The sequence below is a fragment of the Pseudomonas sp. RL_5y_Pfl2_69 genome (assembly GCF_963970465.1).
In the GTDB taxonomy this organism is placed as follows: Bacteria; Pseudomonadota; Gammaproteobacteria; order Pseudomonadales; family Pseudomonadaceae; genus Aquipseudomonas.
Genome location: NZ_CAXAOU010000016.1, coordinates 1 through 57671, shown reverse-complemented (window position 1 = coordinate 57671; position 57671 = coordinate 1). Strand labels below are relative to the sequence as shown.

The following is a 57671-nucleotide window of genomic DNA, read 5'->3' as shown; positions in this document are numbered from 1 at the left end:
GGCGCCGGAGTACACCGGATACGACTTGAACCAGTCCACTGGAATGGCCAGGTGGTTGACCACATGGAGCATGGCAATCACCAGAATGAAGGCGCCGAAAAACCAGTTGCCGACGTAAATATGTTTGGTTTTTCGTTGTACCACTGTGGTGAAGAAGACGATGGCGTAGGCCACCCAGACCACGGTCATCCAGACGGCGCCGGTGAACTCGATTTCGGCGTATTCCTTGGTCGTGGTGTAGCCCAGGGGCAGTGTGATCAGCATGATCACGATCACTGACTGCCAGCCCCAGAAAGTGAAGGCAGCGAGCTTGTCAGAGAACAGCCGCACGTTGCAGGTGCGCTGCACGGCGTAATAGCTGGCGGCAAATTGCGCGCTGCCGGCAAAGCCGAAAATCACCAGGCTGGTGTGCAGCGGCCGCAGTCGCCCGAAGGTGGTCCAGGGCAGGTCCAGGTTCATTTGCGGCCAGGCCAGTTGCGAGGCGATCCACACGCCCATGGCCATGCCGATAACACCCCACACCACGGTCATGATGGCGAATTGGCGGACGACCTTATAGTTATAGGCCTGCCCGTTCAGTGCTGTGCTCATGCTCAAGTCTTCCACGGTTCAAAGTCCTGCCAGGCCTCGTGGTCTGGCGCAGGTTGAACTTTAGGAAGCTTGAGTTAAACAAGACAGATTCAGAAAATAAGAATTTATGCGGATCAGATTTTATCGGGTGTTTAGGCCGATTTTATCTAATCTGATCTGGTTTTTAAGATATTCACGAAATTTAAATCCAACTGAGCTGTAAGGCCAGGCCCCATGTGTAGTGCGCGCTCGATCACATTCATCGTGGGATAGAACAGGCTTGTGCGGTGATTCTCCAAGGCTTGGCTATACCTATATGGGCGCGTTCCTACGGTTGCCCCCCCTACAGGAGTTACAGAATGAAGCTTGGTTTAATGATCGGTACGTTGTGCATCGCCTCAATCGGGATGGTCGGTTGTGCGAGCAAGGTCCAGCAGCCGGATGAATACTCTGGTTTCCTGAAGGATTACAGCCGCCTTAAAGAGGCCAAGTCGCCCTCTGGTGCAGAGGTGATGCGTTGGGTTGACCCAAAACTGAAGGTGAATAAATACACCAGTGTGTATATCGAGCCGACTCAGCTGTACCCGGCACCCAAACCGACAGAGAAGATTCCACAAAGTACGTTGAACGGAATCACCAACTACTACGATCAGGCCCTTAAGCGTGAATTGAGCAAATCCTTGCCGTTGGCCAGTGCCCCTGGACCGGGTGTGATTGTAGTGCGGGCAGCCATCACCGCAGTCAGCAGCGAGACCGAGAGCCTGGCACCCTATGAGTACATTCCGGTAGCCCTGGTGGCTGCGGCGGTGAGCACGGCCTCGGGCATCCGGGATCAGGAAACCCAGCTGGCCACCGAAGCCGTCTTTATCGACGGGCAAAGCCAGGATGTTGTGGCCCAGGTCGTGCGCAAAGGCACCGGCAAGCCACTGGCGAACAGCAGCCAGGCAATGAAGGCCGATGACGTGAAAAACGTGATTGATACCTGGGCTTCGGACTTGCATCAGTCGTACTTGAAGCTCAAGAAATAAGCTTAACGCGCGAATGCATGCGTAAATTGTAGTCGCTGCCGCAGGCTGCGAAGGGTTGCGAAGCAACCCGTTTCCCCGAAGCCTGCGCGATCCCGATCCCGATCCCGATCCCGATCGCAGCCTTCGGCAGCGACTACTGCATCTTCTCCCTACTTGCCGAAAGTGACGTTGATCCCGGCAAACAGGGTGAACTGAGGCAGGTTGTCCCCCTTGCGCTCCACGGTCCATTGCGGCTCAACGAAGGCGTTCAAAATATTGCTTCCGGCTTTCCAGGCCTTACCTGCACCCAGCCCGATGGGGATGTAGTGGGTGTTGTTTTTCAGGTCGTAGGTCCAGGTGCCCGTGGAGCGCAGATACCAGCCCTTGGGCAGGTTGTGGATGATGAACGGTTGAAAGGTCGCGCTCTCCACATGCTGGCGGTCGCTGTCACCGGCGAACGAGCTTTGATACTGCACCAGCGCGCCCAGCAGGCCCCGGGGGGATGCGTCGATGGCGACAGCGGCGAAGCCTGCCTGCCATTTGCCGGTACCCAGTTCGTCATGCTCGGCAGTCGGAGCGGTGATCTGCGGGCCGATGCCCAACTGCACACCCTCGGTTTTAAGCAGGAAAATATCAAACAGGTTGAGGTCGCCAATCCCCGTGCTGTAGCCAGTGTGCGGGTCAGGGCGGGTGCTGATCGGCAGCGTGGCGCGCAGCAGTTGCGGTACGCCAATGAAATCGTTCGGCGCCACGGGCAGGGTGCCGCGCAGCAGGGCGTCGTTGGTGTGGATATTGCTGTCGTACACCTGTGGCGTGTAGTAGTCCTGAAGGTTGGCTCCCGGGGCCAGGTTCAACGGGTTGTTGCTCTTGTTGGCGGTCTCGGCGTTATCCGCCAGCGCATCCGTGACCGGGTAAAGGGCGAGGGTAAGCAAGAAACCTGAGGCAAGGCGGGTGATTGGCATGGCGATCCTGATCCTTGGGCGCAAGCTGTATACGCTAGCAGTCGGTCGAGAATTGGCCCGTTTGCCGGCGCATCTTTTAGCGGTTCTGCGCTCCAGCACACAGAAACAGGTCATGCCTGCCGGGTATGAAGGGCTGTGGGAATAGTCTTTTTGTAGCGAGAGTCGTGAGATTTTACGATCAGGTCATAGGTCGTCCACCTGATTCATGTTTAACTTCGGCCTCTTCAAAAACTGTTAAGAAGGACATCGTTCATGGCTCAAGTGACGCTTAAAGGCAACCCTGTTCAAGTCAACGGCGAACTGCCTGCAGTAGGTTCCAAGGCGCCAGCGTTTTCGCTGGTTGCAGGTAATTTGTCCGACGCAACACTGGCGAGCTTTGCTGGTAAGCGTAAAGTGCTGAACATCTTCCCGAGCGTAGATACCCCGACTTGCGCCACTTCGGTGCGCAAGTTCAACGCAGAAGCCAATGCTCTGCCGAACACCGTTGTATTGAACATTTCGGCTGACCTGCCATTCGCGCAAGCCCGTTTCTGCGGCGCCGAAGGTCTGGAAAACGTGCAAAACCTGTCGACCCTGCGCGGCCGCGAGTTCATCGAGAACTACGGCGTAGCCATTGCTGACGGCCCGTTGGCTGGCCTGACTGCGCGTGCGGTCGTGGTTCTGGATGAAAACGACAACGTGCTGCACAGCGAGCTGGTCAAAGAAATCGCTGAAGAGCCGAACTACGAAGCAGCCCTGGCTGTTTTGAAGTAAGTCGTACTGCAAGACTCAAAGCGGCCTGGCACCGAGAGGTGCCAGGCCGTTTTTTTTTGCGTTCCAATCTGTCATCCGCCAACCCTTGTGGGAGCGGGCTTGCTCGCGATTGGGGCGCTGCGGTGCATCGGTACAGCTGCGGTGATGCCATCGCAGGCAAGCCAGCTCCCACAGGTAGTGTGGCGCCCTGCAGATCTGAATCCTGGCAAGCCAGCCTCTACAATGGCTGTCATCTTTTGCTCATGAACCCTCTATAACGTAAATAGCCGGTAAAGAGCCTTTTCATAACGCCCCGCACTGCTTATCGTTCGTCCTCCTGTAAATTATCGCTCGCGCTAATGGTTGATCACTCCATGCAATCCTCTGTTTCCCACAAATCCCGTTTCTGGCTGTTTGGCCTGCTGGTCTTGCTGATAGTCCTTGGCCTGTGCTGGTGGCTTTGGCCATCTGCCTCGAAAAAGGCCGCGACCGATCAGCCCGCCGGGCACACCAGCCGCTCGGGGATGATGCGTCCCGGATTTGGCGGGTCTACTCAGCCCGTTCCGGTGCGGGTGTCGGAAGTAGTACAGGGCAATTTCCCGGTGTACTTCAAGGCCCTGGGTACTGTGACGGCACTCAACACGATCAACGTGCGCAGCCGGGTGGCAGGGGAGCTGGTCAAGATCTATTTCAAGGAAGGGCAGATGGTCAAGGCGGGTGAGCTGCTGGCCGAAATCGACCCGCGCAGCTATCAGAATGCCCTGCTGCAAGCCGAAGGCACGCTGCTGCAGAACCAGGCCCAACTGAAAAACGCCCAGGTTGATGTGCAGCGCTATCGCGGCCTGTATGCCGAAGACAGCATCGCCAAGCAGACCCTGGATACAGCCGAAGCACTGGTCAGCCAATATCAGGGCACGGTCAAGACCAATCAGGCAGCCGTCAATGATGCCAAGCTGAACCTGGACTTCACCAAGATCCGTGCACCGATCAGTGGCCGTGTGGGCTTGCGTCAACTGGATGTCGGCAATCTGGTCGCAGCCAACGACACCACGGCCCTGGTCGTGATCACCCAGACCGAGCCGATCGTGGTCGCCTTCACCTTGCCCGAGACCAATCTGGCGCTGGTGCTTGAGCGATATCGCAGCGGCGCAAAAATGCCAGTGCAGGCCTGGAACCGGGGTGACACCAAAGAGCTGGCAGTGGGTGTGTTGAGCAGCATCGACAACCAGATTGATATCACCACCGGTACCCTGAAGTTCAAGGCGCTGTTCGAGAACCGCGATCAGGTGCTGTTCCCCAACCAGTTCGTCAATGTCCGCCTGCTGGCCGACACCCTTCAAAACGTGGTGCTGGCGCCGACAGCGGCCATTCAGTTCGGCACCAACGGCTCGTTCGTGTATGCAATGGACGGCGACAACAAGGTCAAGATCCGCACCATTAAAGTGGGTGCCACCGACGGCGACGTGACGGTGATCGAAGACGGCCTGGCCCCAGGCGATCGTGTGGTGCTCGAAGGCACCGACCGTCTGCGCGACGGTGGTGCAGTCGAAGTGGTCAATGACAATGTTGAAGTGCCAACAACGGCCGCAGGGCAGCTGCTGGACGGCGGCCCTGACACCGATACAGCTCCGGCCCCGGCCCCTGACAAAGCCAAGACCAAGGCCCGCGAATGAATCTGTCGCGACTGTTTATCCTGCGCCCGGTCGCAACCACGCTGTGCATGTTGGCCATCGTGTTGTCCGGGATCATCGCCTATCGCTTGTTGCCGGTGTCGGCCTTGCCTCAGGTCGACTACCCGACTATCCGCGTGATGACGCTGTATCCCGGGGCCAGTCCGGATGTCATGACCAGTGCCGTGACGGCGCCGCTTGAGCGTCAGTTCGGGCAAATGCCGGGCCTGACGCAAATGGCCTCCACCAGTTCCGGTGGCGCATCGGTGCTGACGTTGCGCTTTAACCTCGACATCAATATGGATGTCGCCGAGCAACAGGTGCAGGCCGCGATCAACGCCGCCAGCAACCTGCTGCCCAAGGATTTGCCGGCACCGCCGGTGTACAACAAGGTCAACCCTGCGGATACCCCGGTGCTGACCCTGGCGATCAGTTCCAAAACCATGCCGCTGCCCAAGCTCAATGACCTGGTCGATACGCGCATGGCGCAAAAAATTGCCCAGATCAGCGGCGTGGGCATGGTCAGCATTGCCGGCGGTCAACGCCAGGCCGTGCGGATCAAGGTCAACCCCGAAGCGCTGGCTGCCAATGGCCTGAACCTGTCGGATGTGCGCACCCTGATCGGGGCGTCCAACGTCAACCAGCCCAAGGGTAACTTTGACGGCCCGACCCGGGTATCGATGCTGGACGCCAATGACCAGTTGAAAACCCCTGAGGAATACGCCGAGCTGATCCTGGCGTACAACAACGGCGCGCCACTGCGACTCAAGGACGTGGCTGAAATTGTCGATGGCGCCGAAAACGAGCGTCTTGCCGCCTGGGCCAACGAAAACCAGGCTGTGCTGCTGAACATCCAGCGCCAGCCCGGTGCCAACGTGATTGAGGTGGTCGACCGGATCAAGGCGCTGCTGCCGAGCATCACCGACAACCTGCCGGCCGGTATCGACGTCACGGTGCTGACCGACCGCACCCAAACCATCCGCGCCTCGGTGCGCGATGTGCAATACGAATTGCTGATCGCCATCGCGCTGGTGGTGATGGTGACATTCCTGTTTCTGCGTCGCGCCAGCGCCACCCTCATTCCATCGATTGCCGTACCGCTCTCGCTGGTCGGCACTTTTGGCGTGATGTACCTGGCGGGGTTCTCGATCAACAACCTGACGCTGATGGCCCTGACCATCGCCACCGGCTTTGTGGTGGATGACGCCATCGTCATGCTCGAAAACATTTCGCGCTATATCGAAGAAGGCGACAGCCCGATGCAGGCCTCGCTCAAGGGCGCCAAGCAAATCGGCTTTACCCTGATCTCGCTGACCCTGTCGCTGATTGCGGTACTGATTCCGCTGCTGTTCATGGCCGACGTGGTGGGGCGTTTGTTCCGCGAGTTTGCGATCACCCTGGCGGTGGCGATCCTGATCTCGCTGGTGGTCTCGCTGACCCTGACGCCCATGATGTGCGCGCGCTTGCTCAAGGCAGAACCCAAGCCGCAAGAGCAGGGGCGCTTCTACCGTGCCAGCGGCGCGGTGATTGACTGGATGATTGCCGAATACGGGCGCATGTTGCAGTGGGTGCTCAAGCACCAGCCGCTGACCCTGCTGGTGGCTATCGGCACCCTGGCGTTGACCGTGTTCTTGTACATGGTGGTGCCCAAGGGCTTCTTCCCGGTGCAGGACACCGGGGTGATCCAGGGCATTTCAGAGGCGCCGCAGTCGATATCGTTCAGCGCCATGAGCCAGCGTCAGCAGGAACTGGGCCAGATCATTCTGCAAGATCCGGATGTTGAAAGCCTGTCGTCGTATATCGGGGTGGACGGGGATAACCCGACGCTCAACAGCGGGCGCATGCTGATCAACCTCAAGCCACACAGCGAGCGTAGCGACAGTGCTTCCCAGGTGATCGCGCGCCTGCAACCGCAACTCGACAAGCTGGCGGGCATTCGCCTGTTTATGCAGCCGGTGCAGGACTTGACCATCGAGGACCGTGTGAGCCGCACCCAGTACCAGTTCAGCCTGTCTTCACCGGATGCCGAGTTGCTCAGCACCTGGAGCCAGAAGCTGGTCACGGCGCTGTCCAATCAACCCGAGTTGGCCGATGTGGCCAGCGATCTGCAGGACAAGGGCTTGCAGGTGTATCTGGTGATTGACCGCGATGCGGCCTCGCGCCTTGGGGTGTCGGTAGCCAATATCACGGACGCGCTGTACGACGCCTTTGGCCAGCGCCAGATCTCCACCATCTACACCCAGGCCAGCCAGTACCGCGTGGTGCTGCAGGCCAAGGATGGCGAGAAAATAGGCCCGCAAGCACTGGACCAGATTCATGTCAAAACCACCGACGGCGGCCAGGTACGGCTGTCGAGCCTGGCCAGGGTCGAAGAGCGTCAGGCGCAACTGGCGATCTCCCATATCGGCCAGTTCCCTTCGGTCATGGTCTCTTTCAACCTGGCCCCCGGGGTTGCTCTGGGCCAGGCCGTCGAGCTGATCGATCAAGTGCAAAAAGACATCGGCATGCCGTTGGGGGTCAAGACCGAATTCCAGGGCGCTGCACAGGCGTTCCAGGCGTCGCTGTCGAGCACCTTGCTGCTGATTCTGGCGGCGGTGGTCACCATGTACATTGTGCTGGGCGTGCTCTACGAGAGCTACATCCACCCGATCACCATCCTGTCGACCCTGCCTTCGGCGGCGGTGGGTGCCTTGCTGGCGCTGATTCTCAGCGGCAATGACCTGGGGATGATTGCGATTATCGGCATCATCCTGCTGATCGGTATCGTGAAGAAGAACGCGATCATGATGATCGACTTCGCCCTCGATGCCGAACGTAACCAGGGCATGGCCCCCGAGCAGGCGATCTATCAAGCCGCGTTGTTGCGTTTCCGGCCGATTTTGATGACCACCCTGGCGGCCTTGTTTGGTGCCATACCGCTGATGCTGGCCACCGGTTCCGGGGCGGAATTGCGCCAGCCCCTGGGCCTGGTGATGGTCGGCGGTTTGCTGGTGAGCCAGGTGCTGACCCTGTTCACCACCCCCGTGATCTACCTGTACTTCGATCGACTGGGTCGTCGCTGGCGCGGTGATGCTGTCCAGACCGGGCAGGCGTCGGTATGAACCTGTCCGGTCCGTTCATCAAGCGCCCGGTAGCCACCATGCTCCTGAGCCTGGCAATCATGTTGCTGGGCGGCGTGAGTTTTGGTTTGTTGCCGGTGTCGCCGCTGCCCCAAATGGACTTCCCGGTCATTGTGGTCTCGGCCAACTTGCCGGGGGCCAGCCCCGAGGTCATGGCGTCTACCGTGGCCACGCCGCTGGAGCGATCTTTCGGCGCGATCGCCGGGATCAACACCATGAGCAGCAATTCCAGCCAGGGCTCGACCCGGGTGATTTTGCAGTTCGATCAGGACCGCGACATCAACGGTGCAGCACGGGAAGTGCAAGCGGCAATCAACGCTTCGCGCAACCTGCTGCCCAGTGGCATGAAAAGCATGCCGACCTACAAAAAGATCAACCCGTCACAAGCGCCGATCATGGTGTTGTCGCTGACTTCCGAGGTGCTCTCCAAGGGCCAGCTGTACGACCTGGCCTCCACCATCCTCTCCCAAAGCCTGTCCCAGGTGCCGGGTGTGGGCGAAGTGCAGATTGGCGGCAGTTCGTTGCCCGCGGTGCGTATCGAGCTGGAGCCGCAACTGCTCAATCAGTACGGTGTTTCCCTGGATGACGTGCGCAGCACCATTGCCAATGCCAACGTGCGTCGCCCCAAGGGCGCGGTGTCCGACGGTGATCGTAACTGGCAGATCCAGGCCAACGACCAGCTGGAAAAAGCCAAGGACTACGAGCCGCTGATCATCCGTTACCAGGATGGCGCAGCCCTGCGCCTGAGCCACGTGGCCAAGGTCAAGGACAGTGTCGAAGACCGCTACAACAGTGGTTTTTTCAATAACGATGCGGCGGTGCTGCTGGTGGTCAACCGCCAGGCCGGGGCCAACATCATCGAGACCGTGAACGCGATCAAGGCCCAGTTGCCGGCCCTGCAGGCGGTGCTGCCGGCCAGTGTCCAGCTGAACCTGGCGATGGACCGTTCGCCCGTGATCAAGGCCACCTTGCATGAAGCCGAAATGACCCTGCTGATTGCCGTGGCGCTGGTGATTCTGGTGGTGTTCCTGTTCCTCGGCAATTTCCGTGCGTCGCTGATTCCGACGCTGGCGGTACCGGTTTCATTGGTGGGCACCTTCGCGATCATGTACCTGTACGGGTTCTCGCTGAACAACCTGTCGCTGATGGCCCTGATTCTGGCCACCGGGCTGGTGGTGGATGACGCCATCGTGGTGCTGGAGAACATCTCGCGCCACATCGATGCCGGTATTGCTCCCATGAAAGCCGCGTACCTGGGGGCCAAGGAAGTCGGATTCACCTTGCTCTCGATGAACGTGTCGCTGGTAGCGGTGTTCCTGTCGATCTTGTTCATGGGCGGGATTGTCGAAAGCCTGTTTCGCGAGTTTTCCATCACCCTGGCGGCGTCCATAGTGGTGTCGCTGGTGGTGTCGTTGACCCTGACGCCGATGCTGTGTGCTCGTTGGCTCAAACCCCATGTGCCGGGCACTGAAAACGCCATGCAGCGCTGGAGCATCCGCCTCAACGAGCGCATGGTCAGTGGCTATGCCCGCAGCCTGGACTGGGTGTTGCGCCACAAGCGCCTGACGCTGTTCAGCCTGCTGGTGACCATTGGCGTCAACGTTGCGCTGTATGTGGTGGTGCCGAAAACCTTCATGCCGCAACAGGACACCGGGCAACTGATCGGTTTTGTTCGCGGTGACGACGGCCTGTCGTTCAGCGTGATGCAGCCGAAGATGGAAATCTTCCGCAAGGCGGTGCTGGCCGACCCTGCGGTCGAGAGCGTCGCAGGTTTTATTGGCGGCAACGGCGGTACCAACAATGCGTTCATGATCGTGCGCCTCAAGCCGATTTCAGAGCGCAAGGTGTCCGCACAAAAGGTCATCGAGCGCTTGCGCGAAAACATGCCCAAAGTCCCCGGTGGCCGCCTGATGCTGATGGCCGACCAGGACCTGCAGTTTGGCGGCGGGCGTGATCAGACCAGCTCGCAATACTCGTACATCCTGCAAAGTGGCGACCTCGGCCAATTGCGCACCTGGTATCCGAAAGTGGTGGCCGCGCTCAAGGCGCTGCCGGAACTGACGGCCATCGATGCCCGCGAAGGTCGCGGCGCGCAACAGGTGACGCTGGTGGTTGACCGCGACCAGGCCAAGCGCCTGGGGGTGGACATGGACATGGTCACGGCCGTGCTCAACAACGCCTACAGCCAGCGGCAGATTTCCACCATTTACGACAGCCTGAACCAGTATCAGGTGGTGATGGAGGTCAATCCCAAATACGCCCAGGACCCTGAAACCCTGAATCAAGTGCAGGTGATTACCGCCGAGGGTCAGCGCATCCCGCTGTCGGCCATTGCCCATTACGAGAACAGCCTGCAGAACGACCGGGTCTCCCACGAAGGCCAGTTCGCCTCGGAGACCATTGCGTTTGACATGGCACCCGGGGTCTCGCTGGAGCAGGGCACTGCGGCCATTGAACGGGCAATCGCAAAACTCGGTTTGCCTGAAGAAGTGATCGTGAAAATGGCCGGTACGGGAGATGCCTTTGCCGCCACACAAAAAAGCCAGCCGTTCATGATTCTGGGTGCGTTGGTGGCGGTGTATCTGGTGTTGGGGATTCTCTATGAGAGTTACATCCACCCGCTGACCATTCTGTCGACCTTGCCGTCGGCCGGTGTCGGCGCGCTGCTGAGTATCTACCTCACGGGCGGCGAGTTCAGCCTGATCTCGCTGCTCGGTTTGTTCTTGCTGATCGGTGTGGTGAAGAAAAACGCGATCTTGATGATCGATCTTGCGCTGCAACTGGAACGGCACTCGGGCCTTGCGCCGCAAGAGTCGATCCGCAGTGCGTGCCTGCAACGTTTAAGGCCGATTTTGATGACCACCCTGGCGGCCATTCTCGGCGCCTTGCCGTTGATGCTGAGCACCGCTGAAGGTGCAGAAATGCGCCAGCCTCTGGGCCTGACCATTATCGGCGGGCTGATTTTCAGCCAGATCCTGACCCTTTACACCACCCCGGTGGTTTACCTCTATCTCGACCGTCTGCGCCATCGTTTCAACAAGTGGCGTGGCGTGCGCACTGATGCTGCTCTGGAAACTCCGCTATGACCTCTCGTTTGTTTCTCCTTGCCCCGGCATTGTCCGTTGCGCTGCTCAGTGCCTGTGCAATCGGCCCGGACTACCAGCGCCCGCAAACCTCAGCGCCCCTTGAGTACAAAGAGGCCGCCGGCTGGACTCAGGCCAACCCGAGCGATTCATTGGCCCGCGGTGCCTGGTGGGAGTTGTACGGTGATCAGCAACTCAACGGGCTGGTTGAAAAACTCAACAGTTCCAACCAGACCATTGCGCAGTCCGAAGCCCAGTTCCGTCAGGCCCAGGCATTGGTGCGCAGCGCGCGCGGGGCCTTTTTGCCCAGCGCCGACTTGAGCGTGGGCAAAACCCGCTCCAGCCAGGGCACCGGTAGCTCCAACTCAAGCCTGACCAGTTCCAGCAGCGGTATTCGTGACACCTTGAATGCCCAGGTCGGGGTGAGCTGGGAGGCTGATGTGTGGGGCAAACTGCGTCGCGGCCTGGAAGCCAACGAGGCCAGTGCCGAAGCCAGCCTGGCCGATCTGGCCGCCATGCGCCTGAGCCAGCAATCGGAACTGGTGCAGAACTACCTGCAGCTACGGGTTATCGATGAGCAAAAGCGCTTGCTGGAAGCCACGGTCGAGGCGTATCAGCGTTCGCTGAAAATGAGCGAAAACCAGTACCGTGCGGGGATTTCCGGCAAGGATGCGGTGGCTCAGGCGCAAACCCAGTTGCGCAATACACAGGCCAGTCTGATCGACTTGATCTGGCAGCGCGCACAGTTTGAAAACGCGATCGCGGTACTCACCGGGCAAGCGCCAGCGGGCTTCAACCTGGCTGAAATGACAGATGTGCCCAAGCTGCCGCAGATCCCGCTCAGCCTGCCTTCACAACTGCTGGAAAGACGTCCTGATATCGCCTCGGCGGAGCGTTCGGTTATCGCTGCCAATGCCAATATCGGCGTCGCCAAAGCGGCTTACTACCCGGACTTCAGCCTGAGCCTGTCGGGCGGTTACAGCAGCAGCCAATATCAGGACTGGATCAGCGTGCCGAACCGTTTCTGGTCGGTGGGGCCGAAAATTTCCCTGCCGCTGTTTGATGGCGGCCAGCGATCGGCAGAAGTGGACCGTAACGAAGCCGTCTACGACCAGACCGTGGCCAAGTACCGCCAGACCGTGCTCGACGGTTTACGGGAAGTGGAAAACTACATGGTGCAGTTGAAGGTGCTGGGGGATGAGTCTGTGGTGCAGGAACAGGCACTGGAATCGGCCCGCGAATCGCTGCGCTTGACCAACAACCAGTACAAGGCGGGCCTGATCGCTTATCTGGACGTGGTCTCGGTACAAACCACTGCCCTGAGCACCGAGCGTAGCGTGCTCAACCTGCTGCAAAGCCGCCTGATAGCCAGCGTGCAGTTGATCGCGGCGTTGGGTGGCGGTTGGGATGGAAGCACTGACCTGAGTGCTCAGGAACAATAAAATCTGCCTCGATGGCGCTCACCAAACCTGATGGTTGCAGCGCCTTTGTGGGAGCGGGTTTGCTCGCGATGGAAGCACCGCGGTCGTTCGAATACACCTCGGCACCTGTATCGCGGGTCGGTCTCTACTGATAAACACTGAACCGGTCCTTGCCGCTGTGCTTGGATGCGTACAACGCCTTGTCGGCATTGGCCAGGGCCTGGTTCAGGGTGTCGTCATCTCCCACCCGGGCCAGGCCGATGCTGACAGTCACCGGGTGCGAATGGGGGGCTTCACGCACCTGTCGGCACAACGTATCCATCAGCGTCTCGGCGTCGCTGCGACGTACGCCGGCCAGGTACACGGCAAACTCTTCTCCCCCCAGTCGCGCGTATTCATGGTCGGCCATCACTCCCTTGATGATGTCGGCAGTACGCTTGAGCACTTCATCGCCAATATCATGGCCAAACTGGTCGTTGACCTTCTTGAAGTTATCGATATCGATCATCGCGAGATAGTGGTCGTGTTCCCGGGGCAGGGCCTGTAACTCATGGCCGGCCTGGAGCATGAAGGAGCGCCGGTTGGGAATCTCGGTCAGGGCATCCAGATAAGCCTGGGCCACCAGCAATTTGGACATTGTGTAGTTGTGCAGTTTGACCCGGCGTAGTTTGAAAAAGCTGTAGATCGTCAGGCTGCACAAAAAGGCGAAGTAGCACAGGATCAAGAGGCCGCGCAGATCCATGATCGACGCCTGGGTCATCAGGAAAGGGTTGAGCATCACACAGTTGATGGCCGCAACGCTGAGAAATGCCCAGCGGCTAAGGGGCAAAACCGATGCGCTGTAAAGGATGCTGGAACTGGCAAGTGCCAGCCAGATGGGCTGTGTGTCTGCAGGCAGGCCAAAGATGATCAGGCGCAGGCCGAGCGTGATGAACAGGACGAAAATCTGGTTGAGTACGTCGAAGTGCCGGTAATTGTGAATAAAGCCAAGAATGACGGTCAGCCCCACCATGACGCTGAGAAACAGCAGGGAAAGGCCGGTAAAACCCTGGCCGCCCTTGGTGCTGACAATCAGGTTGAACAGCAACCAGATCGCAATGCTCGTGATGTAGGTCAGGCGGCAAAAGTTGCGCAGTTTTTCGAAATCGTGTTGGGCAAATTCGGCTTGCAAGGCAGGGGGGGCAGCTTGTTTCGAAATCGCTGATTCAATGGTTTTGAGCATCGCACGCCTTGATCACTGTCGGATGACGGTATCCGGGGGGATCAAGTGTTCCACAATTTTCTCCCCGGAGTTGCCCAGATAACCCTAGCAGGAGTTGGCGGCTTATCGAAAACGGGCGAGCCGATAGTGCCCGGTATTCGCATCAGCCCTCGTGGGCGAAGACTTCGCCGATGCTGCGGCGGCGCGCATGTTGTTCGCTGGCCCTGATCAGCTCTTCAAGATCTTCAGGGGTGACATCGATGAACGCGTCCATTTGCTGCAGTGCATGTTGCAAGTCCTGGGCGGTAATGCCCGGGTCAACGGGGGCCTGATCAGCAATCACCAGCGGGTTCGCCTCGGCCGATTTTTTAGGGTAACGCACACGGGTCAGATTGTTGTAGGCCAGCGCCGCGATCAGCATGCTCACTGCGCTGAGCATCACCGGGGCGAGCATGCCCCACCCCAGGCGGGCACTGTCCGGGTCAGCCAGCACCACCAGTAACGCCAGCGCACCGGCAGGCGGGTGCAGGCAGCGCAGCAGGCACATGCACAGCATGGCGATGCCGACGGCGAGGCAGGCGCTGTCCAGGCCGCGCCCAAAAAAGTACACCACTCCCAGAGACACCACCGTTGCACACAGGTAGCCGCCGACAATCGACCAGGGTTGTGCCAGCGCACCTGAAGACACGGCAAACAGCAAAATGGCCGAAGCACCCAGCGGGCCAATCAAATGCATGGCCACGGGCAGACCGAAGAACAGGCTGCACACCCAGACGCTGAACAGCGTGCCAAGGGATACGCCTATGGCTGCGCGGCTCCATTCAGTGGGACGGGTGTTCGTAGCCGCAGGCAATAGGCGGCTGATCCAGCGGTTTTGCATGGTCAGGACAATCCGGTGTTGTGAAGCGGGGAGGTAAAAAAAGGGCCTGACGGGATTACCGGCAAGCCCTTGAAAATGTCCCTTCATTTGGGGGAGGAACGGGTGCAGTCTGCCCCGTAATGGGGCAGTCCGCAAATGCATAATAATGCTTGTTAAGTGCATTATTTTTCATGTTAGCCGCGATTATCAGCAGCAAGCTTGCCCAGAACGCGCTCATACACCTCGTTGTTCAATAGGCGTTGCTCTATAAAGGTGCGCGCGGCAGGGCTCTTGGCCAGCGGACCTTTAAGAACAATCAATGCATCCCGCAGTTTCAGCAGCTTGCACAGTGTCAGCACGCACCTGTCATCTGCGCATCCTTGCGCCTGGGAACACAGGTCCTGCTCGGGGCAGTGGTCGGCATTGGCAACCAAGGATTTATTCATCACGTTGTGCTCCATATAGGCAGGGTATGGATGGACGCATAGAGGGCTTGTCGCCAATGCCATGTATCAGGATACAAGCAGTGACATAACGCTTATTTACTCAGCTGGCGATCTAGGATTGGCGGCAATGATTGTAAAGTTTCGAAACGGCGGGGTGTTGTCAGGTAATGCGTAGCTAAGAGATAAGGTTTACGGAGAAAACCGTAGGATTGTTCGATGTGATCGGTGAGGTATGAGGGATCGTGAAGTCACGCATGAATATGAGTCCAAGCGCACTTTTACTGATGTGGTTTCATGCTGAAGCTGGCATCAATAGTTAAAAGTAGAAATACTTTATGCGAGCGTTGTCAGCCCCTGCTCAAGATGATTTTGCGTGCCCATCAAACCCGACTTCCAGGACGCATCCCTAATGCCGAACATCGCTGGTTCGATTGAAAAGTACATTTTTGCCAAGGATTCAAATCGTCCTGACCTTCTGCGCCAAGCCTTCACTGCAGATGCAACCCTTGAAATGGTTGTACGTACCGGCGTCATTTCATTTCCCCCTCAGGTCTGCGGTCGAGCAGGTATCGCCGATGTGCTGGTGCGCCGCTTTGGCCAAAGTTATGAAAACGTCTATACATTTTGTCTGGGTGAGCCCCCCAAGGCAGGCGCCAATACCCATGCCTGCAAATGGCTGGTGGGAATGTCTGTCAAAGAGACTCGCGAATTACGCATAGGTTGCGGAGAATATCACTGGCGATTTACGCCGCAGTCGGGACTGGCAGAGCATCTTTGCATCACGATCGAGCACATGCAGGTTTGTCCGTCGCAATTCCTTGAACCTGTAATGAATTGGCTGCAGAGTCTGGATTACCCGTGGTGCCTGCCTGGCGAGATAATAGAGAGGGCGCCACAGCTCAGTAACATTGCCCCTGTCATTGAGTATCTTCAAACCTGAGCCTTGGCTCGCGGCCTGTAATCACAGATCCATGCACACACCACGTCTTCGCACGTGATGTGTGCATTTTCAGCCTGCCCAGTGAATTTCTTGCTATAAACGCACTCCATTAGCCCCCGGCGAACACGTTTTTCAGCGATTTTCAGGTTTTGCTGGACAAATAGGTGCTTTTTCGGTTGCTGAGTCGATAAGTCGGCCTTAGACTGCCGCCCCTCGTAAATTGAGTGCCGGGTGGCGCTTGAAATAGATGGCACCTAACGGGTTGGGATCAAAATCGGTCAGAACGCTCCCTAATTAGCCTTAATGCACGTATTTTTTATAGAGAAATCAATGACAAAGGATAAGTTGCTGGCCATGCCGGCGGATGACTACATGAATGCCGAGCAACATGCTTTTTTCAGCGAGCTGTTGCAAAACATGAAGGTTGAAACCCACGAGCGTATCGAGCAGAACCGCATCGCGATCGAGAGCCTGGACACTCCGGCTGACCCTGCAGACGCCGCTTCGGTTGAAGAAGAGCGCACCTGGCTGGTGAACGCAATCGACCGCGACCAGCGCATGCTGCCTCAGCTTGAGCAAGCACTTGAGCGTATCAAGGACGACAGCTTCGGCTGGTGTGATGACAGTGGCGATGCAATCGGCCTCAAGCGCCTGCTGATCAGCCCTACCACCAAGTACTGCATCGAAGCTCAAGAGCGTCACGAGCAAATCGACAAGCATCAGCGTCAGGCCTAAGCGCCTGTCCTTGCCGGAACCGCGCCATGCGGTTTCGGTAGCTTGGGCTCTGCAGTCGTTCCCATTGCAAGCCTCTCCCCGCAGCAATTCCCGCTAAAATTTTAAATAGACGTTTGGCTGAGTGTCCTGGTGATGTCCCTTTATATTCGGCACGGCGTTTTTGCGCGAAGCTGAATTAATCGAGGGTCAGAGTCATGAGTCGCTCAAGCAATACGGAGCGTGTATTGCGTGTCGGTATCTTTTTCGATGGCACAGCCAATAACCAGTTCAACATTCTGTTGGGCCAGGAGCGTCAGGCCCAGGGCCTGAAGGTCGACCCCGCCAGCAGTTATGCCGGCACCCCGACTAATATCGCCCGTCTGCACCGCCATTACCCTGTGCAAACGACCTTCAGCGATGCGCGAGCGCAGACATCGCTTTACGTCAGCGGTATTGGCACCACCACCGCTGCGGCGGATACCGCGTTTCCGGGCCTGAGCTATGGCCGTGGCCGCACCGGTGTGCTGGGCAAGGCCGATGAGGCCCAGGCGCTGCTGAGCCAATGCCTGGGGCAATTTGTCCGGCTTGCTCCCCCCAACACCCTGGGTCGTTTGCAGCTGGATATCTTTGGCTTCAGTCGTGGCGCGGCAGCAGCCCGGCACTTCGCCAACCAAGTGCGCACCCTCCCTTTTAAAAAGCAGTTTGCCCTGGCGCCCGACTTCACATGCTCCATTGAGTTTATTGGTTTGTTCGATACCGTCGCTGCCATGGGCGGGTTGGAGGATCTGGGTGATGTGGGGGATGAGATCAACCCGGGGCTCAATCTGTATCTAGGGCCCGACTGTGCGCAACAGGTGGTGCAGTTGTGCGCCCGGGATGAATACCGGCGCAATTTTTCCCTGACCCGCATTGCGCCGCAATGGCCGCTGGATATTTTTCTGCCGGGTGCCCATGCCGATCTGGGGGGTGGTTATCCGCTCGAGATGCAAGAGCAGGTGCAGTTGACGCGCTGGCAAAGCAATCTGGTCAGCCCGTCCACACCCGTCAGGCTGACCCAGGCCTGGAAGCTGACTCAAGCGCAATGGCTTGACTGGCAGGAGAAGGATTTGATTGATCCGCTGGCGCCGGACGATTTTTTGCAGGTGCGCACTGAAGAGCGCAAGGCAGGCACTCGTCAGGATCCGATGAAGAGGGTCCAGGCCGCGGTCTTTATGCAACGCCGCCTGTACGGCCAGCTTTCACGCCTGTATTTACGCATGATGCACAGGCTGGCGTGTGAGCACGGGGTGCCCTTTGCTGCCCTGAGCGACGCACAGGACGCCTTGCCTGACGAACTGATCCCCATTGCTGCAAGGCTGGAGGGTCAGGTGCCGAAAAATGCGATCAAGCTGACTAATGCCCAGGAGCGTTTACTGCGCCAGCGCTACGTGCATCATTCGGCCAACTGGAATGCCAATGTGGGTGAGGGGCTCGGGGTGCTGGACAAGGGATTCTTCAACATACCGCAAGAGGGTGGGCGCTCTGTGTTCGACCAGAAGGCACCGGTCTGAGCGCAGGTGACACGGATATTGTTACAGCTGATGCAATGGAGCTATGCAGGGCATGGCTTTTTCCAGCGAGCGTTACTCTTTAAGATGGCCGACATCGTTAGGTGACTAACTAAATAGGTGGAGTAACCATCATGTCTAACCGGGTTGATGTCGCCGTGATGATTGGCAGCGGTGTGCCCGAAGGGTTGCGGGCCACGGGGCAGAAGGCTTGCTGGGTTGTGCTGGTCAATGGTGAGCAGCGGGGTACGGCGTTCTCGAGCCGCCTGGAAGCGGAGGAGTGTCGCTCTGCCTGGATGGCGCAGTTGAGCGCCACCCAATGGGCAGCGCACGGTCGGGCGCAGCGCGCTTGATTCGGGTCTGCCGGGTTCCCGGATTGGAGGGGGCTAGGCGTTGAGGGCGCCTGCGTCCACCGCCTGTTTTAATTCAAGTGCCGAACTCTTGGCTGCAATTTCTGCCTGCTCGGCGGTCTTGAACCAGCGGTCTTTCTCGACCTGATGGTAAGTCACCGTTTTTAGCGGTGGCTTGGCCCGCATGACAATCACTGCCTGAAACTCACCGTCGACTTCTTTGGACTCGCCGCGGATAAAAAATTCGCCAATATCAAATTCCGTCACGTGTCACTTTCCCTTCGAGGTAATGGAGCCCAGACAACCCGGCGGCATGGGCCAGGTCGATTTTTGCGCAAGTATGGCAGTTGTTGACACCCAGCGGCGCAGTTAACGTGTCCGGGCGACGAAAGCGCTATTTCACGGTCAGCAAACGAAGTAAAAATAGCGGTTTGCCCGATTGAGAAGTGGATGTGTATACCCAATCTCGGGCATGAGTCGGTAGAATGGCACTCCGGTTGTATTTTTTAGCCTGTTTTTTGCTGATGCAGGCCCGGGTTGATGCCCATTAACCTGCGGTAATCGTCGGTCTTTGTTACATGCCACTCCCGACTCCAGCAGTCCGGAGATTTTGTTGTATCCGGCTTTTATATAAGTGGGCTGAGGCCTTTTTTCTGCTGCCTGTCATTTGTTCTGGTAGCTCCACTTCACGTTTTCGAGGGTTTTTCGTTGGCAGTCAGCAATCTGGAGATGCATGCGTTATTTGTTCTTGGCGATTTGCGGGCGCGGTTGGTCAAACTGTTCCAGTCCCGCTTTGTGTACATCACCGAGCAGAACGCAGAAGGTATTTACATCGCTGAAATCGATACTGAAGCAGCGTTGGTAGTCGATGACAAGCCAGGCCTGGGGCTCAAGGTTGGCGATCATTTTCGCGCTGCGGTCTTGCCCAGCCGTGAAGGTGGCAAGTTCGAAATCAAATTCCGCGACATCAAGATGACCATCTATGGCATCGGCGATTACGCCTATGTCAGCTCACCTCTGGGCGAAGGCATCGTATTCAAGGAAGGTCAGACCGTGATGTTGATCTTCGCCGCCCAGGAGCAGCTCAAGGAAGGCCTGAGCAAAACCCTGAAGGCCGTCACTGCCAAAGCCGCCAAATGGCCCAAGGGCGAGTTGACGTTCAAGGCCAGTAAAGAGTGACAAGAGATACCCTGTAGTCGCTGAGGAGCGTAGCGAGGCTGCGATGGGGATGGTGCGCCACTGCGACGCTGCCACCGTGAGCTCAGGCTACGCGCAATAACGAATACTCAGGTTTACGGCCGCTGCGCAGCCGATCGCAGCCTCGCTGCGCTCCTCAGCGGCTACATATTCAAGGCGCTGGCTTTAAGCTTTTGCGCAGTCCGTCCCTCAAACAGCCTAACCCTTATGGACGATGTTCAAGGGGCGGGGCCGTTTGATTATCGCGATCACCTAAACGAGTGTGCGAGGGACCGCGAGCATGGGCATGCAGCGCTTTGTAAACAACTGCGCCGAGCAATTGATGGCCCGGCGCAATGTCCTGCTTGGCTTTTTTCTGCTGGTAACCCTGGCCTTGGGCTACAGCGCCACCCACGTACGGCTGGACCCCGGATTCAACAAGCAGATCCCGGTGCGTCATGCCTACATGCTCAACTTCCTGGACTTCAGCCGTATCTTCACCGGCGCCAATCGCCTGCTGGTCAGCGTGCACTGGAAAGGCCAGGGCGATCTCTACAACCCCGAGTTCCTCCAGACCCTGCAGAACGTCACCGACGACGTGTTTTACATCTCCGGGGTCAGTCGCCCCAGCGTGACCTCGCTGTTTACCCCCAACGTGCGTTACATCGAAATCACTGAAGACGGTTATGTCGGTGATCTGGTGGTGCCGCCGCAATATGCCGCCACGCCCGAAGACTTGCAGCAAGTGCGCAGTAATGCCGCGCGCTCAGGACAGATCGGCCGCTTGCTGGCCAACGATCTGAAATCGGCGATGGTGCGCGCCGACCTGCAGGACATCGACCCCAAAACCGGGCAACCGGTGAGCTACGTGCAGATCGCCCAGCGCCTGGAAGATATCCGCGCCAAATACAGCAGTGCCGATATCGAAATCAACATCGTCGGCTTTGCCAAGCTGGTGGGCGACGTGGTCGAAGGCCTGAATACGGTGATGGGCTTTTTCGCCATCGCATTCCTGATTACCGGTGTGCTGTTGTGGGTGTATTCGCGCTCGTGGCGCCTGACGCTGGTGGCGCTGTTTGTCGCCTTGCTGCCGGTCATCTGGCTGCTCGGCCTGTTGCCATTGCTGGGTCTTGGGATCGATCCAATGTCGATTCTGGTACCGTTCCTGATCTTCTCCATTGGCGTGTCACACGCCGTGCAAATGACCAACGCCTGGAAGCAGGAAGTGCTGGCCGGCAGTGACTCGGTCACTGCCGCCAAGGCGGCGTTCAGCAAGATATTTATCCCCGGTGCCCTGGCGTTGCTGATGAACGCCCTGGGTTTCGGGGTGATCATGCTGATCGATATCCCCATCGTTCACGAGCTGGGTGTTACGGCCTGCATCGGCGTGATGCTGATGATCATCACTAATAAGATCATGCTGCCGCTCATCATCGCGCATCTGCGACTTGAACCGCGCTTGATGACGGCAAAGGCGAACGTGTCTAACCAGCGCCACCCGCTGTGGTGGCGGGTATCAGCGCTGGCCACACCGGGCCCGGCCCTGTGGGTGTTCGCCCTGAGTCTGGTGCTATTGGCGGTGGGGGCTATCAAGGCCCGTGAGCTGGCGACCGGTGACATCGGCTCAGGTGCGCCGGAGCTGCGTGCCGACTCGCGCTACAACCAGGACAACCAGAAAATCATCAGCAATTACTCCATCGGGCTGGATGTGTTGTCGGTGTTCCTGACTATTCGCGATCGCAGTGAAGCCTGTCTGGATCCGGCGGTCATGCGGGCAGTGGAAACTTTCGACTACAAAATGCGCGAAGTGCCCGGTGTGCAATCGGTGCAAAGCGTGGCGGGCATGAGCAAGCAAGTGATTGCCGGCAACAATGAAGGCAATCCTCGCTGGGCAGCCATTCCGGGTTCGTCCCAGGGTTTGCAGCAGGGCGCCTATGCCTATTCGCCGGACTCGGGGCTGGTGACTGACGGCTGTCAGCAGATGCAGATTCTGGTGTTTTTGACCGACCATGAAGGCGCCACCGTGGCCCATGTGCTGGACGAGGCCAAGCGCATCATCGCCGCCATCCAGGTGCCGGGCGTGGAGTTCAAACTGGCGGGAGGCAACATCGGTGTCATGGCCGCGTCCAACGAAGCGGTCAAACACGCCGAGGTGGTGATGCTCGCCGCGTTGTTCTTCTCGGTGGCGCTGTTTTGCCTGCTGACCTTTCGCTCGGTGCGAGCCGTGTTATGCATCCTGGTGCCTCTGGCGATCGTCGCCGTGTTGTGCAATGCCCTGATGGCGCTGCTGGGCATTGGCCTCAAGGTGGCCACGCTGCCGGTGATGGCGCTGGGCGTGGGAGTAGGGGTGGACTACGGGATCTACCTTTACGAGCGCATCGAGCATGAAATGGCCGATGGGCAGGACCTGCGCGAAGCCTTCTACCGCGCCATGTGCCAGCGCGGCACCGCCGCGGTTTTTACCGCGCTGACCATGTCGCTGGGTGTGTGTACCTGGGTGTTCGCCCCCCTCAAGTTCCAGGCCGACATGGGCCTGCTGCTGGCCTTCATGTTTATGGTCAACGTGCTGGGCGCGATCTTCCTGCTTCCGGCGCTGGCCGCGTGGTTCAACCTGGGCAAGCCGTTGGTGGAGTCCGCTCCCACACGAGCATTTGCATGACCAATAAAAAAGGAGAACTCCATGGGACGCATCACCCACATGGGCGGCTGGCTGTCAGTCGCACTGGTTTTACACGGTTATAGCGGGCTGGCACTGGCCCAGGCACCTGCGGATCAGATCGCCCGGCTGGGCAAGGATCTGACCTGCGTCGGCGCACAGCAGGCGGGCAATGCCGAAGGCACAATCCCTGCGTTTGGCGGTCAATGGCTGGGTGCGGCGCCCGGGATGAAGTTCGAGGGTACGGGCAAGCATCCTGTGGATCCGTACCCCACCGAAAAGCCGCTGTTTGTGATCACCGCGCAAAACCTGAGTCAGTACGACGCCCATCTGTCCGAGGGGCAGAAAGCCCTGTTCAAGCTCTATCCGCAGACCTTTCGCATGCCGGTTTATCCTTCGCACCGCGACTTCCGTTTCTCTGACACCGTGTGCAAGGCCACCCTGGAAAATGCTTCGGTCGCCAAGCTGGTCGATGACGGTGAGGGCGTGGTTGCTCGCACCGGCGGTGTGGCATTCCCTATCCCGCAAAACGGTATCGAGCTGCTGAAAAATGCCTCGCTGTTTACCGTGCGGGCATGGACCGAGGAGTACACGTCAGACAACGCCTATGTGCTCAAGGACGGCAACATCAACTGGGGCCGTGTGCATTCGCGCAACATGGCGCCGGGCCTGGAGCCAGGCAAAATAGGTGATACCACCGGCAACTCATCTTTCTACCTCAACGAGACCCTGCTGCCACAGCGCGACAAGGGTGAAATCAATACCGGTACCGAGTACTGGAACGACAAGACCGAGCCGCGCCAGAGCTGGCGCTACGACCCCGGCACGCGTCGCGTTCGCCAATCCCCGGGTTACGGTTTCGACATGGCATTCCCGGGCTCGGGTGGTTCCATCACGGTCGACGAAGTTCGAATCTTCAACGGCTCTGCCCAGCGCTACAACTGGAATATCGTCGGCAAGAAAGAGCTGTATATCCCGTACAACACGGCGCGCTTGCATGACAGCAACCTCAAATACGCCAACCTGCTGACCCCGGGCCATATCAACCCCGACAACATGCGCTATGAGCTGCACCGCGTATGGGTGCTCGAAGGCGTACTCAAACCCGGCAACCGCCATCTGTATGGCAAGCGCACGATGTACATCGACGAAGACAGCTGGTTCCCGATCATGGGCGACAACTACGACAACCGTGGCGAGCTGTGGCGCACCTCGATGGTCAACTACTTCTATGCCCCGGAGACACAGACCTGGCAGGCGGGTGTTGGCCTGTATCACGACTTGAATGCGGGCAGCTACCTGGCGTTCAACCTGATCAACGAACAACGTAACGGCTATGTGCTGAACAAAGGCGGATTTGCGCCGGGGGATTTCGGCCCTGAAGCAGCACGCCGGGCCGGCAAGTAAACCTGTAACGCCCTGACTCCATCCAGCTGTCTGCCACGGGCCTTGCCTGTGCGCAGGCGGCTGGGCGGGGCAAAAAAAAACAATAACAAGGAGCAAGGCATGTTCAAGCAATACACGCGTTTTGTGGGGACCGGTTTGTTGTCGGGGTTAAGCGGCCTGGCGCTGGCTGCGCCCACCATCGAGCTGGGTGAAAACACCACGCTCGACTCATCGCTGACCGTGAACTACACGGCTTCGATGCGTACCGAAAAGCCTGATCACGAATACCTCAATAACATCAACTACGACGACGCCACGCGCAACTTCAAGCGCGGTTCACTGATCAATAATCGGGTCAGTGTGTTTGGCGAGCTGATGCTCAAGCACGACAACCTCGGCGCCGTGGTACGCGGCAGTCACTTTTATGACGAGGTCTACCATCAGCGCAACGACAACGATTCACCGGATACGGTCAACAAGACCGGACGCTACAACGACTTCAGCCAGGACACGCGCAAACTCAGTGGCAGCAAGGCGCGGCTGCTGGACGCCTACGTGTACGGCGACTTTACGGTCAATGACGACCAGTATTTATCCCTCAAGGCCGGGCGGCACCTGGTGGCCTGGGGTGAAAGCCTGTTCTGGCCCAACATCAGCCAGGGCCAGGCGCCAGTGGATTCGACCAAATTCAACGTACCGGGCACCGAAGCCAAGGATGCCTACTTGCCGGTCGGGCAAGTCTCGGGTTCGTGGTCGGTGAACGAAGATCTGGCCTTGCTCGGTTTCTATCAATACAAGTGGGAAGAAACCCAGCTCAATCCCGTGGGTGACTATTTTGGCAGCGACACCTTTGGCCCGGGCGCCGAGTTCTTTCGGCTGGCCCTGGGAGTCATCAATAATTTGCCGGATGCAGCGGCTGTCGGTTATGGCGGTTCAGTCAAACCGGGCAACAGTGGCGAGTGGGGCCTGGGCACCCGCTACCGGTTGACGCAAAACACCGAAATCGGCTTGTTTCACTACCGTTATCACGATCGGGTTCCGGCGCTGTTTTTCGACTTCACCGGGCAGACGCACTACTCCTCGCTGGGCAAGGTGGGTGGCAACGGCAATGGCCCGAGTTACCAGTTGGGCTACTTTGACAACATCAAGCTCACGGGCATGAGCTTCACCACAAAAGTCGGTGATTCGGTGCAGTTTGCCGGTGACCTGAGCTACCGCGATGGTGCCGCGGTGTACTTGAGCAATGGTGCCCCGGCCCGTGGCCAGGTGTGGCAGGGCAACCTGAACGCGGTGTACATGATTGGGCCGACGTTCATGGCGCAACAGACCACGTTGATGACCGAGGTGGTGCACCAGAGGATTCAAGGTGTGGATGACCTGACGATCAGCGGTGGTGGAGCGGGCACGGATGGCACCTTCAACACGTTCGTGTACGACGGGCAGACCCGTGGTTCAAGCCTGCTTGGTATCGGCGCGTATTTCGATCACCCCAACGTGTTTAACGGCTGGGATTTGACGACCAAAGCCACCTGGACCCAGAACATCGACGGCAGTGCCTACTCCGGGTTGGGGCGTGCCGAGAAGCGCCTGACAGTGGGGGGAGACTTTAAATACCTGGGTAACTTCCAGCTGGGGCTTACCTACGTGGCGTACTTGAGTTCGGCCGATATTGCCCAGGGGCGGACAATGGCTGACAGGGACTACCTGTCGTTTAACGGCAAGTACACGTTCTGACAGGTTGAGGTAAGGACTGCTGCGCAACGCCGTGGGAGCGGGCTTGCTCGCGATTCAGACGCCGCGGTTCAGCAGGGACACCGCGTCGATAGCATCGCGAGCAAGCCCGCTCCCACAGGTGCTAACGCGCTTCGCGCGGCATGCCCAACGCTCGTTCGGCAATGATGTTGCGCTGGATTTCACTACTGCCACCGTAGAGGGTGTCGGCCCTGGTAAACAGGAACAGGGCCTGCAGGCGGGTCAGCTCGTAAGGTGCCCCTGCCAGCAACTCGGCTTCAGGCCCCAGCACGTCCATCGCCAGCTTTCCAAGTTCCACATGCCAGGTGGACCACGCCAGCTTGTAGATTGTTGCTTCAGGTCGAAGGCTGCCGTCCTGAGCTCCGGACAACATGCGCAGCGAGTTGTAGCGCAACACACGCAAGCCGGCCCAGGACTGGGCAATGCGTTGACGTATGACGGGGTCCTGGGCCGCGCCATTGGCCCTGGCGATACGCACGACTTCGTCCAGTTCGTTCTGAAACTGCATCTGCTGCCCCAGGGTCGAAACCCCTCGCTCAAACCCCAGCAGCGCCATGGCAATTTTCCAGCCATCGCCAGGCTGGCCTATCATGTTGTGCGCTGACGTTCTGGCCTGATCAAAAAACACTTCGTTGAATTCGCAGGTGCCGGTCAATTGCTGGATCGGCTGAACCCGTATACCTGGCTGATCCATGGCGACCAGCAAAAAAGACAGGCCGCGATGGCCGACACTGCCCGGTTCGGTGCGTGCAAGCACAAAGCACCAATCCGACTCATGGGCCAGGGACGTCCAGACCTTTTGCCCGCTGATCAACCATTGGCCGCTGCTTTCATCGAAACTGGCGCGGGTCTTGATATTGGCCAGGTCGGAACCTGCGCCGGGCTCGGAATAGCCCTGGCACCAAAAATCCTGCCCAGACAGAATCGGCGGCAAAAAGCGCTGTTGCTGCTCGGGGGTGCCGAAGGCTGCAATGGTCGGTCCGACCAGACCCTCGCCGATATGACCCATGCGCCCCGGACCGCCCGCCCGGGCGTACTCTTCAAAAAAAATAACCTGCTGGTTGATACTCAGTCCACGGCCCCCATGCTCGGTGGCCCAACCGGCACCGACCCATTGCCCCTGAGCCAGTACCTGCTCCCAGCGTTTACGCAACGCGGGGGCAAAGTCTTCATCCCCTGGGCCACCACGAAAGCGCAGAACGGCAAATTCGCCAGTGAGGTGCGCTTGCATCCACTGGGCCACTCGTTGCCGGAACTGCTCATCTGCTGCGCTAAAGCCGATATTCATGTGCACTCTCCGAAAATCTGTCTGGCCAACTGCTCGCGATGAAATGCCGGAGTGCCGAGCATTTGCTCACTGGCCCGCGCTCGCTTGAAATACAAGTGCGGGTCGTATTCCCAGGTGAATCCCACGCCACCATGCAGCTGGATGGACTCGGCAGCGCACTGGAAAAAACCTTCGCTGGCGAAAATCTTGGCAGTGGCGGCGGCTTCTCCCAGTTGTTGTCGGGTGTCGGGATCGCCATCAATGTTCAGGCATTGATCGGCAATGCAGGCCGCGTAATAACTGGCGGACCGTGAGCACTCGATGGTCAGCATCAGATCGGCGCAACGGTGCTTGATGGCCTGGAAGCTGGCGATACGACGACCAAACTGTTCGCGCTCGTTTATGTATTTCAAGGTGATGTCCAGTGACTGCTGGGCACCTCCGGTCTGTTCGCCAGCCAGGCCAATGCAGGCGATATGCAGCACATCGCGCAGCATTGGCCAGCCTTGTCCCGGCTCGCTGAGCAAATGCTCGTCACAGACGGCAACGTCGTTCAGGGTGAGGGTGGCCAGGCGACGGGTCTGATCCAGTGTCGCCTGCGGCTGGCAAAGAATGCCGGGTGTGTCAGCAGGTAAAGCGAACAAGCGGATACCGGCTTCGCCGACGCTACCCGGAGTGCGAGCGGCAATGATCAGCAGGTCACAGTCGGCGCCGTCGATGACATAGCGATACTCGCCATTGAGGCGATACCCGCCTGCATGGCTTTGTGCATACACCTGCACGCCACAATCGTCCCAGCGGGGTGCGCTGGTATAGGCGAGGCTGGCGCGTACGTCTCCAGCGGCGATCAATGGCAACCAGCGCTCCTTGAGTGGCTCATTGCGGCTGAGCAACAGGGCGGGGGTGGCCAGGCAGCACGTAGCAAAAAAAGGCGTAGGCAGCAGGCAGCGTCCAAGTTGCTCCTGCAACAGGCAAACCTCGGCGAAGCCCAGTCCGAGTCCGCCATAGGCTTCAGGGATCGCCAGTGCAGGCCAGTACAGCTCCTTGGCTATTTGCGCCCATGTTTGGGGGTCATACCCACGTTCACTGCTCATTGCCGTGCGCACGGCGCTGGAGCTGGCAACCTGGGTCAAAAAACGCTCGGCAGACGCTTGAATCATTCGCTGTTCGTCAGTCAGGGCAAGCTCCATGGGGAGGCTCTCATCGTAGAAACACGACTCAAGTTTGCGAGCGCTCCGAGCGGGTGCAATCCCCAAGTCGGACTAGTCCGTTCAGGGTCCTGTGTCAGACTTCCGAATCCCAGATGACGGTGATATTGCCCGAGTACTTGCCTTGCTCGGTCATCATTTCTTCGACGTACCTTTTCTGGATTTCAAAATGCAGGGTCGAGGGTTTCTGTTCGACATAAAACGTGGACTTGAACTGTTGCTCCGTCGTGACTCCCAGTGGCTTGCGGGAGACTGAAGAGTCGTCGTTATTGGCAATACCATTGGGCATGCTGACCTGTACATCGACCGGTACTGCATGGCTGCCGTTACTGATGGCACAGGTATCACCGATTTGCCGCTCACAGGCCAGTTGCATCTTGAAGCGTGAACTGGCGGAAATCAGGAAAGACTGATCCCGGTATATCTTTTCAGCGATACGGCCTTTTTGCAGCCATTGTTGCCAACCGCCCTTGGGCGTCAGTTCGACTTTATTTGCGCCGGGTGGGATGCCAACTTTGAGGGTGTGTTGAACCTCTAGAGTGAAATTCAAGGACAGTACAGGGTCAGTGGGGATCATTAAATCGCCCATGTCAAAGTCCTGGTTTGGGCCGAGCATGTAGGTGAAGTTGCCAATGTATTCACCGGTGGACATGCCCAGAGGGTTGGGTGTTTTTATTTCATAGGCAAACTCAAGGTAGTTATAGGCAAAACCCGGGATATCAAATTTTGCCTGCTTGCTACAAGGGGTATCTCCTGTCGGTTGCCAGAAGAAGTTGTAGTCAGTTGAGTTAAACCCAAGTGAATGGCCTAAGCCATTACAGCCTGCAGGCGCAAAGTACCAAGCTTCTCCCCATAATAATAAATGCCCCGTGGCGTTGGGGACATCTTGTCCGACGAGAAGTGCAACTCTGTCGGATGTTCGGTACTGCGAGCCAAATGCCTTGATTCGTATTTCTACGGGTTCTTGCTCGCCCGTCACCCGGTGGGTGACAGTGAAGGTTCTCCATTCAGTGGGTATTTTAAATAGTGCGCCTTGGCGGGGGTCCGTATGATTGGCTGTAATGGGGGCGTTTGATGCGAACTTGGTGGCTATGCGTAAACTGAACATATTGTTAGCTTCGCATCTACTCTGGTTGGTCGCGCAAAAGCCACTTTGTGGTGTTTTATTGACGAACAGGTTGCGCGCAGGATTAGCTGGGTCTGGCTTGAACTCTGCCAAAAGCTCCAATTCGGCACTGTAAATAGACGATGTGCTAAAAAGCATCAGAGTACCAAGCAAGAGTATGGGGGAGATGTATGTTGATATTCTCTTCATGGTTTTTTGACTCTTCCGATCAGTCTATAGGCAGTTAAATTTCATCAAGGGTGGTCAGGGATGCTTCGATCAACGTGCCGCAAAGTGGCAGAAGCTTGAAGTCCCCTGGCAGCACACTGCTATTTTCCGAAAGGTGCCCAAGGCGTAGCCAGGTACGTCCAGTGGCATTCCTGCTGGGTTGTTATCAGCCTGATGGAAGTTGCGAATCAAAAATAATCAGCACATTGCCAAAATAGTCGCCCGGCTTGAAACCGTCTGCGGGCTCAGGTGCTTCGATGCGCAATGGCACCCGTAAACCGTCCCTTGCCTGCAATTCATTAACCACTTCGGTGCTGCTCAAGCTCAATAGCTGATTGTTGAATTTGACCTGAAGCGCAATGTCGAACCTGTCATTGGAAAGCTTTGGTTCGTAGCCCAGCCGGGCGGTGATGGCTCCGCTGCTACTGTGCACATCGAACAACGCGTTGATTGGATCAAGTGCGTTGTTCACCCTGTTCCACCCCATACGCTGCTCACGCTCAAGAAAACCAGGGTCGATGGGCAGTACGTAAAATTCCGCGGTCGGGATAGTGACAGAGACCTCAAACACATGTTCTTCCCGTGCGGCGAATGCCAGTGAATGAGCAGCCAGCAGCATTAATGCCAGTGCACCGCGCAGGGATTGCTTACCGAGGGGGCTCATTGCCCTTTGACCTCAATAGTCTTAACAGCGCTGCCCTCAACCAGTTTGAAGCGATATTGGCGACCTGCCTCTTTGGCAACCTTCAAGGTGCGACCTGCCAGGATATGATTTGTGGTGATGGGTTTGCAGTCCTGCGGGTTCTTGACGGAGCAGTCTTTGAACTCCTCTACCACCACGACCGTGTTGCCGTTGTTACGCAGTGAATATTGCTGTGGGGTGTCTTCTATTTTGGTATCAAAACGCGGGTTTTTCGGGCGAACGATAAATATGGTGCCGTAACCGGCCATCACATTGACCCCGGCCGACAAGGTTTTTTTGTACTCGTCGGAGTCCTCTTGAGAGATGGCGAACTCATCTTCCTTTTCAGGAACAACAGGCACAAAACGTAAGCGAAAGTAGCGCTCTTTGTCCCGGGAGCCTTTGGAGAGCAGGCGGGTGCCCTGGGTGCCCTTGGCGGGAATGATCAGGCGGGCCGGACTGGCGATCAGGCCGTCGCGCATGGCGTCGCTGCCTTGAGTAGTGAGGGGCACTTCTGCGGTGCTGCCATCAGGCTTGTAAAGAATTTCGAGTATCGAAATACGTACAAAGGCGGTGCTGTCGCCACCGTTATAGACACGTTTCAAATAGGTGCTTTTGTCGCCGTCCATGTAGTCGAATACGGTTCCGACATTGATATTCGGGCCTGCAATGGCACCAAAGGAAATGGCCCATAAACTGAGTATTACACCTGCAAATTTCATGTTTGTTTCCTGCGCTTTATAGTTGCTGACGGGCAGCATCAAGTTTTCGAATGCCAATGAACGGCCCTGCTTCGTTTGTAATCACCGTCCTGGTCGAGCATTTTTTATAATGCTTTTTTGATGTCCTGAACCGACGCTTTATTTCGACGGCTTATATAGTTTCGGTGTGACCCACTCAATGCCCTTTGCCATGTGAGCAGTGATGCAGCCCTGTAAACTTAAATATAGCTTCAACGGCTTCTTGTCGTTAACTGTGCAGGTATTAACCTGACACTTTGTCGGCATTCACCGACCCCGCCAGGGTATCTGCTGTACACCGCAAATCGCCGATTTCCATCACATTGTTTTGCACGCTGGTTTTGTTCATGTCGATGCGGAACTGGCAGAGCAATGCTTCGCCCTTGCGTACTTCAAGCGTCGGGGTGGAGGCGTTCATTTCCATCGAAAAGAATCCATCCACTTCAGTCACGCCACGGCTGGCGTGATTGATGATGTGATGGCCCTTGAGCGGGTTGCCCTGCGGATCAATCAGGCGCCCGAGTACGGTGACGGTGTTCACCACTTTGATCGTGCGGTAGTCCACGCCGCCTTTATTAAGGTGATAGCGGGTGCGTTGCGGCTGAATGGAGGCAGCGGGTACGTCGGTTCCCTGAAAGTCGAAACTGACGGAGCTGCTTTTATAAGCCGTGATGGGGATAAAGTTGCGCCCGGGGCGAAGTATCGTACTGCCGCCGCTCAAGTCATCAGCGCGCAGGGTGATATCGGCAATATCGGACTCCACATCAACAATCATCCCGGCGCCTTGTCCATTGGGCTGGTTGGTCATCACCATTTTCGAGCCGCTCAAGGCCACGGTGCTGTCCAGGTTCAGCCCGCCGCTCAGCTTGCCGTTATACGAGGAGCGTTGCAGGAACGAATCGCCCGTCAAAACGTTGGTCTGGAAGGAGGCCCGACCACTGAGCCCGACCCCATAGGTGTCCGTAGTTGCCGTGGCGCTCACACTTTGCAGGGTATGGTCCTTGAGATCTTTTCGGTAGGTGAGCGATGCATTGTTGTCACGTGCGCCATCGCGGCTTGTGCGTGAACCCAGGCTGGCTGACCACTGCTCACCCGGCCCGCCGAGGGCCAGGGAGACACTCAGGTCAATCCCGCGATTGCGCTGATTGCCGGTACCGAGGCTGCCGGGTCGGTCGAATACCGACAAACGCCAGTTTCCGTCGCTGCCAAACAGGTGTGTTGATTGTGACCATCCCAGATCAAGTCCGTAGCCCTTGGTATAGCCATCGCTATGAGTGAGGCGTGCATTGAGGTTGCTCTTTGCGTCGACACGGTGGTTGACGGATACCGACGAGCTGCTTGTCTGACCCACATACGAAGGCTTTTTACGCAGGCGCGTGCCGTCCGGGAGGGTTTCGTAGGTATCGCGAGTGTCGAGCCAGCTGCGGGTATGGTTGAGCGCAATGTTGCCCTGGCCATAATTGTACTGGCCGTTGAGATCAACCCCGGTGCCGTAGTTTTGGGTCTGGAACACGTTGGCGTACAGGCTGGCGTTGTCGGCCAGGGTCCAGTCAATGGAGGTGCCCCATTGCAGATCGTTTTTGATCTGCCGCCCGGACAACCCGAGTATCAAACGCGGGTGCAGCAGATAATTGAGCGAAGCCCCGGCGGTCATCTCGCCGTTGTCTTGGGTGTCGTAGTTGCTCAGCAGTTTGCTCTCGCGCCCGGCAAACAGGTTGTAGCGCCATGGGTCATCGAGGTTGCGCCAGTTGGCCGGTTTATAGACCAGCTCCGAGGTTGTGCTACTGACCTGACCATCTTCGACCAGGCGTACTTCAACTTCATAGATACCGCCGGGCAAGGGGCGGGTATCCAGGCTTTGCAAGCCTGCAGGCACCATTTGAGTATTGATCAACAAACCATTGCGGTAGATCTCTACGGTTGCTTGACGGTTAGCGGTCACATAAATGGGATATACGCTGGGTTTGGGCTGATTTATGGTCAGGCTGTCGGAGCTGCCATACATCACGCCAAAGGTGGTGTCAGGGCTGGCGCCGAAGGTGCGGATCTGTCGGGTCAGGCCAAGTGAACTGGGGGTGAAATAGCCCAGACGCAAGAATTGACCTTCCAGTTCGCGCTGGGTATAGGCGTCATGGACGGCATGCTTGATCTGGGTTTGATCCGGGTCGGCAACCTTCGAGAACTGCATGTTCAGGGTCTGGGTCCAGTTGCCGAGGCTGCTGCTGGCCTCAAGGCCGTAGCGACCGCCAAGTTGTTCTTGCTGGCCTGTTGTCAGGTTCAGCTGGTTGCGTACGATTAATCCAGTGCTGCCATCGACGGGCAGTTCGTGGTACTGGCTTTGCAAATAAGCTGATTCGGCTTTACCGGTCAGCAATGAAAGCAGCGAGTTTTCAAGGTTGTAATGAACGGCTATTAATTGCTCAGGGCATTTAGTAGTACACGCACCCAGTTGCACGCCTTGTTTGAGGTACTCTGCCCAGAGGTCACTTTCACTGGGTGATACTTTGCTGCCGTTCAAGTCGGTAAACTCTAGAAGGGTCATGCGATCATCGCGTGTCAGTACGACCATGGCTTCACCCACCAACTGTGAGTCGCGCTCGACTTGAACAGCCAGCGGGACGTCAAACAGGTGTTCTTCAAAGTCGGCGGGCAAACCTTTGGCCTGTACCAGCAAACTTCTAGGTGTAGCACCATTGCCTTCAGCGGCTGCCAATGAAGCAGCAGATAACAACAAGGCAAGTGATGCCGCAATGCGCGTCATTTGAAACATGTACGCAATACTCTGGTAACAAATCAGGAGCTTTATAACTGCACTCGGTCAACGTTTAACTTGGCCGAGTGCAGACATTGCTTGATGGTCAGTCCAACGGGGGAGTCATGATCATGGAGCGATGTTTTCGAACATCACGGTGTATGAAGAGGTGTAATCACCCGTGGCTCCGGCAGGAAAAGTGCCCGCGGAAATCACCAGGTTTGCAGCCCCCCCAGCAACAGCGGTAGCAACAGGAACGACCTCAAGAGAAGCGCCGGTCAACTCGATATTGTTGAATTTGGTCGATAGCGGGATTTTTTGCGCAGGGTTACCGTTGGAGAGGAAAGCTGGACCACCATCGATATAAGCCTTGATTGCGCTTGCACTGGTCTTGAACTGATATCGGCGGACAATATCGCTCAGGCTGCCGTTGGCAACGTCGTAACTCATAGCTACTGGTGCAGAACCACCAAAAGTGATGTCGTCAGGCCCTATCTGGAATTCAGCAGGTGGAATTGTCGCGGTGAGTTGAATGGCAGTGCTGCCGGTGAAGGTTGCTGCCATGCCGACAGTGGATACGCCAATTGCAAGAACGCCGGCAACCAAAGCCAATTTACTTTTAAACATGAATATATACCTGTGTTTTAAGGGACAAAGCGCCTCAGGGATGAACTGAGATTTTTAATGTACTCATCAGTAAGTGAATGATGGGTTTTGCGCCAGAGCATCAGGGGAACATCGGGCGTTATTGAGCGTTCATAACTGAAGAGCCATCACGGTGCGCAGACTAGTCGAATGCTGGTGAGTGTTTAAGTAGTCATAGCCTTATGCTTTTGTAGTCTTTTTCCTGCGCTGGCTGAAGGGGGAGTCTTTCGGGTGCTTTTTAAAAAATATTCTTGTTGAGAAATATTAGCTATATCAAATGGATGCGATTTTTCCGCTTGGCAGCTGCTGTGGTTCGCAAGGTGGTGTGATCGGGAGGTTGCCGAATTGCGGATGAAATAATGGCCGGTGCTATATCGTAGGCAAAGTGTTTGTTATGTCGGGGGGTGAGGCTGAGTTATGTTGTTTGGTTGAATTATAATCATGTTGTTAGCCTGAAGGTTTTATGGGCTTGAGTTGCCTATTTAGGTGTGTTTTAACGTGGGCTCTGTTGAATTAAGTGGAGTACGAATATGAACAGCCCATATAAGTATCAGCCTGAGAGCGATCTTGGCGAGGGTTTGGACAGACGATCAGTACGTGAGCGAGGGAGTCGAAATCCGAGGGTCTTCGCGGCAGGGGATTTGAAGTTGTTGTTATTGTCGCTGGTCAGTGAACAACCGCGCCATGGTTATGATTTGATCCAGCAAGTCGAAGCGCTTTTCGATGGTGCTTACAGTCCCAGCCCGGGTGTTATTTATCCGACCATGGCGTTTCTGGAGGCGGGCGAGTTGGTAGTGCCCACTCTGGAGGGCGAAAAAAAGAGCTACAGCATTACCGACATCGGTCGTGCTTTTCTTGCCCAGCAGCACGTTGCACTCAGTGGCGTCCGGATGCGCATCGATGTCAGCAGGCGCTCGCTACGCAGCCAGCACCGGCCCGAAGAAATACACGAGGCCGTGCATAACCTGCGCCATGCCCTGCAACTGCATCAGGGGCTGTGGAGCCCTTCCGAGATCCAGCGTGTGCATGACTTGCTCAATAACACGGCAAAAGCCATCGTCGACGGCCCTGCCAGATTTGAGTAACCCCGCGTGATACAACCCATAGCTGCCGGGGAGCTCAGGCTTGCCAAGCTCTTCGGCAGCTAAACAGCCTGTACACCCGTTAGTCTCAACGGACGATGATCCACCCCCGGCGCGTTCCCATACTGCTCCCATGCCTTTGCCAACCCGGGAGCACATGTGAACAGCGCAACTCATACCGCATTTCACACCAGTATCGACGCAGGCGTCGCTGAACTGGTGATCGACAGGCCACCCGTCAATGCCCTCAACAGCCAGGAGTGGCTGGACCTGGCGCAGACCCTGGAAGCGCTTGGCCAGGATCCTGAGGTCCGTGTGATCGTGATTCGTGCCGAGGGCCGCGGTTTTTGCGCAGGGGTCGATATCAAGGAGCTCGACGCCCACCCGGAACTGATCGTCAAGGTCAACGCAGGCAACTACGCCACCTTCAAGGCGGTGCATCGCAATCCGGTGCCGGTGATTGTCGCGGTTCACGGTTTTGTACTGGGTGGCGGGATCGGGATTACCGGCGCCGCCGATATCGTCGTGGCTTCCGATTGCGCCACGTTTGCCCTGCCGGAAGTAGACCGCGGCGCGATGGGCGGTGGTGCCCACCTACAGCGTTTGTTCCCGGTACAAAAAGTGCGCTATCTGTTTTTTACCGGCGACAAGATCGGCGCTGTAGAAGCCCAGCAGTACGGCTTTATCGAGCGCGTAGTGCCCCGTGAGCAACTGCGTGAAACCGCGCTGCACATTGCCCACAAAATCGCGGGCAAAAGCCCCGCCATGATCCGCATCGCCAAAGAAGCGTTGAACGGGATCGAAGACGGCAACCTGGAAGACAAATATCGCTGGGAGCAGGGTTTTACGCTTCAGGCCTACACCAGTGCTGACTCCGCCGAAACTCGCCGTGCGTTCGTTGAAAAACGCGACGCCAAGTTCTGAGGAACCGACCATGGAACTGACTTATTCGCCCAAACAAAAGGCTTTCCGTCAGGAGGTCAGGCAATGGCTGGCGGCTAATCTGCCGTCCGAACCCCTCGCCAGTTACGACACCCGCGAAGGCTTTGAGCAGCATCGCCAGTGGGAAGCCAAGTTGTTCGACAGTCGTCTGTCGATGGTGATGTGGCCCACCGAACTGGGTGGCCGTGGCTGCGATCTGATCGAGTGGCTGATTTTCGAAGAAGAATATTACGGTGCGGGCGCCCCCATGCGGGTCAATCAGAACGGCCAGTTATTGCTCGGGCCCACCCTGATGGAGTTCGGCACCGAAGCACAGAAAAAACGCTTTCTGCCGCGCATGGCGGCCAGTGCCGACATGTGGGCCCAGGGCTGGTCCGAGCCAAACGCCGGTTCTGACATGGCTGCGATCACCAGCAAGGCCACCCGTGATGGCGAGGGCTATGTGCTCAATGGCCAGAAAACCTGGTCGACCCGGGCCATTTTTGCCGACTGGCTGTTTGGTCTGTTTCGCAGTGATCCCACTTCCAGCCGTCACCACGGGTTGTCATTTGTCATGGTGCCGCTCAATGCGCCGGGTGTGACGGTGCGTCCCATCAAGGCCCTGAACGGCAAGGACGCATTTGCCGAAGTGTTCTTCGATGACGTGCGCATCCCGCTGGAAAATCGCATTGGCGATGAAGGGCAGGGCTGGCATGTGGCTATGGCCACTGCCGGTTTCGAGCGCGGCCTGCTGCTGCGTTCACCGGCGCGTTTTCAGTACACGGCGCGCAAATTGGTGGAGCTGTATCAGGCCAACCGTGCCAGTGCCGACCGTGACCCGAGCCTGGGTGATGCGGTGTGCAAGGCCTGGATGGATGCGCAAGCCTACGCCTTGTCCGCCTACCACACCGTGGGCCGGCTGAGCCGTGGGGCGCAGATTGGCGCTGAGTCGAGCACCAACAAAATCATCTGGTCGGAACTTGATCTGCGCATGCACGAAACCGCCATGCGCATCCTGGGTGCCAGTGGCGAACTGACCGGTAAATCGGCAGACGGCCACGACTGGCTGGAGGGCTTTCTGTTTGCTCAGGCAGGTCCCATCTACGCAGGCACCAACGAGATTCAGCGCAATATCATTGCCGAGCGCATGCTCGGTCTGCCGAAGTGAGGCCGGGGATGGACTTTACCTTTACCGATGACCAGCAAACCTTCCGCGAAGCCATCAGCCGTTTTCTGATGACTGAAGCCGCGCCGGAAATGCTCCGTGAAATCTGGGAAACCGATGTCGGCCGTTCCCCGGATCTGCGCAACAAAATTGCCGAGCAGGGCCTTACGGCACTGTCGATTCCTGAAGCCTTTGGTGGTCTGGGCATGGATGACGTGGCCTGGGCCTTGATGACGCAGGAGTTGGGTTACTACGCCATACCTGATTCGCTGGCCGATACCGCTTATGTGGCCAGCGCCCTGATCGCGGGCTTGCCCGAGAGCGTTGCCCAGCGCGGCGAGTGGCTGGAAGGTATAGCCGATGGCAGCTTGCGGGTTGCCATCGGGCACCCGGTCAATCCGCTGGTGGCGGATGCCGCCCATGCTGATCTGTTGCTGCTGGCCCATGGCGATGAGGTTCACGCCGTACCTCGCAGCCAGGTGGATGTCCAGGGTCACAGCAGCCTGGATGCCTCTCGGCGTCTGGCGCAGGTCAGCTGGCAACCTTGTGCTGCAACGCGGGTGGCGCAGGGCGAACAGGGTCGTGAACTGTGGTCGCAGACGCTTAACCGTGGCGCGCTGTCAGTGGCCGGACAGTTGCTCGGGCTGGCGCAACGCATGCTGGATCTGTCGGTGGATTACGCCGCGCAGCGCAAACAGTTCGGCAAGCCGATCGGCAGTTTTCAGGCGGTCAAACACCACCTGGCCGACGTTGCCACCCAGCTCGAATTCGCCAAGCCGGTGCTGTATCGCGCCGCTTACGCCCTGGCTCACAACGAACCGAATGCAGCCGTGTGGGTGTCCCAGGCGCGTCTGGCCAGCTGTGAAGCAAGCTGGCTGGCGGCTCGCCACGGTATTCAGGTACATGGCGCGATGGGGTACACCTGGGAAGTCGACCTGCAGATGTTCATGAAACGCGCCTGGGCACTGGACAGCGCCTGGGGCGACCGTGCGCTGCACAAGACCCGTGTGGCCGAGTATGTATTGAGTGGCGCGGCGCCTCTGGGCCCCGGTCACACGTTCGAGGATTGACCGATGCCCCAAGCCTATATTGTTGACGCGCTGCGCAGCCCTACCGGCAAGCGCAAGGGCGGTTTGGCCCATGTCCATGCAATCGATCTGGGTGCCCATGTGCTCAAGGCACTGGTCGAGCGCAACCAGATCCCGGCGGACGAATATGACGACGTGATTTTTGGTTGCGTCGACACCATCGGCTCCCAGGCCGGTGATATCGCCCGCACCAGTTGGCTGGCCGCAGGGCTGCCACTCAACGTGCCTGGCACCACCATCGACCGCCAGTGCGGTTCCTCGCAGCAGGCGCTGCATTTTGCCGCGCAAGCCGTGATGAGTGGCACCCAGGATGTGATTGCCGTAGGCGGCGTACAGACCATGACCCAGATCCCGATTTCGTCGGCGATGCTGGCCGGTCAGCCGCTGGGTTTCAGTGACCCGTTTTCCGGCAGCAAGGGGTGGCGGGCGCGCTTTGGCGATCAGCCGGTCAACCAGTTTTACGCCGCCCAGCGCATTGCGGATCACTGGAATATCAGCCGCCAGCAAATGGAAGCCTACGCACTTGAAAGCCATCGCCGGGCGCTGGATGCCATTGCCGGGCGCCGTTTGGTGAACGAGATCGTGCCCTGTGAAGGGGTATGGGACGACGAAACGCCGCGCCACACCAGCCTGGCAAAAATGGCCGAGCTGGAGCCGGTGTCTGCCGAGTTTCCGTCGATCACTGCTGCAGTTTCCAGCCAGACCTGCGACGCCTCGGCCGCTTTGCTGGTGGTTTCTGAGGCGGCACTCAAGCGCTACAACCTGACACCACGGGCGCGGATCCACCACCTCTCGGTGCTGGGCGACGACCCGATCTGGCACCTGACCGCGCCGATTGCCGCCACCCGCGCCGCGCTGAAAAAAGCCGGCATGAACATCGCTGACATTGACCGGGTCGAGATCAACGAAGCGTTCGCCTCGGTGGTCATGGCCTGGGCCAAGGAACTGGATTTTGACCCCGCCAGAACCAATGCCAACGGCGGCGCAATTGCCTTGGGGCATCCACTGGGTGCCAGCGGGGCACGGTTGATGACCAGCCTGCTTAACCAGCTGGAGCAAAGCGGCGGCCGCTATGGCCTGCAGACCATGTGCGAAGGCGGTGGGCAAGCCAACGTGACGATTATTGAACGCCTCTAGGAGCATTGACATGGCAATTTGTGCAGGACGTACTGTCATCATCACGGGCGCGGGCGGTGGACTGGGTCGTGCCTATGCGCTGGCTTTCGCCGGGCAGGGTGCCAACGTAGTGGTCAACGATATTCGCCGCGAAGCCGCTGAAGAAGTGGTCGCGCAGATTCGCGAGGCAGGTGGCCAGGCCATCGCCAACGCGGATGACATCACCACCCTGGCCACGGCACAACAGATCGTGGATGCCGCCCTAGCTGCATTCGGCGAAGTGCATGTGGTGGTCAACAACGCCGGTATTTTGCGCGACCGCATGTTTATCAGCCTCAGCGAGGACGATTGGGATGCCGTGATGCGCGTGCACCTCAAGGGGCATTTCTGCCTGGCCAACATCCTTGGCAAACGCTGGCGTGACCTGGCCAAGGCCGGCCAGCCGGTGGCCGCAAGAATCATCAACACCACGTCGGGAGCGGGCTTGCAGGGCTCGGTCGGGCAGTCCAACTACAGCGCTGCCAAAGGCGCCATTGCAGCGCTGACCCTGGTGCAGGCGGCTGAACTGGCGCGTTACGGCGTTACCGCCAATGCCCTGGCCCCGGCGGCACGCACCTCGATGACCGAGAGCGCGATGCCGGACCTGGTGAAAAAGCCCGAAGACGGAGCTTTCGACGCCTGGGCCCCGGAAAACGTTGCGCCGCTGGTGGTGTGGTTGGGCAGCGAACTGTCGGGGGATGTGACCGGGCAAATCATCGAAAGCCAGGGCGGGCGATTGTCCGTGGGCGATGGTTGGCGCACCGGCGTGACCCGCGACAAGGGTGCGCAACTGCAGCCAGAAGAAGTCGGTGTAGCCATGGGCCAGATCCTGGCAGAAGCACCTGCACCGCAAAGGGTGTGGGGCAGCTGACGAGTGATGCCCGCTCCCACACTTGAGCCGCGTTGCTCTTAATTACGCTCCCACAGCGGGGCTATCGTTTTAACCAGAGATTTAAACCATGAGACAAGCGCCTCCTTACGTGCCCGGTCACCAGTTGCTCGCGGGCAAGTCGATCTTGATCACCGCCGCCGCTGGCGCAGGTATCGGTTATGCCGCTGCCAAACGCTGCGCCGAAGAAGGCTGCCGCGCCTTGATGATTTCCGATATTCATCCGCGCCGCCTCGAAGAAGCGGTCGAGCGTCTCAAGGCGGAAACCGGATTGCAGGCGGTGTACGGCCAGCTGTGCAACGTCACCGTCGAAGCCGATGTACAAGCGTTGGTCGCCGCCGCTGAAGAAGCCTTGGGCGGGGTCGATGTGCTGATCAATAACGCAGGTCTTGGCGGCCAGGTACGCCTCACCGAAATGACCGATCAACAGTGGTCCTCCGTGCTGGATATCACCCTGACCGGCACCATGCGCATGACCCGCGCCATGCTTCCGCACATGGAGCGCCGTGGCGCCGGGGCCATCGTCAACAACGCCTCGGTGCTGGGGTGGCGGGCGCAGAAAGAACAGGCTCATTACGCCGCCGCCAAGGCCGGGGTCATGGCTCTGACCCGTTGCAGTGCGCTGGAAGCGGCCGAGAGCGGGGTGCGGATCAATGCCGTGGCGCCGTCCATTGCCTTGCATGACTTCCTGAAAAAAGCCTCCAGCAGTGAACTGCTGGAGCAACTGACCAGCCGCGAAGCCTTCGGTCGCGCCGCTGAAGTGTGGGAAGTGGCCAACGTCATGGTGTTCCTGGCCAGCGATTACGCCTCATACATGGTTGGCGAAGTGCTGCCTGTCAGCTCGCAACAGGCCTGAGGATCACACCATGAGTACGCTATTTAGCAGCGCCGGGCAGTTGCTCGCCGCACGTGGCCAAGACCTGGGGCACACCGACTGGCTTGTGCTGACCCAGGAGCGGATCAACCTGTTTGCCGAGGCCACGGGCGATCACCAGTGGATCCATGTTGACCCTGAGCGTGCAGCCAAGGGGCCGTTCGGTGCTTGCATTGCCCACGGCTACCTGACCCTGGCACTGGCCAATCTGTTTATGCCGCAACTGATGCAGTTCGAAAACCTGGCAATGGGTGTCAATTACGGCAGTGACCGGTTGCGCTTTCCGGCTGCGGTCAAGGTCGGTTCGCGGGTGCGCGGGCATGGCCAGATCGTGGAGGTCGAGGCACTGGGCCAGGCATTGCAGGCAGTGGTTCGCATCAGTGTCGAGATCGAGGGCAGCGAGCGCCCCGGCTGCGTGGTGGACACCATCAGCCGTTACACCTTCAACCCTATTGAGAAGTGAGCCCTGAACATGAACCTGAATGACGTTGTGATTGTATCCACGGCCCGAACTGCCTTGACCAAGTCTTTCCGGGGCTCGTTCAACGACACGGAAGCGCCGGTGCTGGGCGGGCACGTGGTACGCGCCGTCGTCGAGCGCGCCGGGATAGAACCGGGCTCGGTGGAAGACGTGATCATGGGCGCCGCCGCCCAGCAAGGCACCCAGGGCTACAACATCGGACGCTTGTGTGCCAACACCGGCGGCCTGCCCAATACCGTGCCGGGCATGGCGATTGACCGCATGTGCGCCTCGGGCCTGATGAGTATCGGGGTGGCTGCCAAAGGCATCATGACCGGCGAAATGTCGATCGCCGTGGCCGGTGGTGTGGAGTCATTGTCCCTGACCCAGAACAAGTACAAAAACACCTACCGTGCACAGTCCGAGGCGGTGCTTGAATGCATGCCCACGGCCTATATCCCGATGCTCGAAACCGCTGAAATCGTGGCTCGCCGCTACAACATCAGCCGTGAAGTACAGGACCAGTATTCCCTGCAAAGCCAGCAGCGCACTGCCGCTGCCCAGGCGGGTGGTCTGTTCGGTGACGAAATCGTCCCGCTGGCTGCGCGCAAGCTGTGCTTTGACAAAGAAGGCAAGCCCAGCGGTTATCAGGACGTGATCGCGGATCGCGACGAATGCAATCGTCCGTCCACCACCCTTGAGGATCTGGTGGCACTCAAGCCGGTCTGGAAGGACGGTAAATGGGTCCAGCAGGGGGAATTCATCACGGCGGGCAACGCCTCGCAGTTCTCCGATGGCGCCTCGGCGGTCTTGATGATGAGCCGTGCCGAAGCCAAACAGCGCGGGATCGAAGCATTGGGTGTGTATCGCGGGATCGCGGTGAGTGGCTGTGCGCCGGAAGAAATGGGGATTGGCCCGGTGTTCGCGATTCCAAAACTGCTCAAGCGGTTTGGCCTGACCGTATCGGACATTGACCTGTGGGAGATCAACGAAGCGTTCGCCTGCCAGGTGGTGTACTGCCGCGACTTTCTGCAGATCCCCAACGACCGCCTGAACGTTAACGGCGGGGCGATTTCCATTGGTCATCCGTTCGGCATGTCGGGAGCCCGGATGGTGGGCCACAGCCTGCTCGAAGGCCGCCGCCGTGGCGCCCGGTTTGTCGTGGTCGCCATGTGCATCGGCGGCGGCATGGGGGCTGCCGGGTTGTTCGAGCTGGATTGAAGCGCTTTTGATCGCGGGGGTGCGGCGGCTATCGGGTTATGGCCAGGCGTGATTGCGGTATCGGATTGCGCATCAGCGTGCCCACCACCAGGGCGCCCAGAAGCCCCATCACCCCCGCCACCCACAAGACCAGGCTAAACCCCGCCACAAAGGCGCTGGTCGCCAACGACTGGATCTGTGCGTGTGCCTCCAGTGGCAGTTGGCTGAGCGCCCCCGGCATGTCACCGGCCACTACCCGCGAAGCAATGAAGTGGCTTTGCCCCAGCCACTGCCCGGCGTCCTGCTTGAGGCTGGCGTGCAAGTGTTGCTCGGTGTGGCTTCCCAGCAGGGCTCCAAATACGCCGATGGCCAGCACAATGGCGCTAAAGCGCATGGTGGTACTCATGCCGGACGCCATCCCCACACGGTCACGAGGCACGCAGGCCATGATGTTTTTCTGCGTATCGCCATTGAGCAAACCCGCCCCGGCACCCGTTACCGCAGTGGTCAGCGCAAAGCTCAGGTAGCCGCCATGATCCACCGCCCAGGCACTGAGCAGGTTGCCGCAACCTACCAGGGTCAAACCGGCGGCCATCATGCTGGCAGGGCTGTAACGGGACGCCAGGCGGGCGCCGATACGCGGGCAGAGCAGCATGGCCAGGGCAAACGGCAACATCCCAAGGCCCGAAGTGACAGCGCTCAAGCCCAGGCCGTTTTGCAGATAGAACGGCAGCAAGGTCATCATCACCTGAGCGCAGCCCGCATAGGCAAACATGCCCAGCAGGGCGCCGATAAAGCGCGGATGGCGAAACAGTTGCAGGTCAATCATGGGGCGACGCTGCAGTGATTCGATCAACACAAACAGAACCAGCAACAGCACGCCGGCACTTATCCGGGCATAGGTCAGCGGGGCGTTCCAGCCAATGCGATTGGCTTCGATCAGGCCCCAGATCAGGCACACCAGACTGGCGCTGAAGGCCAGGCTGCCCCAGGGGTCGAGTCGGGCCGATTGCGGGTCGCGGGATTCAGCGATGGCATGCCTGACCAGCAGCATCAGCAGCAGGCCAACCGGCAGGTTGAGGTAAAAGATCCAGCGCCAGCCCAGGTATTGGGTGATCAGCCCGCCAAGGGTGGGCGCCGCCGTCATGGCCACCCCCATGCAGGCACCCCAGAAGGCCCAGGCTTTGGCCCGTTCGACCTCATCGTGAAAGGCATGCCCGATCGAGGCCAGCGCCGAGGTCAGCAGCAGGGCCGCGCCCACGCCTTTTACGGCGCGGGCGATTTCCAGCAGCAGGCTGTTGGGCGCCGCGCCGCAGCCGAGGGACGCAAGGATGAAAATACTCAAGCCCCACAGCAGGGTCTTTTTACGACCGAAGCGATCGGCAATGCTCCCGGCCGGCAACAGCAGGGCAGCAAACGCCAGCATGTAAGCGCTGACGACCCATTCGATATCGACAAAGCTGGCCCCCAGATCCCGGGCGATGCTGGGCAGGGTGACGGCGACGATGTTGGTGTCGAGCACGATGAGTGAACACACCCCGCTGGCCGTGAGCAGGGTGAGGCGCGGGCTGACAGCTTTCATCGTTTTAGCCCCTGGCCCGGTTCAAGCATTACTTTGCAGGCAATTAATTTTACGGTCATGCTCACGTCTCTTCAGTGCGGCGATGGCCCCAGTGTAGGGGCGGGCACTGCGGTGCTTGTTAGCCTGAAACCCGAACTTCATTACCTTTGAGCTAATGCTGCTATGGACATACGCCATTTCCGTTATTTCCTGGCCGTTGCCCGGCAGGGCAATTTCACCCGGGCCGCAGAAGTACTGGGCATTGCGCCGCCGACCTTGACGCGGCAAATCCAGGACCTTGAAAGCGCCCTGGGCGTGCGCCTGTTTGTGCGCCAGCAGCGACAGGTCAGCCTGACCGAAGCTGGGCGGGCCTTGTTGCCCGAGGCGCAGGCCACGGTGCGCCAGTTTGAATTGGCCCAGCGCAATGCCCAGCGGGCCGGGCGTGGAGAGACAGGCCATATCGAACTGGGTTACGTGGCGTCGGCCGTGTACTCAGGGGTTTTGCAGCAGCAGGTGCAGGGGTTTTCCAATGAATGCGCCGAGGTCAGTTTGAGTGTGCGCGAAGCACCGATGGCCAGTTTGCCGGTGATGGTCGCTGAGGGCCGCTTCGATCTGGGTTATGTGCGCTCACCCATGACCTTGCCCGAGGGGCTGGAGGCGATTCGTCTCAAGGCCGAGGGATTTGTTCTCGCCCTGGCCGCAGACAGCTGGCTGGCGCGTCTTAAAAGCGTCAGTGCGCAGCATCTGCAAAACGAGACGTTTATTTTGCCGGAGCAAATCAGCGGTACGTTGCAGGTGGCTGCCCAAGGCGACTTTGCCCCCGCGCTGGGGCCCCAGCCGGGAGGGCTGGTGGCTGTGATTGCCCTGGTTTCGCTGCGTCAGGGCGTGGCGGTGGTCCCTGAATCAGTGGTCGGTCATATCAGCCTGCCCAATGTCATTTACCGGTCGATTGAAGGGTGTGAGGCGCAGTCGTGGCTGTCGTTGATCTACCGTCGATTTGAAAAGTCGGCGGCGGTGACGCGTTATATCGAACAGGTAAAGCGCGTCAGTGCGCACGAACAACAGGCCAGCAGGATTTCGTCGCATTCATAGGTGCGTTAGCGTCTGGAAGCAGTACAATCGCGCCCCTTTACCGGGCATGGATGCTGTTCGGCACCCGCTTACGAGAAGGTCCATGGTTTCTGCAAGCTACTCTCCCTCGCTGGTTTTTATCTCCCTGTGTGTTGCCATTCTGGCGTCGTACACCGCCCTTGATCTGAGCGGTCGTATTGCCACTGCCAGGGGCCGGGCCGTGTATCTATGGATCGGTGGCGGGGCACTGGCCATGGGGTTTGGCGTGTGGTCGATGCACTTTATCGGGATGCTTGCGCTGGAGTTGCCGCTGACCCTGGGGTACGACCTGGGGCTTACCCTGTGGTCTTTGCTGGTGGCTATCCTGTCGTCAGGCTTTGCCTTGTGGCTGGTCAGTCAGCCGCGCTTGCCGGCACTGCAATTGTTGTTCGGCGCCTTGATCATGGGGGCGGGCATCAGTGCCATGCACTACAGCGGCATGGCGGCGTTGCGCATGCAGCCGGGGATTGATTACGACCCGACGCTGTTTGCCCTGTCGTTGCTGATCGCGGTAGGCGCTTCTGCCGCCGCGCTGTCGATTGCGTTTCGCCTGCGCAAGAAAACCCCTTATGTGCGTCTGATCCGGGGAGGGGCTGCGGTCATCATGGGGCTGGCCATTGTCGGTATGCATTACACCGGCATGGCGGCGGCGAATTTTCCCATTGGCAGTTTTTGCGGGGCCGCCGTGGATGGCTTGAGCGGCAAGGGGCTGGATAACCTGGTGCTGGTGTCCAGCCTGGCCGTGCTGGTGATTGCTCTGTTGACCTCGGTTTTTGATGACCGGCTCAATGCCCGTACCGCTGTCCTTGCCGACTCTTTGACCCTGGCCAATGAGGAGCTTACGCAACTGGCGCTGCACGACACCCTGACCGGGTTGCCTAACCGTATCCTGCTGGCTGACCGCATCGGTCAGGCGATGAGCAAGGTGACGGAGCAGGGCGGATGCTTCTCGCTGATGTTTATCGACCTCGATGGTTTCAAACCGGTAAACGACGCTTTTGGTCATCACCTGGGCGACCGCCTGTTGCGTGAAGTGGCGTTGCGCTTGCGCGAGCAGTTGCGCAGCCAGGACACCCTGGCGCGAATCGGTGGCGATGAATTTGTGTTGCTGGTGCGCCTGCTTGAGCCGGACGATGCCCCGCAAGTGGCGGCGCGCCAGGTCAGTCTGTTGTCCAAGGCGTTCCGGGTCGACGAGCATGATTTGCTGATTTCCGCGAGTGTCGGCATCGCGCTGTATCCCGGTAACGGTCTGAGCGCCGAAGAGCTGCTGATGAACGCCGATGCGGCGATGTATCACGCCAAGGGCACGGGCAAAAATGGCTACAGTTTTTTCGATGCCTCGATGAACTTCAACGCCCGCAAACAATTGCAACTGCTGCAAGACCTGCGTCAGGCCCTGGTGCTGCAACAGTTCCGTTTGCATTACCAGCCCAAGTTTGACGCCAGCACTGGCCAGCCGGTAGGTGCCGAGGCCTTGTTGCGCTGGGAGCATCCGCAGCAGGGTTTGTTGTTGCCGGAGAGCTTTATCGACCTCGCGGAGAAAACCGGGCTGATCATCCCTATTGGCGATTGGGTGCTTAACGAGGCGTGCCGCCAGATGCGCGTGTGGTTCGATCAGGGTTATAGCGGCTGGCGCATTGCGGTCAATCTGTCGGCATTGCAGTTCTGCCACACGGGGCTGGTCGACAGCGTCGTCGAGGCGCTGGAACGGCATCGGTTGCCAGCCAACAGCCTGACCCTGGAAATCACCGAAACCACCGCCATGAGCGACGCCGATGCAAGCATGGTGGTGCTGCAGCGCCTTTCGCAGATGGGCGTGGACCTGTCCATTGATGACTTCGGCACCGGCTACTCCAGCCTGATGTACCTCAAGCGTCTGCCGGCCAATGAATTGAAGATCGACCGTGGTTTTGTTCGTGACCTGGAGCATGACAGCGACGATGCGGCAATTGTGTCGGCCATTGTTGCGCTGGGCCAGGCACTGGGGCTGCGGATTGTGGCCGAAGGTGTGGAAACTGATACCCAGCAAAGCTTTTTGACTACCCTGGGCTGCGATTCGCTGCAGGGTTTTCTGTTGGGCCAGCCTCTGCCTGCCGAGCAATTCATGCATGAAATCCATCGCGCCGAGCCCGTCACGGACAGAAAATCGACACTGACCTGACAAACTAAAGCCTTCGCGGTTATTCTGCCCCCCAGACTTGGATCGTAGTAAGGGGAGCACGTATTTATGGATAAAGTCATCGTGATCACCGGCGGCAGCCGCGGCATAGGTGCCGCCACCGCCGTGCTGGCGGCGCAACAGGGTTATCGGATTTGCATCAATTACCTGACGGATGATGCGGCAGCCCATGAGGTGCTGGCGCAGGTTCGTGCCCTGGGCGCAAAAGCCATCGCGGTGCGTGCCGATGTGAGTGACGAAGATGAAATCATTCGCCTGTTTCTTGAAGTCGACGAGCAGTTGGGGCCGGTCACGGCGCTGGTCAACAACGCGGGCACCGTGGGGCTCAAGTCACGGGTCGACGAGCTCACCGAACTGCGCATCATGCATACCCTGAAAACCAACGTGCTGGGCCCCATCCTGTGTGCCAAGCACGCGGTGCTGCGCATGTCGCCACGCTACGGCGGGCAGGGCGGCAATATCGTCAATGTGTCGTCGGTGGCATCGCGCCTGGGTTCGCCGGGTGAGTACGTCGACTACGCGGCCTCCAAGGGCGCGCTCGACACCTTCACCCTGGGCTTGTCCAAGGAACTGGCGGGTGAGGGGATCCGGGTCAATGCAGTGCGCCCCGGCTATATCTTCACCGACTTTCACGCCCTGAGCGGCGATCCGGGTCGGGTCAGCAAACTTGAACCGATCATCCCGATGGGCCGCGGCGGGCGCCCCGAAGAAGTGGCCGAAGCGATTGTGTGGCTGCTCTCGGACAAGGCTTCCTACACCACTGGCACCTTTCTGGATCTGGGCGGCGGGCGCTGAGTCTGTGGGAGCGGGCTTGCTCGCGATGAGGGCGGCGCGCAGTTTCTGGCCAGTCCCGTTGCGACCGTCGTGAGCCAGCCACTTCCACAAGTTTTGTAACTTGCAATTACTTCCCATCCGACGATAATGCGACTTATTGCTATTTAAGTCTGGTTATCTATCGTGTCTAGCCCTGTGGACCCCAAAAGCCTGTTGGCAAGTCTGTATCACGACAATCATGCGTGGCTGCGCGGCTGGCTGTCGCGACAGGTGCGTTGCCCACAGGATGCGGCTGATCTGACCCAAGACACATTTCTGCGCGCCTGGGACGCCCGGCAATTGGAGCGTATCCAGGAGCCCAGGGCGTATCTGAGTACCGTCGCCCGCCGCTTGCTGTGTTCACTGTGGCGTCGCCGCAAGCTCGAGCAATCCTATCTGGATCAACTGGCCGATTTGCCCCAGGCCTATGCACCTTCTGCCGAAGACATTGCCCTGGTTCGCGAGGCGATTGAAGCCATTGACCGGGTGCTTGAAGGGCTGCCGTCACGGGTGAAGCGGGCCTTTTTGCTCAATCGCCTTGAAGGCATGCCCCAGCAAGCCATCGCTGACCAGTTGGGGGTATCGCTGGCCACGGTCGAACGTGATTTGCGTCGCGCCTTTGTTCATTGTCTGGGGCAAACGGAGCCGGTCCTATGAGTACAACCAGGGTTGATCCGATTACCCGTGCAGCCATTGACTGGATGCTGCGCCTGGAGTCCGGGCAAGCCTGCCCTTCGGAGCGGCAGGTGTTCAAGGCATGGCTGGCTGAAAGCCCCGAAAACATGGCCGCATGGCAGCGGGTGGCTGGCGTTCTGAAAGCCCCTGTGGCTGATTTGCAATCGGTGGAGCGGCGCAGCCCCGGGCAACTGCAGGCCGCACGCCGGGCACTGTTGGCCGGGACTTCGCCGGCGCGTAAAAAGACCCTGCAAGGCGGCCTGTTACTGTTGCTGCTTGGCCTGGGGGCCGCGGGCCTGGTGGATCGCGTGACCCCACTGACGGGCTTGATGGCCGACCAGCACACGGCAACCGGTGAGCGCAAAACCATCGAGCTGGTGGATGGCAGCCTGCTCACACTCAACGCCCGCAGCGCAGTCGATATCGAGTTCACTGATGGTCAGCGCCGCGTGCGACTGCGCGAAGGCGAGTTGCAGGTGGAGGTGGCCGCTGATGCCGGGCGCCCGTTTGTGGTGGTCACGGCCCAAGGCCAGGTGCAGGCCCTTGGAACGCGCTTTATGGTGCGTCAGGGGACGGGCGAAAGCCTGGCCAGCGTGCAACAGCACAGTGTGCAACTGAACACCCTGGGTGGTCAGCAGCGGCGTATAGACACCGGCCAGGCCGTGTCCTTCACGGCCAGCCAGATTGACCCGCAAACCCCTACGTCCCGTAGCCAGACCGATTGGCTCCACGGCCGTGTAGAACTGCATGACGAACCGTTGTCAGCCCTGGTCGACGCGCTTGCGCCTTACCAGACGGGGGTGTTGCGCATCAGTCCCGAGGCCGCACGGGTGCGGGTGTTCGGGGTGTTCCCCCTGGACAACACCGCCCAAACCCTGAGCGCGCTGGCGCAAACCTTGCCGATCAAGGTCACGCGTTACGGGCCGTGGTTGACCCTGATTGATGTGAATCGGTAAAACCAGCCGAATGGGAATTAATTGCAAATAGTGTGAGGGGAAATCCTTGCTCGTTGGTCAAGGTTACAACTGCCTACCTTGCAACGAGAAAGGACGCCCCATGCCGTATGCCCCGCTAAGACCTTGCCTGCTGGCACTGACGATCACCCTGAGCATTGCGGGTCACTTGCCAAGTGCGGTGGCTGAAGCGGTGCACAGTGAGCAAAGTGCCGTTCGGTTTTTTGACCTGCCTGCCGCGCCTTTGGGCGTGACCCTGAGCCGGATCGCCCGTGACAGCAACCTGACCCTGTCCATTGCGCCTGCCTTGCTGCAGGGCAGGAACTCCGCGCCGGTGAACGGCATGTACACACCGCAACAGGCTGCCGAACGTGCTCTGGCGGGCAGTGGCCTGGGCCTGAGCGTGACCGACAGCGGCGCCTTGAGTGTTTACCCGCAGGCTGAGGCGGGCGCGTTGAACCTGGGTGCGACCAACGTGTCGGCGCGTGTGAGTGAAGAGGGTCGTGGTCACGTTGACGGTTTTGTCGCCACCCGTTCGGCCACCGCGACCAAAACCGACACGCCGATTCTGGAGATCCCCCAGACCATCAACGTGGTCACTGCTGATCAGGTGCAGGTGCAGGGCGCCCGCGACCTGACACAAGCGTTGCGTTACACCCCGGGGGTGAGCACCAATGGCTACACCGATCGCAACACCATCGCTGATGAAATCACCAGTCGCGGTTTTGCCCCCACGCTGCTGTACCTCGATGGCGCCTACCTGCCGTCAGCCGGCAGCCTGGGCGGCACCCCGCAGATCGATCCCTACACCCTGGAGCGTATCGAAGTGCTCAAGGGCCCGTCCTCCGTGCTGTATGGGCAAAACCAGCCGGGGGGGATGATCAATATGGTCTCCAAGCGTCCGGGCACCGAGGCCAGGCATCAGGTCAAGGTCGGCACCGGCAGTTTTGACCGTTACAACCTGGCCTTTGATACCACCGGCCCGCTGGACGATGCCAAAACCCTGAGCTATCGGCTGATCGGTGTGGGCAATACCGGCAGCGAGCAGGTGGACTACACCGAAGACTCGCGCATGCTGCTGGCGCCCAGCTTCACCTGGGCCCCCAATGACAGCACCGAACTGACACTGTATGCGCAGTTGCAGCGCGATGACGCCCTGGCCGACTATCAGGCCTTGCCCGCAGTGGGCAGCCTGTACCGCAACTCCCAGGGCAACAAGATCGACCGCGACACGTTTTTGGGCGACTCGAAATGGAACGACTACAAGCGCGACCAATATGTGGTGGGGTATCAGTTTTCCCATGACTTCAACGAGGTCATGACGTATCGCCAGAGCCTGAGCTACATCGACGTCAATGACCGCTACAAGGGTTTTTACCTCAACCGTTTTGTCACGGCCCCGGACGGTGCCACCGACACCCATGCCAGCCGTACCAAGCTCGACTGGCGCCAGCAGAACAGCTCGTACAGCTTCGACAACCATCTGCAAAGCGACTTCACCACCGGCCCCCTGCAGCACACCTTGCTGGTGGGTCTGGACTACCGGCAGTTCGCCCGCAAGTATCAGGGCTACAACCTGTCCGGCAGCGAAGTCATCGATCTCTACAACCCGACCAACTACCGCACCACGGGCGTGCCGACCCTGACCACGAAATGGGATAACCGGGTCAAGCAAACCGGGCTGTATGTGCAGGACCAGATCAAGCTGGATAACTTTATCCTGACCATTGGCGGTCGCCACGACTGGGCAAAAGTCGAAAACAACGATTTGCTGGCCCGTTCCCGGGAGACGCAAAACGACAACAAATTCACCGGCCGCGTGGGCCTGACCTACGTCACCTCGTTTGGCCTGGCGCCCTACATCAGCTACACCGAGTCGTTCTTGCCGTCAGTGGGCACCTCGGCGCCAGACCGTGGCGCCAAGGCATTCGAGCCGATGACGGGCAAGCAATATGAAGTGGGGGTCAAGTACCAGCCCAATGACACCACGTTGCTCACCGCCTCGGTGTTCGAAATCACCCAGCAAAATGTCCTCACGGGCGACCTTGAGTATCTGGAATATCAAGTCCAGGAAGGTGAAGTCAGGTCGCGGGGCATTGAAGTGGAAGGCAAAAGCAGCTTCAACAATATCGACCTGATCGCGTCTGTGTCGTATCTGGATGTGATCTATACCAAGTCCAACTACGGCAACGAAGGCAACCGCAGCGAGGCTCAATCACCGTGGGCGGCCAGTGTGTGGGCGGACTATCACTTTACCGGGCAGGCGTTTGAAGGCGTGACCCTGGGCGGCGGTGCCCGTTACACCGGGAAAAACTTCGGCGACTCGGCCAACACCTTCAAGACGCCTTCGTTTGTGGTGTATGACGCCACGCTCAGTTATGACCTTGCGGCACTGGACTCGAGCCTGAAAGGGGTCAGCACCCGCCTCAACGTGCAGAACCTGTTTGATCGCGAGTACGTGTCCTCGTGCAACTACAGTTTCGGCTGTTACTACGGGCAGCAAAGGACGGCGGCGCTGGAAGTCAAATACGACTGGTGATGTCACTGCCATCGCCATCGACCTGTAGTCGCTGCCGAGGAACGAAGGCTGCGATGCAGACGCCTCGATCTATCAGAGACATCGAGGCGTCTGCATTAGCGATCGCTTCGCGCTCGATCGCAGCCTCGTTCCACTCGTCAGCGACTACAGCACGGAGTTCGTGGCGAATCTGTAGTCGCTGCCGAGGAACGAAGGCTGCGATGCAGACGCCTCGATCTATCAGAGACATCGAGGCGTCTGCATTAGCGATCGCTCCTCAGCGGCTATAGCCCGGGGTTTTTCAGCGGCGCAATTTGAGTGCACTGGCCAGGCTGATGGCTAGCGGCAGGCGGGGCAGCAAGGTGGCCTGGTAAGCATGGTAAAGGTCCGGCTTGCCGGGCCAGATGTTTTCCGAAGGCTGGTTGTCGACCCCCAGTTCGTGATGCCAGCTGCCGTTCACACGATCGATCATGTGCAGGTCGATATAGTCCCAGAACGCTTGATACCAGACTTCGTACTCATGCTCGTCGGTGCGTTGCAACAACGCTGCGGCCGCAGCTGCGGCTTCAGCGAGGGTCCAGTGCAGGCGTTCGCGGACCACTGGCTGGTTGTTCCAGTCCAGGGTGTAGACGATTCCGCTGCCGCCATCGGCATTCCAGCCATGTTTGCACGCGCTGTTGAACAGTTGGCGTGCGTCTTCGAGCAACCACTGGGGCGCCGACAAGCCGCGCTGTTTACGGGCTGCCTCCAGGTGCAGCAACAAACGCGCCCATTCAAAAGCGTGCCCCGGGGTTTTACCGAAAGGACGAAAGCCATCTGCCGGGTTGTCGCGGTTGTAGTCGGGCAACGGTTGCCACAGGGCATCGAAATGTTCGACGGGCAGGTAGTCGGACTGCGCGGCATGCTGGTGGATGACCCGCTCGGCAATGCACAAGGCACGATCGAGCCACAGGTCTTCATCGAGCACATCGGCCAGGGCCAGAAAGACTTCGGTGCCATGCATGTTGCTGTTGGCCCCGCGATAGGCCTCGCAGTCACTCCAGTCGCTGGCAAAGCTTTCCAGCAAGGCGCCTTCTTCTTGCGACCAGAAATGGTTTTCGAGGACCTGCACGGCATCACCCAGCAGCTCGGCTGAGCCGCCCCGTCCGGCGACCGCTGCGGAACTGGCGGCCAAGGCTACAAAAGCATGGAGGTACGCGGCTTTGCGGGTATTGCCATCCTGGGCGTTGGGGGTGGCAAACCAGCCACCCCGCACCGCATCGCGCAGGGGGCCGGCCAGTGCTGCCAGGCCGTGGTCGATCAGCGGGGCGCAGCCGGGCAGGCCTTGAATATGGGCAAGGGCAAAGCTGTGCACCATGCGTGCCGTGGTGATGGTGTCAGCCGGGGCATCATCCGGTCGTCGTCCAAACCGGTCCAGTTGGGCGAAGCCAGATGGCACGCGCGCCGCCTTGGCGAAGTCCAGCAGTGACTGGCCCTGATCGCGCAGCCACTGTTGATGGGGTGCGCTGGTGAGCCAGCTTTCGTTGGTCCGGGTGAGGTCGGTCATGTGCCACCTGTAGTGTTCTTATTCGTTATTCAACGCTCGCAGACTAAGGGATCGGGCATAAAGCTGAAAGCTTTCATCTCGGGGGCACTGGCTTAAATTTCCGGCTCCCAGCGCTGCGACCAGTCGCTGTCTTGCTTGACGATCTCGCGCAACAGCGCGATGGCGTGTTGCAAGGCGGCGCAGTCCCTTTCCCGTGAGTACACGAGGTAAGTGGGGTAGCTGAATTCGGGGGCTTTCGGGACGCGTTCCAGCGCGCCGCTGTCCAGGTAGCTCTTGACCACCCGTGTGCGGAAATAGCCGCTGCCGCCGTTTTCCAGAATGTAATGCAGCGCCACCGGCCCCAGGTTGAAGCTGATGGCTGCCCGCGCCTTGTCGGGGAGGGCGGCATCATGCTGGCGGCGAAAGTCCTCGCCCCATTCGATGTACACATAGGGTTCGGGCTGCTCGGGGCGGCGAATCTGGATCAGTTTTTCTTCCAGTAACTGCTCCACCTGTACCCCGGGCCAGTAGGCGGGTTGATAGACCAGTGCCGCGTCCAGCAGGCCCATTTCAACCTGGCGCAGCAACTGCTCGGCGTCGCTGATCTGTATGCGCAGGGCATGGGTGGTGAGGTGTTGGCGCAGGACTTTGGCCCAGTTCAGGATCAGCGGATTGCACAGGCTGACTTCACCGCCGATGTGCAGCAACTGATGCAGGCCTTCGGGTCGTGGCAGGTCTCGGCGGGCGGCTTCCCAGGTCTGCAGCAATTGATTGGCGTACACCACAAACGCCTCGCCCTCGGGGGTCAGCCTGGCGCCTGCGCGATTGCGAATAAACAGGGTCACGCCCAGCAGGCTTTCGAGCTTGTGCACCCGCGCGGTCACGGCAGTCTGGGTGACATGCAGTTTTTCGGCAGCGCCGACCAGGCTGCCGTAGCGAACGATTTCAAGAAAGGTGCGAGCCAGGTCGAGGTCCATAAACGCGCCAGTGAGCAAGGGGCGTTCAGTGTAAGGGAGAACAGGCTGCTGCTCACCCTCAAACCTCTGCGGGAGCGGGTTTCTGCATGTGCCGGAAAGGAAAACTCTCTCCTTCTTTAGGAAGCGTCTTACATCAATCAGTTTGCCGCCCTGCTAGCTTTGCGCCGCACTTTTGAGCCTGTTCAGGCTCAGGTATCGCAACGCCTCCTTTATCTCCCAGCTTAAGGACAAGCCTATGTTCGCGCCGGTCAATGCTGCGCATTTCACGTTACTGATCCCTTCTGTTTGCAACGCCTTCAAGGTCCTGGCTTTTGATGGCGCTGAAACCATCAGCTGCTTCAACATTGGAGAGAGTGCATGAGTACCCTTGAGCAATGGTTGCAAGAGCAAACCCGGCAGGGACGACACTTTTACCTGGTACTGGATTCTGATGGCCAACTGGACGAGCGCAATGGGTTGATCAGTGAGCTGGGCGTCGATCACTACCGCAATCTGTACAGGGGAACACCTGCTGATTCATTGGCGAACGTTGCCCCCTACCTCTTCCGGTTGGATACGGTTGAGCATTCGGCCCTTCAGGCCCTGTTCAAGACACCGGACCGTCACTGGGGCTGGCTTGCCAGCGCCGCAAGCGCTGACCTCGATGCGTTGACCGCCCATTGGCAGAAGCGTCTGGTGACCGGTGAGCGGCCGAACCAAGCGCTTTATCGCTTTCACGATAACCGCGTACTGGGGCGTGCACTGGCCTACCTGCAACCCGAGCAGCGTGCGGAGTACCTCGGCCTCATGACCAGCGTGTGTTATTGGCAGGCTGAGCAGTGGACTGTTACCGACAACCCTGATCCGGGTATTTATCCCCTGCCCACAGACCCCGCCTGGTGCCATACCCCTACGCCTGAAGAAACCTTCATGGGCATACAGTTCGACAATACGCGCCGTTACCTGGTCCGCGAGCACCTCGACACGTTGCTCGATCTGGCCCGAGAACAAGACATTGATGCCTGGCTACGGGGCCAGCTCGACCTGGCGCACACCTGGGGCTGGCAGGGACCCGACAGCATTCACTTTTTGCTGATGCAAAGCTTGCAGGCGCCGGATTCCAACCCACCCAAAAACTGGCTACCCCGGCCAAACGAAACTCCGGCGATGCACTTTGACCGGGTTTATCAGCAAGCGCTGTATTGGCAGGGAGATGGCCCCATATGAAACGCGTTATTCACCGTTTAATTCTTGGCAGTTGCCTGGCCCTGACTGGCGGCTGCTCAGCCACAGGAAAGTCCGACACTTTTACCCTTACTGCCGACATTCCACCGGGTTTTGCCTATGTCGCGAAAGTGACCTACGTACCTGTCCCCGGTCAATCTTGCAACCTGGGCAGGTATAACAATGTGAAACAGCAGTTCAACCGCGAGTGGCGAACTGAATACAAGCCTGATGCGCAGATTGAAATACACCGCACCCGCAAAGGCTGCGAGTTGGTGCTGTACAGCATTCAACTCGATATCAACGCGGCGTATGGGAAAGACCGAGGGGATTTTGGTGGTGACTCCGGGTTTATTGCGGTGCGCGATTATCTCGACGCTCGCGACAAAGGCTCCTTCAATGCTGTTGGCGAAAGCCAGATTTCGGGGCAGTGCCAGTGGTTATTTCGGACCTCGGGTAAAACTCGAATTCTAAGAAAAATCCTCTCCTGCAAAAACACCGATGCCCAGGGCAATGTCACCAAAGGTCGTCCGTTCGCCGCGTACACCCTTGATCAGCTACCGGGCAAAACCGTGAAACTGAAGATCAAGTTGGCCGATGAGGAAAGACCTTACATGAAGGACACCTGGGTCAAGGTGCCCGGTGGATGGAAACGCTGTATGGGAGACAATTTTGAAGACCAACATGCCTTTTGCTATGGCAATTACAAAGACTTCAGCACCTTTCGCATGCCGGATGGTCGCGACACCTGCACCATTTACCCCGGTTGTACCGAAAACAAGGAGGTGACCCCATGATCCGTGCACTGCCAGAACGTGACAGGTCATCCATGGATGGCACAATTCACGCTTGCCCTTTACGGGAACACTCGACCAGTTTTCAGTTAGTGGACGAGTTCGGGGATGGACAACCTTATGCCGGGCTGACCTATCAGATCATCGACTACGAAGACATTATCTACACCGGCAAGCTGGATGCGACAGGCTCCGGGAAAGTGGAAAACCACTACTGCGGCCCTGTGGTGCTGACGCTGAATCAGCCCTATCAGGGACGCGAGAAAACCTACACAGTTTTAAGTGGAAGAGATCACTACCCCCTACCCATC

The 57671-nt window shown here is 58.7% G+C and carries 48 protein-coding genes and 1 pseudogene (1 of these 49 running past the window's edge); 33 read left to right on the top strand and 16 right to left on the bottom strand.

What is annotated here, in order from left to right; genetic code table 11:
- On the bottom strand, nt 1–591 hold the beginning of the coding sequence (ccoN, locus tag AACY07_RS22390; protein ID WP_133078245.1) for a cytochrome-c oxidase, cbb3-type subunit I. 837 nt of this gene lie to the left of the window's left edge; the window shows 591 of its 1428 coding nt (coding positions 1–591); it begins with the start codon at nt 589–591; its stop codon lies beyond the left edge, outside the window.
- Nucleotides 592–929: 338 nt separating this feature from the next.
- Between ccoN and AACY07_RS22385 the strand changes: the two genes are divergently transcribed.
- Entirely contained in the window at nt 930–1598 is a 669-nt protein-coding gene (locus AACY07_RS22385) for a DUF3313 domain-containing protein (protein ID WP_219261306.1), read from the top strand.
- Between the two features lie 149 nt (nt 1599–1747).
- Here AACY07_RS22385 and AACY07_RS22380 read toward each other — a convergent pair whose 3' ends face one another.
- On the bottom strand, nt 1748–2539 hold the full coding sequence (locus AACY07_RS22380; protein ID WP_133078247.1) for a hypothetical protein: 792 nt from the start codon (nt 2537–2539) through the stop codon (nt 1748–1750).
- A 252-nt stretch (nt 2540–2791) separates the two neighbouring features.
- Between AACY07_RS22380 and tpx the strand changes: the two genes are divergently transcribed.
- The 5 genes from tpx (at nt 2792) to AACY07_RS22355 (ending at nt 12585) form a co-directional block, all read left to right on the top strand.
- Complete coding sequence (gene tpx / locus AACY07_RS22375; protein ID WP_095028281.1) at nt 2792–3292, top strand: thiol peroxidase; 501 nt, start codon at nt 2792–2794, stop codon at nt 3290–3292.
- Between the two features lie 338 nt (nt 3293–3630).
- On the top strand, nt 3631–4944 hold the full coding sequence (locus tag AACY07_RS22370) for an MdtA/MuxA family multidrug efflux RND transporter periplasmic adaptor subunit (RefSeq protein ID WP_339477743.1): 1314 nt from the start codon (nt 3631–3633) through the stop codon (nt 4942–4944).
- Nucleotides 4941–8042: an MdtB/MuxB family multidrug efflux RND transporter permease subunit gene (locus tag AACY07_RS22365; protein ID WP_339477740.1), complete on the top strand. Its 3102-nt coding sequence runs from the start codon at nt 4941–4943 to the stop codon at nt 8040–8042. Before AACY07_RS22370 ends, AACY07_RS22365 begins: the two co-directional genes overlap by 4 nt.
- Nucleotides 8039–11146 carry an efflux RND transporter permease subunit gene (locus AACY07_RS22360; protein ID WP_339477738.1) on the top strand — a complete coding sequence of 1036 codons (3108 nt, stop codon included), beginning with the start codon at nt 8039–8041 and terminating at the stop codon, nt 11144–11146. Before AACY07_RS22365 ends, AACY07_RS22360 begins: the two co-directional genes overlap by 4 nt.
- Nucleotides 11143–12585 carry an efflux transporter outer membrane subunit gene (locus tag AACY07_RS22355; protein ID WP_339477736.1) on the top strand — a complete coding sequence of 481 codons (1443 nt, stop codon included), beginning with the start codon at nt 11143–11145 and terminating at the stop codon, nt 12583–12585. Before AACY07_RS22360 ends, AACY07_RS22355 begins: the two co-directional genes overlap by 4 nt.
- 124 nt (nt 12586–12709) lie before the next feature.
- On the opposite strand, the gene AACY07_RS22350 is transcribed toward AACY07_RS22355, so the two are convergent.
- The 3 genes from AACY07_RS22350 to AACY07_RS22340 all read right to left on the bottom strand — a co-directional run bounded on the left by AACY07_RS22350 (nt 12710) and on the right by AACY07_RS22340 (nt 15070).
- Nucleotides 12710–13786 carry a GGDEF domain-containing protein gene (locus AACY07_RS22350; RefSeq protein ID WP_339477734.1) on the bottom strand — a complete coding sequence of 359 codons (1077 nt, stop codon included), beginning with the start codon at nt 13784–13786 and terminating at the stop codon, nt 12710–12712.
- A 142-nt stretch (nt 13787–13928) separates the two neighbouring features.
- On the bottom strand, nt 13929–14645 hold the full coding sequence (locus AACY07_RS22345) for an HPP family protein (protein ID WP_339477733.1): 717 nt from the start codon (nt 14643–14645) through the stop codon (nt 13929–13931).
- 173 nt (nt 14646–14818) lie between these two features.
- Nucleotides 14819–15070 (bottom strand): hypothetical protein, encoded by a 252-nt coding sequence (locus tag AACY07_RS22340; protein ID WP_339477731.1) that lies wholly within the window; start codon nt 15068–15070, stop codon nt 14819–14821.
- Nucleotides 15071–15479: 409 nt separating this feature from the next.
- Between AACY07_RS22340 and AACY07_RS22335 the strand changes: the two genes are divergently transcribed.
- The 4 genes from AACY07_RS22335 to AACY07_RS22320 all read left to right on the top strand — a co-directional run bounded on the left by AACY07_RS22335 (nt 15480) and on the right by AACY07_RS22320 (nt 18624).
- Nucleotides 15480–16010, top strand: coding sequence for a hypothetical protein (locus AACY07_RS22335; protein ID WP_339477729.1), 531 nt, complete (start codon nt 15480–15482; stop codon nt 16008–16010).
- A 330-nt stretch (nt 16011–16340) separates the two neighbouring features.
- Nucleotides 16341–16745, top strand: coding sequence for a TraR/DksA family transcriptional regulator (locus AACY07_RS22330; RefSeq protein WP_016780464.1), 405 nt, complete (start codon nt 16341–16343; stop codon nt 16743–16745).
- Between the two features lie 194 nt (nt 16746–16939).
- Nucleotides 16940–18274: a phospholipase effector Tle1 domain-containing protein gene (locus AACY07_RS22325; protein ID WP_339477725.1), complete on the top strand. Its 1335-nt coding sequence runs from the start codon at nt 16940–16942 to the stop codon at nt 18272–18274.
- Between the two features lie 131 nt (nt 18275–18405).
- On the top strand, nt 18406–18624 hold the full coding sequence (locus AACY07_RS22320; RefSeq protein ID WP_133078257.1) for a hypothetical protein: 219 nt from the start codon (nt 18406–18408) through the stop codon (nt 18622–18624).
- A 33-nt stretch (nt 18625–18657) separates the two neighbouring features.
- On the opposite strand, the gene AACY07_RS22315 is transcribed toward AACY07_RS22320, so the two are convergent.
- Nucleotides 18658–18888 (bottom strand): hypothetical protein, encoded by a 231-nt coding sequence (locus AACY07_RS22315; protein WP_133078258.1) that lies wholly within the window; start codon nt 18886–18888, stop codon nt 18658–18660.
- A 441-nt stretch (nt 18889–19329) separates the two neighbouring features.
- Between AACY07_RS22315 and AACY07_RS22310 the strand changes: the two genes are divergently transcribed.
- From AACY07_RS22310 to AACY07_RS22295, 4 genes are all read left to right on the top strand, one after another.
- A complete protein-coding gene (locus AACY07_RS22310; RefSeq protein WP_133078259.1) occupies nt 19330–19800 on the top strand; it encodes a hypothetical protein in 471 nt (156 codons plus the stop codon).
- Between the two features lie 304 nt (nt 19801–20104).
- Nucleotides 20105–22456 (top strand): efflux RND transporter permease subunit, encoded by a 2352-nt coding sequence (locus AACY07_RS22305; protein ID WP_339477722.1) that lies wholly within the window; start codon nt 20105–20107, stop codon nt 22454–22456.
- 21 nt (nt 22457–22477) lie between these two features.
- Nucleotides 22478–23860: a DUF1329 domain-containing protein gene (locus tag AACY07_RS22300; protein WP_133078261.1), complete on the top strand. Its 1383-nt coding sequence runs from the start codon at nt 22478–22480 to the stop codon at nt 23858–23860.
- A gap of 99 nt (nt 23861–23959) precedes the next feature.
- Entirely contained in the window at nt 23960–25573 is a 1614-nt protein-coding gene (locus AACY07_RS22295) for a DUF1302 domain-containing protein (RefSeq protein WP_339477720.1), read from the top strand.
- A 121-nt stretch (nt 25574–25694) separates the two neighbouring features.
- On the opposite strand, the gene AACY07_RS22290 is transcribed toward AACY07_RS22295, so the two are convergent.
- The 7 genes from AACY07_RS22290 to AACY07_RS22260 all read right to left on the bottom strand — a co-directional run bounded on the left by AACY07_RS22290 (nt 25695) and on the right by AACY07_RS22260 (nt 34200).
- Nucleotides 25695–26879 carry an acyl-CoA dehydrogenase family protein gene (locus AACY07_RS22290; protein WP_339477718.1) on the bottom strand — a complete coding sequence of 395 codons (1185 nt, stop codon included), beginning with the start codon at nt 26877–26879 and terminating at the stop codon, nt 25695–25697.
- Nucleotides 26876–28048 (bottom strand): acyl-CoA dehydrogenase family protein, encoded by a 1173-nt coding sequence (locus AACY07_RS22285; RefSeq protein ID WP_339477715.1) that lies wholly within the window; start codon nt 28046–28048, stop codon nt 26876–26878. Before AACY07_RS22285 ends, AACY07_RS22290 begins: the two co-directional genes overlap by 4 nt.
- Nucleotides 28049–28142: 94 nt before the next feature.
- Nucleotides 28143–29381, bottom strand: coding sequence for a hypothetical protein (locus AACY07_RS22280; protein WP_339477713.1), 1239 nt, complete (start codon nt 29379–29381; stop codon nt 28143–28145).
- Between the two features lie 184 nt (nt 29382–29565).
- Complete coding sequence (locus tag AACY07_RS22275; RefSeq protein ID WP_339477711.1) at nt 29566–30018, bottom strand: CS1 type fimbrial major subunit; 453 nt, start codon at nt 30016–30018, stop codon at nt 29566–29568.
- Nucleotides 30019–30059: 41 nt separating this feature from the next.
- Nucleotides 30060–30803 (bottom strand): molecular chaperone, encoded by a 744-nt coding sequence (locus AACY07_RS22270; protein ID WP_339477879.1) that lies wholly within the window; start codon nt 30801–30803, stop codon nt 30060–30062.
- Between the two features lie 262 nt (nt 30804–31065).
- Nucleotides 31066–33591 (bottom strand): TcfC E-set like domain-containing protein, encoded by a 2526-nt coding sequence (locus AACY07_RS22265; RefSeq protein ID WP_339477709.1) that lies wholly within the window; start codon nt 33589–33591, stop codon nt 31066–31068.
- 111 nt (nt 33592–33702) lie between these two features.
- Nucleotides 33703–34200: an adhesin gene (locus tag AACY07_RS22260; protein ID WP_339477707.1), complete on the bottom strand. Its 498-nt coding sequence runs from the start codon at nt 34198–34200 to the stop codon at nt 33703–33705.
- A 548-nt stretch (nt 34201–34748) separates the two neighbouring features.
- On the opposite strand from AACY07_RS22260, the gene AACY07_RS22255 reads away from it, so the two are divergent.
- The 9 genes from AACY07_RS22255 to AACY07_RS22215 all read left to right on the top strand — a co-directional run bounded on the left by AACY07_RS22255 (nt 34749) and on the right by AACY07_RS22215 (nt 43073).
- The gene (locus tag AACY07_RS22255; RefSeq protein ID WP_339477705.1) at nt 34749–35303 is read left to right on the top strand and encodes a PadR family transcriptional regulator; all 555 of its coding nucleotides are present in this window, start codon (nt 34749–34751) and stop codon (nt 35301–35303) included.
- A 156-nt stretch (nt 35304–35459) separates the two neighbouring features.
- The gene (locus AACY07_RS22250; RefSeq protein ID WP_339477703.1) at nt 35460–36224 is read left to right on the top strand and encodes an enoyl-CoA hydratase family protein; all 765 of its coding nucleotides are present in this window, start codon (nt 35460–35462) and stop codon (nt 36222–36224) included.
- A gap of 10 nt (nt 36225–36234) precedes the next feature.
- Nucleotides 36235–37389 (top strand): acyl-CoA dehydrogenase family protein, encoded by a 1155-nt coding sequence (locus tag AACY07_RS22245; protein WP_133079692.1) that lies wholly within the window; start codon nt 36235–36237, stop codon nt 37387–37389.
- 8 nt (nt 37390–37397) lie between these two features.
- Nucleotides 37398–38456, top strand: coding sequence for an acyl-CoA dehydrogenase family protein (locus tag AACY07_RS22240; protein ID WP_339477701.1), 1059 nt, complete (start codon nt 37398–37400; stop codon nt 38454–38456).
- A gap of 3 nt (nt 38457–38459) precedes the next feature.
- Complete coding sequence (locus AACY07_RS22235) at nt 38460–39611, top strand: acetyl-CoA C-acetyltransferase (protein WP_133079694.1); 1152 nt, start codon at nt 38460–38462, stop codon at nt 39609–39611.
- 10 nt (nt 39612–39621) lie between these two features.
- Nucleotides 39622–40500 (top strand): SDR family oxidoreductase, encoded by an 879-nt coding sequence (locus tag AACY07_RS22230; RefSeq protein WP_219261322.1) that lies wholly within the window; start codon nt 39622–39624, stop codon nt 40498–40500.
- Nucleotides 40501–40588: 88 nt separating this feature from the next.
- A complete protein-coding gene (locus AACY07_RS22225; RefSeq protein ID WP_003446457.1) occupies nt 40589–41374 on the top strand; it encodes an SDR family oxidoreductase in 786 nt (261 codons plus the stop codon).
- Between the two features lie 10 nt (nt 41375–41384).
- Complete coding sequence (locus AACY07_RS22220; protein WP_133079696.1) at nt 41385–41855, top strand: MaoC family dehydratase; 471 nt, start codon at nt 41385–41387, stop codon at nt 41853–41855.
- A gap of 9 nt (nt 41856–41864) precedes the next feature.
- Nucleotides 41865–43073: an acetyl-CoA C-acyltransferase gene (locus AACY07_RS22215; RefSeq protein ID WP_339477697.1), complete on the top strand. Its 1209-nt coding sequence runs from the start codon at nt 41865–41867 to the stop codon at nt 43071–43073.
- A gap of 28 nt (nt 43074–43101) precedes the next feature.
- On the opposite strand, the gene AACY07_RS22210 is transcribed toward AACY07_RS22215, so the two are convergent.
- The gene (locus tag AACY07_RS22210; protein WP_339477694.1) at nt 43102–44634 is read right to left on the bottom strand and encodes an MFS transporter; all 1533 of its coding nucleotides are present in this window, start codon (nt 44632–44634) and stop codon (nt 43102–43104) included.
- 162 nt (nt 44635–44796) lie between these two features.
- Here AACY07_RS22210 and AACY07_RS22205 point away from each other — a divergent pair, with 162 nt between their 5' ends.
- The 6 genes from AACY07_RS22205 to AACY07_RS22180 all read left to right on the top strand — a co-directional run bounded on the left by AACY07_RS22205 (nt 44797) and on the right by AACY07_RS22180 (nt 52882).
- Nucleotides 44797–45705, top strand: coding sequence for a LysR family transcriptional regulator (locus AACY07_RS22205; protein WP_339477692.1), 909 nt, complete (start codon nt 44797–44799; stop codon nt 45703–45705).
- An 82-nt stretch (nt 45706–45787) separates the two neighbouring features.
- A complete protein-coding gene (locus AACY07_RS22200; protein WP_339477689.1) occupies nt 45788–47884 on the top strand; it encodes a putative bifunctional diguanylate cyclase/phosphodiesterase in 2097 nt (698 codons plus the stop codon).
- A 66-nt stretch (nt 47885–47950) separates the two neighbouring features.
- A complete protein-coding gene (locus AACY07_RS22195; protein ID WP_133079701.1) occupies nt 47951–48697 on the top strand; it encodes an SDR family oxidoreductase in 747 nt (248 codons plus the stop codon).
- A 174-nt stretch (nt 48698–48871) separates the two neighbouring features.
- Nucleotides 48872–49372 carry a sigma-70 family RNA polymerase sigma factor gene (locus AACY07_RS22190; RefSeq protein WP_133079707.1) on the top strand — a complete coding sequence of 167 codons (501 nt, stop codon included), beginning with the start codon at nt 48872–48874 and terminating at the stop codon, nt 49370–49372.
- Nucleotides 49369–50346, top strand: a complete 978-nt coding sequence (locus AACY07_RS22185; protein ID WP_339477685.1) for a FecR family protein — start codon at nt 49369–49371, stop codon at nt 50344–50346. Before AACY07_RS22190 ends, AACY07_RS22185 begins: the two co-directional genes overlap by 4 nt.
- 100 nt (nt 50347–50446) lie before the next feature.
- Nucleotides 50447–52882 carry a TonB-dependent siderophore receptor gene (locus AACY07_RS22180; protein WP_339477683.1) on the top strand — a complete coding sequence of 812 codons (2436 nt, stop codon included), beginning with the start codon at nt 50447–50449 and terminating at the stop codon, nt 52880–52882.
- Nucleotides 52883–53162: 280 nt separating this feature from the next.
- Here the strand turns inward: AACY07_RS22180 and AACY07_RS22175 are convergent, their stop codons facing one another.
- Together AACY07_RS22175 and AACY07_RS22170 are read right to left on the bottom strand one after the other, a co-directional pair.
- Nucleotides 53163–54407, bottom strand: a complete 1245-nt coding sequence (locus tag AACY07_RS22175) for a D-mannose isomerase (protein WP_339477682.1) — start codon at nt 54405–54407, stop codon at nt 53163–53165.
- A 92-nt stretch (nt 54408–54499) separates the two neighbouring features.
- Entirely contained in the window at nt 54500–55363 is an 864-nt protein-coding gene (locus AACY07_RS22170) for a LysR family transcriptional regulator (RefSeq protein ID WP_219261332.1), read from the bottom strand.
- 235 nt (nt 55364–55598) lie between these two features.
- On the opposite strand from AACY07_RS22170, the gene AACY07_RS22165 reads away from it, so the two are divergent.
- From AACY07_RS22165 to AACY07_RS22150, 4 genes and pseudogenes are all read left to right on the top strand, one after another.
- The gene (locus tag AACY07_RS22165; RefSeq protein ID WP_339477680.1) at nt 55599–55724 is read left to right on the top strand and encodes a hypothetical protein; all 126 of its coding nucleotides are present in this window, start codon (nt 55599–55601) and stop codon (nt 55722–55724) included.
- Nucleotides 55721–56569 carry a DUF4123 domain-containing protein gene (locus AACY07_RS22160; RefSeq protein ID WP_339477677.1) on the top strand — a complete coding sequence of 283 codons (849 nt, stop codon included), beginning with the start codon at nt 55721–55723 and terminating at the stop codon, nt 56567–56569. The genes AACY07_RS22165 and AACY07_RS22160 overlap by 4 nt, the downstream gene beginning before the upstream one ends.
- Nucleotides 56566–57363 carry a hypothetical protein gene (locus tag AACY07_RS22155; RefSeq protein WP_339477674.1) on the top strand — a complete coding sequence of 266 codons (798 nt, stop codon included), beginning with the start codon at nt 56566–56568 and terminating at the stop codon, nt 57361–57363. The genes AACY07_RS22160 and AACY07_RS22155 overlap by 4 nt, the downstream gene beginning before the upstream one ends.
- A pseudogene (locus AACY07_RS22150) lies at nt 57360–57671 on the top strand (lipase family protein); the annotation flags it as partial. The gene AACY07_RS22155 and the pseudogene AACY07_RS22150, both read left to right, overlap by 4 nt.

Bases quoted from the DNA above. Each gene is read 5' to 3' on its own strand.
- AACY07_RS22155 (WP_339477674.1), top strand. From the start codon at position 56,566: ATGAAACGCGTTATTCACCGTTTAATTCTTGGCAGTTGCCTGGCCCTG.
- AACY07_RS22170 (WP_219261332.1), bottom strand. From the start codon at position 55,363: ATGGACCTCGACCTGGCTCGCACCTTTCTTGAAATCGTTCGCTACGGC.
- AACY07_RS22295 (WP_339477720.1), top strand. From the start codon at position 23,960: ATGTTCAAGCAATACACGCGTTTTGTGGGGACCGGTTTGTTGTCGGGG.
- AACY07_RS22225 (WP_003446457.1), top strand. From the start codon at position 40,589: ATGAGACAAGCGCCTCCTTACGTGCCCGGTCACCAGTTGCTCGCGGGC.
- AACY07_RS22365 (WP_339477740.1), top strand. From the start codon at position 4,941: ATGAATCTGTCGCGACTGTTTATCCTGCGCCCGGTCGCAACCACGCTG.
- AACY07_RS22240 (WP_339477701.1), top strand. From the start codon at position 37,398: ATGGACTTTACCTTTACCGATGACCAGCAAACCTTCCGCGAAGCCATC.
- AACY07_RS22200 (WP_339477689.1), top strand. From the start codon at position 45,788: ATGGTTTCTGCAAGCTACTCTCCCTCGCTGGTTTTTATCTCCCTGTGT.
- AACY07_RS22355 (WP_339477736.1), top strand. From the start codon at position 11,143: ATGACCTCTCGTTTGTTTCTCCTTGCCCCGGCATTGTCCGTTGCGCTG.
- AACY07_RS22345 (WP_339477733.1), bottom strand. From the start codon at position 14,645: ATGCAAAACCGCTGGATCAGCCGCCTATTGCCTGCGGCTACGAACACC.
- AACY07_RS22165 (WP_339477680.1), top strand. From the start codon at position 55,599: ATGTTCGCGCCGGTCAATGCTGCGCATTTCACGTTACTGATCCCTTCT.
- AACY07_RS22185 (WP_339477685.1), top strand. From the start codon at position 49,369: ATGAGTACAACCAGGGTTGATCCGATTACCCGTGCAGCCATTGACTGG.
- AACY07_RS22265 (WP_339477709.1), bottom strand. From the start codon at position 33,591: ATGTTTCAAATGACGCGCATTGCGGCATCACTTGCCTTGTTGTTATCT.
- AACY07_RS22285 (WP_339477715.1), bottom strand. From the start codon at position 28,048: ATGGAGCTTGCCCTGACTGACGAACAGCGAATGATTCAAGCGTCTGCC.
- AACY07_RS22360 (WP_339477738.1), top strand. From the start codon at position 8,039: ATGAACCTGTCCGGTCCGTTCATCAAGCGCCCGGTAGCCACCATGCTC.
- AACY07_RS22215 (WP_339477697.1), top strand. From the start codon at position 41,865: ATGAACCTGAATGACGTTGTGATTGTATCCACGGCCCGAACTGCCTTG.
- AACY07_RS22275 (WP_339477711.1), bottom strand. From the start codon at position 30,018: ATGCTGCTGGCTGCTCATTCACTGGCATTCGCCGCACGGGAAGAACAT.
- AACY07_RS22380 (WP_133078247.1), bottom strand. From the start codon at position 2,539: ATGCCAATCACCCGCCTTGCCTCAGGTTTCTTGCTTACCCTCGCCCTT.
- AACY07_RS22370 (WP_339477743.1), top strand. From the start codon at position 3,631: ATGGTTGATCACTCCATGCAATCCTCTGTTTCCCACAAATCCCGTTTC.
- AACY07_RS22175 (WP_339477682.1), bottom strand. From the start codon at position 54,407: ATGACCGACCTCACCCGGACCAACGAAAGCTGGCTCACCAGCGCACCC.
- AACY07_RS22300 (WP_133078261.1), top strand. From the start codon at position 22,478: ATGGGACGCATCACCCACATGGGCGGCTGGCTGTCAGTCGCACTGGTT.
- AACY07_RS22245 (WP_133079692.1), top strand. From the start codon at position 36,235: ATGGAACTGACTTATTCGCCCAAACAAAAGGCTTTCCGTCAGGAGGTC.
- AACY07_RS22205 (WP_339477692.1), top strand. From the start codon at position 44,797: ATGGACATACGCCATTTCCGTTATTTCCTGGCCGTTGCCCGGCAGGGC.
- AACY07_RS22230 (WP_219261322.1), top strand. From the start codon at position 39,622: ATGGCAATTTGTGCAGGACGTACTGTCATCATCACGGGCGCGGGCGGT.
- AACY07_RS22290 (WP_339477718.1), bottom strand. From the start codon at position 26,879: ATGAATATCGGCTTTAGCGCAGCAGATGAGCAGTTCCGGCAACGAGTG.
- AACY07_RS22325 (WP_339477725.1), top strand. From the start codon at position 16,940: ATGAGTCGCTCAAGCAATACGGAGCGTGTATTGCGTGTCGGTATCTTT.
- AACY07_RS22330 (WP_016780464.1), top strand. From the start codon at position 16,341: ATGACAAAGGATAAGTTGCTGGCCATGCCGGCGGATGACTACATGAAT.
- AACY07_RS22320 (WP_133078257.1), top strand. From the start codon at position 18,406: ATGTCTAACCGGGTTGATGTCGCCGTGATGATTGGCAGCGGTGTGCCC.
- AACY07_RS22350 (WP_339477734.1), bottom strand. From the start codon at position 13,786: ATGCTCAAAACCATTGAATCAGCGATTTCGAAACAAGCTGCCCCCCCT.
- AACY07_RS22180 (WP_339477683.1), top strand. From the start codon at position 50,447: ATGCCGTATGCCCCGCTAAGACCTTGCCTGCTGGCACTGACGATCACC.
- AACY07_RS22260 (WP_339477707.1), bottom strand. From the start codon at position 34,200: ATGTTTAAAAGTAAATTGGCTTTGGTTGCCGGCGTTCTTGCAATTGGC.
- AACY07_RS22340 (WP_339477731.1), bottom strand. From the start codon at position 15,070: ATGAATAAATCCTTGGTTGCCAATGCCGACCACTGCCCCGAGCAGGAC.
- AACY07_RS22235 (WP_133079694.1), top strand. From the start codon at position 38,460: ATGCCCCAAGCCTATATTGTTGACGCGCTGCGCAGCCCTACCGGCAAG.
- AACY07_RS22305 (WP_339477722.1), top strand. From the start codon at position 20,105: ATGCAGCGCTTTGTAAACAACTGCGCCGAGCAATTGATGGCCCGGCGC.
- AACY07_RS22385 (WP_219261306.1), top strand. From the start codon at position 930: ATGAAGCTTGGTTTAATGATCGGTACGTTGTGCATCGCCTCAATCGGG.
- AACY07_RS22270 (WP_339477879.1), bottom strand. From the start codon at position 30,803: ATGAAATTTGCAGGTGTAATACTCAGTTTATGGGCCATTTCCTTTGGT.
- AACY07_RS22160 (WP_339477677.1), top strand. From the start codon at position 55,721: ATGAGTACCCTTGAGCAATGGTTGCAAGAGCAAACCCGGCAGGGACGA.
- AACY07_RS22195 (WP_133079701.1), top strand. From the start codon at position 47,951: ATGGATAAAGTCATCGTGATCACCGGCGGCAGCCGCGGCATAGGTGCC.
- AACY07_RS22280 (WP_339477713.1), bottom strand. From the start codon at position 29,381: ATGAAGAGAATATCAACATACATCTCCCCCATACTCTTGCTTGGTACT.
- AACY07_RS22255 (WP_339477705.1), top strand. From the start codon at position 34,749: ATGAACAGCCCATATAAGTATCAGCCTGAGAGCGATCTTGGCGAGGGT.
- tpx (WP_095028281.1), top strand. From the start codon at position 2,792: ATGGCTCAAGTGACGCTTAAAGGCAACCCTGTTCAAGTCAACGGCGAA.
- AACY07_RS22335 (WP_339477729.1), top strand. From the start codon at position 15,480: ATGCCGAACATCGCTGGTTCGATTGAAAAGTACATTTTTGCCAAGGAT.
- AACY07_RS22220 (WP_133079696.1), top strand. From the start codon at position 41,385: ATGAGTACGCTATTTAGCAGCGCCGGGCAGTTGCTCGCCGCACGTGGC.
- AACY07_RS22210 (WP_339477694.1), bottom strand. From the start codon at position 44,634: ATGAAAGCTGTCAGCCCGCGCCTCACCCTGCTCACGGCCAGCGGGGTG.